We start from the raw sequence: 57,671 nt of genomic DNA on the forward strand, positions 1-57,671 counted from the left end.
CTAAATTAACGAAGTGCCTTATGTATAAAGAATATAACATGACTTAACTTACACGACCAATGGAAACTTCAGTTCTTATCCCCACACATGACATGTCACGATATGTTAATAACATTATCGAAACAATCCCAGATAATAAATTCGAGGAATTCAAATATCATCGTGGTGCTACATCATATCACCCTAAAATAACGAAGAAAATAGTAATTTCTATCTTATTTCGCTAGAAATTACCATTTTCTCTTTAATCCGAGATATTTATGTCTCATACTGTCCCTTTTTCATTATTTTTCTTATATTAAGACAAAACCAACTTCTCTTCTAACTTTGTTTGTTATATTTAGATTAGAAAATTTATATTATCACTTAAATAAAATTTAATCATTAGTTCTTTTATTTATCATAATTTGTATATATAACCCTAGAAAAACTTCATCAGGATAATCTAATTCAGAAGTGTTATCTATTTGAATTGTATGTCTTTCACCCCTACTTTTTGTATATTGAATCTTATTTAAATCGAAGAAACTTCTGTGAGCATCAAATATCACTTTGTCATCTTTTACAATTTTAGTGTTCATACTTAAATAAGGATTAATAAATTTATACATTGTGTTCTTATTAGAATAAAACGTATATGGTAGTTGTTGTTTCATTCCTTTTTCTGTAATCAATTTTTGTCTTTGTAAAATCCCTATATTAGTTTTATCCAGATACACTTTATAATGAGGACGTAAAGACAAAAGTTTTATTCGTTTTATTTTTAAAATATGATTATCTGATTTTAAAAATATTCCAAAAAGAGGAAAAAAACCAATTATACTCATCCACTTTTGAATTACATTATTAAAATCCGTTGTATAGTATATATTTTTATTGCCGTATATTGGAATATATTGTTTATCAATCGTTATTAATGGTGCTTGATAAAAATATTCTCCATTAGCAAAAATTTTAAATTCGTTATTCTTTGCATCTTTTATAATTTTAGCAAACTGTTTTTGTGTATATCTTCTATATAGTAAAAAAGCTATAATTACAAAAAACAAAATGATCCAAAGTACAATGAAAATCCATAAATTTTCTAAAGGAAATGTTTCACCTTTTATAACAAAATTTCCTGTTACTAAAATTAAAAATATTGTTAAAAATAGCCATATTATGAAAACGCAAGCTATACTCATTATTCCACTCATCCTCACTATTGAATTTTCACATAACAATCGTTATATTCTAATAGATTTACAAGCAAAATATTACCTATTTATTCTATACTTTGACTTTCATACTCTTGTTAATATTTCTTTCTTAATGCCACTCATATTTTGTGATAGTGATTTATTTTATTCTTAATACGTATATTCAATGTAATTTGTTTTAATCTAATTCTATAAAACAATTAAATTTGTATACTTTTTGAAAAAGAATAATACATTTTTGCAAGCAATTTAATCTTATCATATTTTGCAACTATTTGTTTATATTGATGAGTTTAAGCGTCTTTATCATGCATCTATAACACATAATTTTCGTTTTCATAATCTAATAAAAAAACACCTTACATCTTGGTAAGGTGTGGTGAAGTCAATTATCTACAATATATTTATTATAGTTTAACAACGTTTGCAGCTTGAGGTCCGCGGTCGCCTTCAACTACTTCAAATTCTACTGATTGACCTTCTTCTAATGATTTGTAACCATCTTGGTTAATAGCTGAGAAGTGTACGAATACGTCGTTTTCTCCTTCAACTTCGATAAAACCAAAACCTTTTTCAGCATTAAACCATTTTACTGTACCTTGTTTCATAACTGTGAAACCTCCAAGACTAAAATTCATACAATATGCGTTATTCGCATATTACAAAAAATACATGTATGTATTATGTATAACTAATTAATAATTATGTATAAAACTTCAGATATTCTTTGCAATATGGAATAAAACTACTGCTTAGTTGTTATTATATGTTAGATTACGCCAAAATGCAATATAAATGTAGAAAACTATTGTTTATTCAAATTTTGGCATATTTAAATAAACCTCATTATTATTTAATACAATAAAGCTATAAAATATTTGTAAGTCCTCTTCACAATCTTCACAATAATTCATATCACAATTGTTATAAAAAGCATGTATATTAAACTTACCTACAACATAGTTATCATAGTCTTTTTTACTTTGTTTAATAAGTGCTTTATAAGCATCAAGCATTTCAGTGTATGTCGAAAATGAACTTTGTTTCACAATTTTATCAGTCCAGTCACTAAATAGCCACCAGCCCTCATAATCAGCCCTTATTTTTGCCACTGTCCACATTTAAGTTTCCCCCCTGAATGCTATACCTATAATCAATATTTTAGCTTTTTAGTTTATAAATTCAAGCATTCCGACTCATACTTTTGACGGATGCCCTTTGCGATAGCTGTAGCAATTATTAGGTTTTTAGTTTAAAAGTTCGTATAATATAAACAAGGGGTGATGTTATGCAACGCAAACATATTAAGATCTATGGTATCGTACAAGGCGTGGGCTTTAGATTTTATACGCAAAGAATTGCACATAAATTCAAAATAACTGGGACAGTACAAAATATTGAAGATTATGTAGATATATATGCTCAAGGGAATGAAGAACAATTAAATCAGTTTATTGCAAGTGTAACAACAGGTGCATCACATGTTGATGACTATGAAATCGAAACACTTGAAATTGATAACCAACTTAAAGAATTTAAAACTATTTAACAAAGGAAGATGACCGTGAGGTACACTATTTCTCGAATTTTCGGTGTTCTAGTGGGCACGCCAATCGCGATAATATCATGTATTGTGAGTATTTTCGTATTAGATATTTCTTTTCTGTTAGATGCTTTAATTGGGTTATCGATGTTTTTTGTTTCCTACCTACCGACACAGCGTCTTACCTCTCGCAAATATTTAATTGATATTGGCTTATCAAGAAGAGACTATCGTTTTGTCAGACAGCAATTAAGTATTTCTCACAAAAAAATCCGAAGTATTATAAAATCCTTTATCAATATTAGATCTATACAAGATTTTAGACAAATAAATGATATTTATCGTATTGCAAAGTCCATACATTTTAGCGTAAAACAACGACCACGTATGTTTTTTAAGGTGGAAAGCTTTTTTTATTCACACATAGACAACGCTTTAAATCTTGTGGAATCTTATACTCACTTAGCACGAATGCCTAAAAAATCGAAAGCAGAAAAACAAAAACTACAGCAAACGCGTATTACATTGGATGAAATTAAACGCACACTTATTGCCGATTTGAAGCGACTAAATGAAGAAGACTATGAACGACTAGATACTGAGATAGAACTAAATAAAATCGAACAGCAACGAAAGCGATTATAAACTAGCACTGGAGTGAATAACGAAATGAGCAATGAGAAACAATCTTTTAAGTCACATCCTCTAGACGAATATATCAATGGTCAAACTTCTCATTCTCCAAATAAAGAGAATAACTCACAAATCCAAAAGCTAACACCTGAAGAAACTCGTAGAATTGAAGAAATATGTGAAACGATTAAACCATTAGACAATGAAAGTCTACTAGCTTTTGGTGCAAATTTACAACAAAAGATGTCTCAATTTTCTCATCATATGTTAGATGAAGTAAAAAGTAAAGATGTTGGCCCTGTAGGCGATACTCTAAATCAATTAATGTCGAAATTAAAAGCAGTTAACCCGGATGATTTGAGTCCTGAGAAGCAATCTAAATTGAAACGATTATTTAGACGCACAAAAGCTTCTATAAATGAAATGTTTTCTAGAATGCAATCTGTCAGTTCACAAATTGACCGTATTACTATCCAATTGAATCAACACAAAGATCATTTATCACGTGATATTGCGTTATTAGACGAACTTTATGAATTAAATAAAAATTACTTTGATGACATTTCATTATATATTTTAGCAGCTCAACAAAAGAAAGAAGCAATACAAACAGAGACATTGCCTCGTATGCGCGAACATACACAACAAAATAACAATCAAATGGCTATTCAAGATATCGCCGATATGGAACAATTCGTTGACCGATTAGACAAAAGAATTTATGATTTACAACTCTCACGTCAAATTGCACTACAAACTGCACCTCAAATTCGAATGATTCAAAATGTTAACCAAGCTTTAGCTGAGAAAATTCAAAGTTCTATTTTAACTAGTATCCCCCTTTGGAAAAACCAAATGGCTATTGCACTGACACTATTAAGACAAAGACACGCTGTTAGATCACAACGTGCCGTTACCGATACTACAAATGATCTACTTACACAAAATGCATCAATGTTAAAACAAAATGCGCTTGAAACAGCAACCGAAAATGAACGTGGTATTGTAGACTTAGACACACTTAAAGCAACTCAAAGTGATATTATTCAAACGATAGAACAAACACTTGAAATTCAACAACAAGGCCGACAAAAACGTCAGCAAGCCGAAAAAGAACTTAATCAACTTGAAACTGAACTAAAGACACATTTAAACAATATGCGACACAATAAATAAATTCAACCGAATATTAAATAAATGCGCTAGGAGCAGATAACCCTAGCGCATTTATTTATTCTTTCTGATATATAATATGTTCTTGCTTAATAAATATTGACACGATATAACCTATTACAGTAGCTATCACTGCGATAGGTAGCCATTCTAATGAATATTGTTTTAAAGGTAAATGCGCAATGAATGGCATTTTTATCCAACCACTCGTACTCATCACACTTAGCACTGATACAATACTAACTACAACAATAGGTATTTGTTGGGCAATTCGTTTTGTTGGTATAAAACGTGCTAATAATATAAGTAGCACTACTGTAATAGCAACTGGATAGATGATACTTAGTACAGGTACTGACATTGCTATAACGTTGTTTAATCCCAAATTTGCCAATAGAAAACTCACAAACGTAAAGAAAACAACATACATTTTATATGGAATTTTTGGCAAAATACTATTAAAATACTGACTTACAGCCACTATCAAACCACAAGCTGTCGTTAAACATGCCAAAGCCACAATTATTCCCAATAAATATTTCCCCAATAATCCAAAACCTGTTGAAGCAATCAATGTAAGCAGATATGTTCCTACATTTTGATTATGAGAAACTAATAAATCTAACTTGTCCTGCGAGATAGCCATACGATTACCTAAAAATCCTAAAGAAATGTAGATAAATACTAAAGCACTTGCAGCAATTAGACCAGCTAATGCAGTTTGCTTAAAAATTTGATCAGCATGGTTTACCCCTGTTAGTTTAACAGCATTGACAACAATCATTGAAAATGCAATTGCTGCTATCGCATCCATCGTTAAATAACCTTCCGTAAAGCCTTTTGTAAAAGCACCAAAATGAGATTGATATAAATCTAAATTACCATGAGACGGCGGATTGCTTCCAAAGTCTATAAATCCTTTAACTATCATTGCTAAAATTGTAATTAATAACAATGGTGTTAACAATGAGCCTATACGTTCAACCATTTTATTCGGATTGATACACAGATATAAAACTATTAGAAAATAGATTAATGTGAAAATTAATAATGCTACGTTACCATTCGTATGTGCAATTGGTGTAATTGTCATCTCAAATGCTGTCGATGCAGTTCTAGGAATTGCAAATAACGGTCCAATAGTTAAATAAATGATAACAAGAAATACTACTGAAAATTTAGGTGAAATTTTATTAAATGAGCCAATGTATCCATTTTTATCAAGAGCACCTACCATGACACCTAATAAAGGTAAACCGATTCCTGTTAATGAAAAAGCGATGATTGCTGGCCAAAAAAAGCGGCCACTATCTTGTCCAAGATTAGGTGGAAATATCAGATTTCCTGCTCCAAAAAACATAGCAAATAAAGTGAAACCGATTATCCAAGTATTCTTATTCATGCTACTGCTCCTTTTTATCTGTAAAATTGCAATAATTTAAATTCTAGCATAAAAAGGATTTAAAAGTCTAGTTAATTTCAGAAAATTTAAAAATCAAATTAATATTACTTATTGAATAACATTAATTTATAGGGATTTTAACAGTAGTTTTTTTAATAGTGGTGACAAGTGACTCGGTAAATTTTCTACACCTTCAACAAAGATGGCATATTGACCATAAATATTATGAATTGTTTGTTCTATCTCTTCAGTAATTGGATCTTGACTTAAAAAGACATTAAATACTTCAATACCGTATTTTCTTGACATCTCAACAGCTTCATAAGTATCTAAGATACCATCTTGACTATAATTATATGCAGATGGTTCACCATCTGAAAAGACAATTAAAAATCGTTGGTTATGACTACGTCTCAATAATCGTTCACTACCAATTCTAATAGCTACGCCATCCCTATTATCATCTTGTGGATGGAGTGACATAATGCGAGGTGCACTACGTTCTAATGTAGAATAATCATAGTTGATAATTTCATCTATAATATTAGGTTGACGTGTTTCATCCGAATCAAAAGCATCTTCGTTAAATGCTAATATCTCATGTTTTACATTCAACGATTTTAATGTTTCATGGAACAAGACGACACCTTTTATTGTTTCTTCCATCTTGTCAAACATGCTTGCTGAAGCATCTACAAGTAGTGTAAAAGTTGCATCAAATGACTTACTCAAGTCCTGCTTCTTGTAGAATAATTTATATTGATCATCTATGAACCAATTGGTTAAATTTCGCTGCAAACGTCCCTTAGTTAAATTGTGACGCTCATCTTGATGCTCACGCTCAATTGTTTTTTTAATAATTTGTATTAAATCTTTTGTTTCAAATTGGACATCTGATTTAACGGTTTGATACTGCATCAAATATTCTGGTAAGATATCAGGAATTTGCCATTTAATTTCAACATTTTCATTGATACCTTTTAGTGCAAACGAAGCATTTTGACCAATGGCACCACCTTCTTGGTTATCCAGCGTACTTTCAGAGCCACGTCCTTTTTTAGTCATCATATCTGTCATATCGTCAGATGAATCTCCTTCACGTGCTGTATCATTGTCACTCATGACATCACTGTTTTCGCCTTCGTGAAGTTCCATTTCTAGATAAGCGCCACCTTCTGACTTACTATCTTCCGCATTTGTATCGGCTTCAGCAGACTCAGAATCGGTTTCTTCATTTGTATTATCATGTCCATCTACATTAGCTGCATCAGTACGTTTTAACTCTTCAAATGTCATTTCTTGTATTGCTTCATATACCTTTTTAGGTAAATGATAATATTCATTCAGCATATCTTCCTTTAGTATATCATCCACTTGAAACATAATACGTTGTGCGAGGTACATATTATCTTCAGAAGATCTATTTTGGAAGAAGTTAGGCAAATATTGGAACATATGATTTAATATATCATCTATTTGTGCATGAATTGTTGGAATCTCAAAGAAATTTTGAGTTAAAAATGCGCGTTCTAAATATAAAAATAGCAAATCTGTATACACGGTTTTAGTCTTATAAAATTTAATTTGTGATTCAGTATAAGACAAACGCGTTTGCAGACGTAAATCTATAATCTTAGCAGTACTAGGTCGATCGTTACGTATATGATTAAATACTCGTGAATCTTCTAATAATCGAAAAATTTGCTGATAAAATTTAGGATGTTTAAATGCTTTGTCGTGAATAACCTCATTAACTATTTTTTCGTCCATCAATTTGTAACCGTAAGCTGCGAGCATGACGTCTGTTTTTAAACCTGCACGTTCAATTTGTTTAGGTCGATGAGACCAAAACCAGCTTGTAATCAATGTATTATTCATTGGATCATAATAAGGGAATTTTTGAATTTTAACGGTTGTCTGTTCGTTTTTTAAGAGCAAGCGTGCTAAATCTTGCAACATCATCACTTGTTTAGCATCTAGTTGCTCATCATTAAATTTTATAAAACGATCGCTCATAATCAACTATCCCTTTCTAAAAGTTTAATTCGATTGCATTTTTAATTGCCTGTTGTTCACGTTCATCTTCTAGTTTATCGATAATTGTTCGCTGTATGGCACGTTCAATAGGCATAACTGTAATTAAATCACTTAAATCTATTAAAGCACGTATACTAGCTGCTTCTTCAGAAATTTGGCCTTGTTTTGACATGGTTCTTAAGTCTTCATTAAATTTGATGATTTGCGCAATAATTTTATCGTCTTGCAAACGACTTTGCTCTTTAATCACATTGCTTAATATGTCTCCATCAATATAGTCTACTTGAATAACAACAAAACGATTTTTAAGCGCTTCATTCATTGGTAATGTCCCTACATATCCTTCATTTATCGCTGCAATAACATTAAATCCAGGAGCTGCTTCAATTACTTCACCAGTAAAGGGATTTGTTAATTTGCGTCGGTAATCAAGTACACCATTTAATATTGGCAATGTTTCGGGTTTGGCCATATTGATTTCATCAATATATAAAATATGACCTTCTTTCATAGCACGAATGACTGGTCCGTCAATGAAAACAATTTCCTGATCACCTTGGTCATTTGTTTTAATCGTTTTGAACCCCAATAAGCTCTCTGCATCTAAATCAACAGAACAGTTTACTTGGTGCATTGGAATATGGACGACTTCACTTAAAGTTTCTGCTAATTTTGTTTTACCAGATCCTGTAGGGCCTTTTAATAAAATATTTTTATTCAATTCAAATAGCGCCTTCGCATCATTAAAAACCGATTCATCTGAATTTTTATATTGATTTTGTACCATTAATTTATGAACTCCTTTAGTTAATTAAATGAAAATAAGACCTAGGAAAGGAACAATTATCACTGTACTCAGCCTAGATCCTATATTTATTATTAAGTTATTGTACAATCACATTAAACTTATTTTCTATACTTCTTTAAAGTACGTTTTATAATAACCACCAACTAATCCAGAATTATCAATAATTTGATAATATTCTTCTGTTTCATTAATAACATCATATCGTTGTCCTATAGTTAACATATCGGATACTGTAAATTTTTTAGCATCTGTATTAACCACTTCAACTTGTTTAATTGGTGTTTTTGTTTTCCATGTTTCGTGTAGCATATTACATGACCTTCCTTTGTACAATTTATATAAATTTTAATTTTCTAATGTATAAATAAATGAAATACCACTATTTTCAGTGATGCGTATCGATTTAACATCACCTTGATTTAGTGTTTGATAAGGTACCCCTATTTCTTTAAGATCAGACAAAGCTTGATTAAATTGGTGTACATCTTGAGTAGCAAATTCTACTTGTTCTACAACACCCTCTTCAGTCATTTCGATTTGTGGTTCTGCTTGATATAAATGTATTTCTCCACCTAAACCACCATCTCCAATTTTAAATACTTGGATTTTTTTATCTTCGAATTCTGAAGACTCATATTCTGCAAAATGATGCAATCCAAAGACATGTGTAAGCAATGATGCCGTCACAGATAACTCATTCACTTGAAGGATTACCGGCCCTAACCCTTGAACCTGATGCAAAGGATTAACTGAGCTATCAAAATCAGGCATACCTAATTGAATACCAACATTATGTTCATTTGAATAAATATCAAAAATTTGTTGGTTTTTATCCATAAAATTAAAATGTTTATGTCCATTTAATTCAGACATATCACCAAAAGTAATATTATGGCTCTTAAATATTTCCTGATATTCTATCAAACCTTCATCAGTAGGTGTACGAAATCCAACACTAGCAATATGTTGATTACGATAATCACTATGCGGTACTTCAACAAAATGTAATCGTGTACCTGGACTTAAATTTGCATCGCCAAAGCGCAATGCGTTGTTTTTATCAACAATATTCATACCAACTATATCTTTAAATAAAGCCTTTGTACTCATCATATCACTTGTCCCAATCGTGACACTTCTCAGTCCGCTCATAAAAGACACCCCTATTTTATTCATTTCATTGTCATTATAACTTATTTCTTAAATGATTTATATGATGAGGTTCTGAAGTACGCCATTCATTTTTTCGCTTCTCCCCAACCAGCAAATTATTTTGAGCTGTTTCATTTTAAAAGAACTAACACTATTCATGCAAGATAACGATTCAATTACATTTATAACTAATCTTTATATTTTAAATTAGTAATAAAAATAAATAGAGCAGGCCATCAAATGACAAACCTGCTCTTATAAAGATATATCATATTAGTTAATGCGTAATTATGATTCTAATAATAAATCTTCTGGATTTTCAATGAGATCTTTAATTGTTTTCAAGAAACCTACTGCTTCTTTACCATCAATAATTCTGTGATCATAGCTTAAAGCAATATACATCATTGGTCGATTTTCAATTGTATCTTTATCAATTGCAATTGGACGTGTCATAATTGAATGCATACCTAATATTGCTGCTTGACTACCATTGATGATTGGCGTACTCATCATTGAACCGAAGATACCACCGTTAGTAATTGTAAATGATCCATTTACCATGTCGTCTAAGCCTAATTTTTTATCACGCGCTTTAACTGCTAAATTAGCAATTTCTTGTTCGATTTCTGCAAAATTCTTCTTATCACAGTCCCTTACAAATGGAACTAATAAACCATCATCTGTTGATACAGCTATACCAATATCATAATATTGTTTCTTGATCATGTCATCTCCATCAATTTCAGCATTGACTTCTGGATATTTTTTCAACGCGGCTACTGCTGCTTTTGTGAAGAATGACATAAATCCTAATTTTGTACCATCATGATCTTGCATAAATTTTTCTTTTTTACGTTTACGTAATTCCATCACATTCGTCATATCAACTTCATTAAATGTCGTTAACATTGCTGTATTATTTGATACTTCAAGCAATTTATTAGCTGCTGTTTTCTTACGACGAGACATTTTTTCACGAATAACTGGTTTGTTTGGTGTCGAAGATGATGATGTTTCTGGCGCTTTTCTTTGTGCCGTTTCTGCTTTTTTATTTGATGACTGTTGTTGACGTTGATCAATATCTTCTTTTCTTACGACATCATTAGATTTACCTGCTACTTCAGCAAGGTCTACACCTTGTTTTAAAGCATGACGACGTGCTGAAGGTGTGGCATTTACACGTTGAGTATGTTTTTTTACTTCGTCAGAACGATCTGCTTTTTCAGCTTCATCTTGTCGCTGTTCATGATCACGAGTTGTGTCTTCGTTAGCTGTATTTGTAGTTGTTTCTGACTCCGACTCACCTTTAGATTCAGCCTTACCGTCAGATTTTGAAGCTTCTGCTGATTTCGCTTCAGCACTACCTTCTCCAACAATGGCAATGGCTTGTCCTACTTCAACAGTATCACCTTCATTAGCAAGTTGTTCTTGAATCACACCTGCATCTTCTGATACAACTTCCACATTAACTTTATCTGTTTCTAATTCTAAAATTGCTTCTCCTTTTTCAACAGAATCGCCAACATTTTTAAGCCATTCTGCAATGGTCCCCTCTGTAATTGATTCTGCTAATTCCGGAACTTTAACCTCTGGCATAAATAATTTCCCCCTAGTTTCGTTTTAAGACACTTTTAATAATGTTACTTTGCACAAGTTTATGAATTTCACCATCACCTTCAGCCGGAGCTGCGCGTTTAATTCTTCCATGATAGCTTAAATTAATTTGTTCTGGTGTGATAGATTTAAGATGTGGATATGCATATAACCATGCACCTTGATTTTGAGGTTCTTCTTGTACCCAACATACACTTTCGATATGCGGTAATGTATCAAATATTGCCTTTATCTCATCTTCTGGGAATGGATATAAACGTTCAACAGCAATTAATAATATTTGTTCATCTGGATTCTTAACCAAATATTCTTTCAAATCGACAAACATTTTTCCAGAAGCCAGTACAACTTTTTTCACTTTTTTAGGATTATAAGTCTCGGTAAGAATTGGTTGGAACTGCCCTTCAGTAAATTTATCAATAGGTTGTGCTACTGTTTTATTGCGCAATAAACTTTTTGGTGACATTACAACCAATGGTCTCATGGCTTGTGTTCCTAAGCTTGCTGCTTGAGCACGTAATAAATGGAAATAATTACTTGCGCTTGATAGGTTAACGACAGTGCTATTATTTTCTGCAGCTAATTGTAAAAAACGTTCTAGCCGTGCTGATGAATGTTCTGGTCCTTGTCCTTCAAAAGCATGTGGTAAAAATAATGTTAGGCCACTTCGTTCTCCCCACTTTGCTCGTGCGCTTGACATAAAATTATCAAACATCATTTGTGCCATGTTTGAAAAGTCTCCATATTGTGCTTCCCAAATATTAAAACTTTCTTTATTTTCAACATTATAGCCATATTCAAATCCAACTACTGCTGCTTCAGAAAGTGGCGAATTATGGACTTCAAACGTCGCCTTTTGATGTGGCACATGATGTAATGGCGTGTATGTGTCTCCAGTTTCTTCATCATGTAATACAGCATGGCGATGACTGAACGTACCACGCTCACTATCTTGTCCAGTTAAACGTATTGAAGTCCCATCTTGCAGTATTGTCGCAAATGCAAGTTGCTCTGCTTGAGCCCAATCAACTAATCCTTCCTCTTTCTCAAATGGTTCTCGACGCTTTTCTAATACTTTATTTAATTTTTTTAATATATGAAATCCCTCTGGATAAGATAACATCGCATCGTTGATTTCTTTTAACTTTTCAACTGAAAATGATGCTGTTTTACTTTCTAATGGCGCTTGTAGTGCACTTGGTCTAGCCATTTCAGGGTCATCCATTTTATCTGTTTTATCGATCTTATCTTGTGCTGCACGCATCTCTTTATGCACACGTTCAATTGTTTCATTCATATAATCTTCAGAGATAACACCTTCATCAATTAATTGTTTGCCATATAATAATTCCACTGAGTCATGCTGACGAATATTATGATAAGGCACTGGATTCGTAATTGATGGTTCGTCCATTTCATTATGTCCGTAGCGACGATAACCGACTAAATCAATAACAACGTCTTTATGAAATTCCTTTCTAAATTCAAGCGCAATATCAATAGCTTCAATAGTTGCTTCCACATCGTCCGCATTAACATGTAAAATAGGAACGTCATAACCTTTCGCTACGTCACTTGAATATGTTGTAGATCGTCCATCAATCGGTTCTGTTGTAAAGCCAATTCTATTATTTGTAATAATGTGCAATGTGCCACCAGTGGAATAACCGTGAAGATTGCTTAAGTTCATTGTTTCAAAGTTAATACCTTGACCTGGGTAAGCAGCATCACCATGAATAATAATAGGCATAGATTGATGATAGTCTGTCGTAGGTTTTCCTACGCCATGTGTGTTATCTTGTGCTGCTCTCGTTTTTCCAATAACTACCGGTGCTACAATTTCTAAATGACTTGGATTATTCGCTAATGAAATACGTTGCTGAATACCATACGTATCCGTTGTTTTGACTCCGCCTAAATGATATTTCACATCACTTGTCCATCCAGCAGTTAATTCTAAGCTACCATCTTCAGGTAAGAACTTCATTGGATCAGTATGCATAAACTCCGATATCATCATTTCATATGGCTTTTCCAGCACATGTGTTAAAACATTTAATCTACCTCGATGTGCCATGCCAATTTGAATATTCTGAATTTCTTCTTCAGCCGCTCGTCTCAATGTATGCTGCAACATGGGCACTAATGTATCCACGCCTTCAATAGAAAATCGTTTTGCACCAACAAAGTTTTTATGCAAATATTTTTCAAAACCTTCAACGTGTGCGAGAGTATTAAATAAATGCCTTTTTTGATCATGATTTAATGTAGCTTTATACGGCGTTTCAATTCGACGTTTTAGCCACGTACGTTCTTTATTATTATTTATATGATTGTATTCAAAAGCAATTGGCCCCTTATAACGTTGTTCCATACGTTTAATTGCTTCATAGGCATTATCATATATATCTTTAAAATGATCTGAAACAATGCCTGCTGTTATACCTTCTAGAGTTTGTTTATCTAAATTAAAATCCTCGATTGTTAATTTAGGTAAATGTGTTCTTTTAGGAGGATTTATCGGATATATATCTGCTAATAAATGGCCATACTGCCTAATATTATCAATCAAGCGCATTACTCGCTTAATTGTGCTATCATCCGTTAAGTCACCACTCCCATCTGTGGCTGGCTGAGCTATAGTATGAGCTTCACCATTTTTTATTGTTCCGAATAACACTTGTAAATCATCAGGCACAGATGATGGATCTTGCAAATAATCATCATACAAATCCAGCATTAAACCAAGATTTGCGCCAAAGTTTACAGGTGCTTCTGTAACATCTGTCTTATCCTTTGTCATATGATACCCTCCACATAATAGTTAAACGCTTACACGTTAATAATAGCATTAATTTATGCATTGATAAAGTACATATATGGATTAAAAAATAAAAAGCAGAACCCATTCAAAATGTGATTCTGCTAACCTTTTCAGGCATTTAATTTTATTGTTTATAAATAAAGAAAATGCATAATTCACCATTTCTTATACGGTTATGCAAGGTTGGCGTCTTTTTCAAATTGAATAGTAAATGTAGTATATTGGTTAACTTCACTATCAACAGTGATATATCCACCATTTGCAGTCGCTAATTTTTCAGCAATAGACAACCCCAACCCATTTCCACCTTGACTACGGGCACGAGATTTATCAACACGGTAAAAACGGTCAAATATGAATTCTTGATCTGCTTTTGGTATACCTTGACCATGATCCGTGATTTTAATGGTAATTAATTTATTGCGTAATTGTGTTTCAACTTTAATTTTCTTACGCTTTGTATCATACTTCATAGCGTTATCTAAAAAAATAAGCAATAATTGTTCAAATTGATGACGGTTCATATATAGAAGTAATTGTTTGGGTGATAAATTAAGTTCAAAGTTGTAATCAGGATGCAATTGCTCTAAAGATTTAATACGCGTTCTTATTTCTATGTTTATATCAACTGGTTCATGTTCATTGGCTGAATGTGTAACATTATCTTTTGACAATAACAACAACTCTTCAACTAACTTTGTAATTCGATTCATTTCCTCAATGGAAATGTTGAGTGATTCTTCTAACACTGCTGGATCTTTTTTACCCCAGCGCTGAATTAAATTAAGATGGCCTTGAATAATTTGAAGTGGTGTACGCAATTCATGCGAAGCATCTTCTACAAATTGCCGCTGTTGATTAAATGACTCTTCGATTTGTAGCATCATATCATTAAATGTATCAATAAGGTTGTCTGTTTCTTCATAATTAGTTGTTAATTCTAATTTTTTCTGAAAACCATCACGCCGGATTTGAATCATTTTGTTTGACATAGTCACAATTGGTTTTGTGATTTGTGATGAAAATATGTAACTAATGCCTGCTGTAATGATAGTTGCAATAATACAAAATACTAAAGCAACAACATATATTGAACCTACAGTATTATTAAATTTTTGTAGGGAATGCACTAATACTGTATAACCATGAAAGCTTGGCGTATCAATTGTTTCAGTCAACACAATATAGTCTTCACCATTTCTGCTCATAATTTTTATGCGGTCATGATTATCCTTATCGAAAGCAGGATAAAAGTGTGTAGCATTATTGTTCGCAGTTTGAAATAGTTTTTTTCCATTATGATCATAGATTAATACTTCTTGAAAATTCTCCAGCGATGCACTAATGTCTAATGGAGAAATTGTATCAATAGGTTTAGACTCCAATAAATTAGCTATATCTTTTGAGCTTCTTTCAGCTTCATCTAATTCACCATCTTTTAAGGTATCTTTCAAGAAAAAGATAATCACTAGACAGAATAACAAGATTGTTAAGAACATAATCAAAGTTGTAATAATCATCCATTTATATTTTAGTTTACGTTGTTTTATCATCGTATCACATATCCTACGCCTCGGACTGTTTCAATCGTTCTTTCTTTATTAAAAGGCTTTAACTTATTTCTTAAATATCTGATGTAAACATCTACAACATTCGTTTCAACTTCACTATCATATCCCCATACATGATCAAGTATTTGTTCGCGTTGCAAGACATGATTCCTATTTTCTGCAAGAACATACAAAAGATCATATTCTGTTTTAGTTAAATCTAGTTGTGTCCCGTCCACGGTTACTTCAAAAGCATTTTTATCAATAATAATACCATTAATATCGATAACATCTTTCTGGGGTTGTCTGCGTAAAATCGCTCGTATTCGAGCAAATAATTCTTCAATTTCAAATGGTTTTACAATATAATCATCTGCCCCATAATCCAAGCCAGTTACTTTATCCATCGTTTCACTCTTTGCTGTAATAATAATTATGGGTGTCGTGTATTGCTGACGAATTCTTCTACAGATTTCTAAACCATTAATATGAGGCAACATTATATCTAATATAATCAAGTCATATGTTTTGGTTAACGCTTTATCTAAACCACTTTGCCCATCATTCTCTATGTCCACTTTATAATTTTCATGCGTTAATTCCAGCTCTAGAAAACGAGCTAAATTTTGTTCATCTTCGACAATTAAAATATTTGCCATTTCTCCACCTCTTTTGCATTACACTCTTTATTTCACTACCTGACTTTTCTATTTTATTATAATACAAAATATTTAACCACCAACCATAGTCTAAGATTTATGATTAACTTTCAAAAATTTATCATAAAAATTTCAGTTTTCTAATTGACAATCATTATCAATGATGTATAATAATAATTGAAAATGATTATCAATACCAAATAGAACTCCCCCCACATATTCGTTCTTATGGATTGATCATTTTCGAATTCCCCTTTTATATGCCCTTAAAAGACTAACGTAAAGCTTACAATAACGCTAAACGTGTACATAAAAGCAGCTCCCTAATGGTAGCTGCTTTTAATCTATATTTTGACACTGACATTCCTAATCGTATAACTCGGAATGTTAAGAAAAAATTGGAATATAAATTCCAAAAAATAGCACAAAGGTGATGTGAAATAAATCATCTTTGTGCTTCTTTATATTGAATACTTTATATTGTTGGCTCACTTGCTAAGGGGATAGCTTTAGGTACCCCAACCTGCTTTGCTTGTTGAATTTCTTCTCGAAATTCTCTCTGTTGGGGCCCCAGTCAAAGATATTTTGTCCTGGCTGATTAGTTTTGGCTATTTAAAATGATAGTTAATGATTTAACTTGCATTGATTTTTTAATTTGTAATGTTATAGAGTTTTTTTCTTAAAATTAGCGTTGATAAAACAATACAAAATACCCCACCAATGATACCGGCAACAATATCTGTAGGATAATGAACTCCTAAATAAACTCTAGAGATGGATACCATCAAAATCATTAATGCACATAAGCCAATAATAATACCTTTATCAGCGCCAGACATTTTACGGTTAATAATAAACATCACGCTTCCAAAGAATGCGGTCGAACCCATAGCATGTCCACTTGGAAAACTAAATCCAGTGATATCAATTAATCGCAATAAAGTTGGTCTTTCACGGTCAAATATATTTTTTAACACCGGATTGAGTATACTTGATAGTCCCATAACTAGTACAAAAAAGAGTGCTTCTATTTTACAACGTTTAAGCATGAGATAGGCAATCAGCATTAGAGAAAGTGACAACATGGCCCACACTTCACCAATTTTGGTTGCACCTAATAATATAGATGTCGTGATAAAACTTTCTGAAGCATAAATAAATTCGTAAACCTCATTATCAATCCACTTTCCCAAACGAGACTCATGAAAGAAAGCTATTATTCCAAACACTAATGTAAAAATAATGAGCAATGAAATGCGCTTCGTGCGGTTCACAAAATTTCCCCCTCTTAATGACTGAGTGCATCATCGATGATTTTATTTAATAAATCTTCTTTGGTATAACTTTCTTGATAGTCTGACATATGATTCATTATACTATCTCGTGATGCTTCAATATCTCCTAGCTGCTCTAATAGCTTAGTTGATGATAGTTCTTCTTCTAAAACGACACGCCCGTAACCTTTTGATTCGAAATATTTTGCATTATCAATCTGGTCACCACGTGATTGGTCTAAACCTAAAGGAATTAATAACATTGGCAGTCGCAGCGTTAAAAATTCGTATATTGCATTTGATCCAGCTCGACTAACTACAGTATCTGTAATAGCTAACAGATCCGTCAATTCTTCTTTCACAAATTCATATTGTATGTAACCTTCTTTTTGAATCGAGCCATCAATAAGTCCTTTACCTGTTAGATGGATAATTTGGTAATCTTCGAGCAGTGCCTCTAAATTTTCACGAATAACACTATTTAATTTTTTACTTCCTAGACTACCTCCCATTACTAATAAGACTTTTTTATCTTTATCAAATTGAGTTAATTCATACCCTCTTGAAGCATGACCATGCTTTAAATCTTCACGTATGGTTGCACCAATAAAATCAGCCTTTGATTTTGGTAAGTAGTTCAGTGTATCTTCAAATGTTGTATAAATCTTTTTCGCAAATTTTAGACTAATTTTATTCGCTAATCCTGGTGTTAAATCAGACTCATGAATAATAGTGGGTATGTTTAAAGTACGAGCAGCAATAACCACTGGAACTGAGACAAATCCGCCTTTAGAAAACAACAAATCAGGTTTTTCTTTTTTAAGTATGCGGCGAGCATCCCATATTCCCTTTACCACTTTAAAAATATCTTTAGCATTTTCAACAGAAATATAGCGACGTAATTTACCACTTGAAATAGCATGGTATTCAATATCAGGTAATTGAGATTCTATCATTTCTTTCTCAATTCCTGCTTTTGAACCAATATAAAATGCACTATATCCATGATTTAACGCAGTGGGTATCAAACTTAAGTTTACTGATACATGACCCACTGTTCCGCCTCCTGTAAATGCAATTTTAGTCATAATTATAACCTCTATTCTTAAATGTTTTTATAATAGGCATAAAATGGCGCACCTCTATCAAATGGATGATAGTCGATTTCAGCTTCTCCAACTTTTGTAAAACCAAATTTTTCAAATAAACCTTGTGCAGGTTTATTCAATGCAAATGTATCTGTCAAAATAACATGTATACCGTGATCTGTTGCTAAATTAACAGCAAATTTAAATAATTCAGTTGCAGCGCCTTTATATTCAGGATTTCCAGCTAAGCGATGAATAACATATGCGCCTTCCCGTTTAACTGGCCAGTCAAGTTTATCATACCATTCTGATTGTTGTTGGTCGACAACAATAAAGCCTTGGATTTCATCATTGTCCTCTAGTACATATAATGTTTGATTCGCAATATCTTCTTCAAAGTGTTCTCGTGCAGGATATTTGTCATCCCATTGATTATTATTAAATTCTTTCATTATTTCTTTGGCAGTTTCTACTAATGCTTCAATGTATGGCAAATCATTCTTAATTGCTAATCTAATCATGTTAAGAACACCTCTTTATTTTAATTTTTTTAAAAGTTCATTTAGAACTTTGTCTTCTTTATTTGCTTTTTCAACCAATTGTACTGTGAACTTATCATTTGTTTCCTTATCAAATTGTCCATTTACAGTTAAGTTATTATCTTGTTGAAATGCTTTAATTGCTTGTTCTAAGTTGTCGTCAAAGTCTTTAGATTCATTATCTACTTTATATCCTAATGCTGTTAGACCAATCTTCATAGCTTTCACATGTTTATTATTGTCTCCTTTATGATAGCTTGTATCATTCGGAATAACACTTAATGATTGGTATTTAGGCGTATCTAATTTGATATCTGGTTGAATACCTTTACCATGAATATAATGGTCCTTAGGTGTTAACCACTTCATTTGTGTATATTTTAGTAAAGAACCATCTTTAAATTCTTTTGTTGTTTGAACAATCCCTTTACCAAATGTTTTTGAGCCATATACCTTAGCTATACCATAATCTTTTAATGCGCCAGTAAATACTTCAGATGCACTTGCCGAACCTTCATTCACTAAAATCGAAAATTTCATATCTTTCGCTTCTTTTAATGAGTCATTTGAAGTATCGATTGTTTCTTTGTCATTTCCTTTTTCTAATTTAACTACGGGTTTACCTTTATCTATAAAAATATTCGCCATTTTCACGGCTTCATCTAATAAGCCACCTGGATTATTTCGTAAATCCAATATGACATTGTGTACACCTTGTTTATGTGCATCTAAAATTGCTGATTTTAATTCTCCAGAAGTGTTTTCTTGGAAGCGATTTATGGTAATAACTCCAATTTGTCCTTTTTTCTTATATTCCACACTCTTAACATGAATTTTATCTCGTTTAATTTTTATGTCTTTTTCTTCAGAACCGCGTTTGATCGTTAAAGTTACAGTTGTGCCTCTTTTACCTCTAACCATTTTCACTACTTGATCTAATCTTTGCTTTTCAACAGATTTACCATTAACTTTAGTTACTATATCTTTAGGTCGTAAACCTGCTTTCTCAGCCGGAGATGATTTCATTGGACTTGTTACCATAATCTGATTGTTTTTTTGCTGCATTTCAGCACCGATACCAACAAAATCACCAGAAACTCCCTCATTAAATGACTCTGTTTTTTCTTTAGTCATATATTCAGAATATGGATCTTTCAACTCTTTGACCATACCGTCAATTGCAGCTTCAGTTAATTTATTAGGACTTTGTTTTTTATAATAATCATTGTTTAATGTCTTATATACAAATTGAATTTTATTCATCGCTTGTCGCTCATCTTTTGTGAGCCCACTCACTTTATGACTGATAGCTAAAGTAATGCAAACTGTAATTGCTATCGTAGCTAAAATTATAACGAGTTGTAGTACTACAAATTTCCAAAATCTGAATTTCACACTTTTATGCTCATCCATTTCGTCGATTTGTTGATGTTCAGTTTCTTGACTCACTTTAACACTTCCCTCTATGTAACTATTCCCTCATGACCTTCTTAAGGCTTTTTGGATATTATCAGTATGTCGTTTCTCGTCAATAAACGCAAATAAAAAAGTAGAGGTTGGGAGCATAAAAATACGATGCGTCTCAACCTCTATAATTAAATATTATAGAAATTTAGATTAAAATTTTAGCCACTCAGAGTATTCTTCATATAAATCGTCAAACACATACATTGGAATCGTAAATTCACTTTGCGTTTCTATATATTCTGATAGTTTATTAAAATCATTTTCATGCTTTGGAAATGATAAATCATTAAAAATTTGTTCAGCTAATTTTCCTTTGTCATCTTTACGTCCACGTGCTGTTAAGGCAAAATGATAGAATGAATAATCTTTCATTATTTCATTGTCACATCAACTACTTTTGTTTCACCTTTGACAATAGCGTTGACATCATTGATATTGATAGCGCTTGTTTGATCAGTATTTGTAATAATAACTGGAGATATTACAGACTTAGCATTATTGCTAATATACTCTAAGTTAAATTTCACTAAAGGATCTCCAACTTGAACAGTGTCACCGCTACTTACTAATACTTCAAAGCCCTCTCCATCTAGCTGAACTGTATCTAAACCAATGTGGACTAATAGTTCTAAACCATTATCCGCTTTTAATCCGATTGCGTGTTTTGTTGGGAATACGTTATCAACCTTCCCTTCGATTGGAGAAACCACTTCGCCTTCAGTTGGATTAATACCAAAGCCTTCACCCATCATTTTTTGTGCAAATACAGGATCTGGAATATCCTCAATTTTTACGTATTCACCAGTTAATGGTGCATAAATTTCAATATTTTTATTAACTTCTTTGCCTTTACCAAATAGCTTTTTAAACATTTTAGGTCACTCCTATTTTTCAAAATGAGGGATTAAATCCCCATAGCCTAACTCTTGTAATTTGTCATATGGAATAAATTGAATGGCTGCAGAATTGATACAATATCTTAATCCGCCTTGATCTTTAGGACCATCATTAAAAACATGCCCTAAATGACTATTAGCTTGTTCTGAACGTACTTCAGTTCTCACCATACCAAATGTTTTATCAACTAATTCCACAATTTCATCATCATTCAAAGCTTTTGAAAAGCTCGGCCAACCACAACTCGATTCAAATTTTTCTTCTGATGTAAAAAGTGGTTGCCCAGAAATTTTATCAACATAAATCCCTTTTTCAAAATGATTCCAGTATTCATTTTCAAAAGGAGGCTCTGTTCCATTTTCTTGTGTAACAAGATATTCCATTTCGTTTAAGTCATCTTTACTCTTTTTAATCATTTTGTCCTCCCCAATGTGATTCTATAAAACCTTTACGTCCCGAACCTTGTTGATACCGTTCGTAATGCTGTGGATTCTTTTTATAGTAATCTTGGTGATATGTTTCGGCAGGATAAAAGTTTTTGTATTCAATAATTGGTGTAATCACTGGTTTTTTAAAGATGCCTTGTTCATTTAATTGTTGAATTTTTAATTCAGCAGCTTTTTTCTGTGCTATATCATGATAAAAAATTGCTGGTTCATAGCTTTCGCCTCGATCAAAAAATTGGCCTTTATTATCAGTAGGATCAAAGGTTTTAAAATAGACATCTAATATGTTCTCAAAAGATGTAATATCAGGATTATACGTGATTTGTACGGCTTCTCTATGGCCTGTTTGATTAGTACAAACTTGTTCATAAGTAGGGTTTTCAATATGCCCTCCACTGTATCCAGAAACAACATCTTCAATACCAGGATATGAGGTGAAAGGTTTTACCATACACCAAAAACAACCACCAGCCAACGTTGCATATGCCATATCATTGCCTCCTTAATTATCTCATAATTCACGCTAATTTTTAGCTATTAATAATTTACATTTACGATTTATGTTTTAACTCAGAATATTCCACTTAGTCTCGCAAAACAACCAAGCCTATAGCACCTTGGCCTGTGTGTGTTGAAACTACAGGTGTTGTTACATTAACATCATAATTTTCAAAGTCAAATGACTCCGTAAATTGATGTTTTACTTTATCAACAAATTCAATAACATTAGCATGTGCAATACCAATGGACTTTATTTTGTGATTTTCAACAAATTCTGCGATTTCTTTTTTTAAAAATTTAATACTCGCATTTTGCGTTCTTGAATTATGCACAATTTCAAGGCTGCCATCTACTAACGTACCAACTGGTTTAATTTTCATAATATTACCAATTAAGCCCTTCGTTTTACTAATTCTACCGCCTCTAATTAGTTGATTCAACTGCCCAATAACAACAAATAATTTAATATTTTGTTGCATATCTTTCACTTTTTGAACAATTTCATCAGTGCTATAACCTTTATTAATAATTTCAGATAAATATTTTATTTGATAACCTAAACCAAATGAAATAGATTTTGAATCAATAACTGTAACATCAGCCTCAACCATATGGCTGGCCTGAACTGCTGTTTGATACGTACCACTTAATCCAGATGACATGTGTATACTAATAATTTGAACACCTTGTTGACCCAATTCTTCATATTTATTGATAAATTTTCCAATAGAAGGTTGGCTCGTTTTAACATCAGCCTCATCTTCAATTCTGTTTATATATTCTTCCGACGAAATATCAACCTGGTCTACGTATGATTTACCATCAATCGTTAAATTGAGCGGTACAACATGGATTTGATGCTCTGCTAAGTATTGATGTGTTAAATCTGAAGTTGAGTCGGTAACAATAACCTGTTGTTTCATAAAGTCCTTCCCCCAAAAAATGATATATTTCGTATAATTTTAGACTATAACTTTACGTTTCAGTCATTAATAACTTCAATGGAGAATAGCATATTACGTATTTTAAAGTCTATTTGTTAGTTATTATAAGCTGACAAAAGTACATTTTTCACTATTGCACTTTTTATTTATTTTAAACATTTAACTAATTATTCATGTTTGTGACACAAAATCTAACCCAAATTTGCATCTTTATTACTTAGGATTAATTATTTAAACATAACACTCACGTTGTTACTTTAGTTAGCATCATACTAACATTATTTATAAAGTACAACTGATTTATATTACAAATACGCATTAATGACGTTTATAGCTTAAGTCAAACTGAATTCTAAAATTATATTTAGCGAGCGATCGACTTTATGCCTTCAGCATAGAGAAAATACTAAAAAGCATTTCATCAAGCTTTGCGAGCTGTGAATTGGGGCTCCACGCCATTAGCTCTAATTTTTCTTACGTCTAACTAAATGTAAAAAAGTATGAGGAATTGTATTCTTTTCATCCAAAACACCTTCTTCTGAAGATGCAACTTCCCACTCTTCAAAAGTATATGGCGGAAAGAACGTATCACCTTTAAATTTCCCTTCTAACACAGTAATATACATATCATCTACTTTATCAATCATTTTGTCGAAAAGACTTTGCCCACCAAAAATAAATACATGACCTGGCAAATTATATATTTCATCAATAGAATGGATAACATCAACACCATCATGTTGAAAATTTTGATTATGTGTTAATACAACATTACGTCGATTAGGTAGAGGTTTACCAATGGATTCAAAAGTTCCTCTACCCATGACTAACGTATTGCCTGTTGACAATTTTTTCACATGCTTTAAATCATTAGGTAAATGCCATGGTAAATCGTTATTATAGCCAATCACGCGTTGTTGATCATGTGCTACTAATATTGATAATGTCATAATTGCACTCCTTTACTATTAGTTGTTAAATGCTTGTTTATCAAACAGCTATAGGCGCTTTAATCGCTGCATGTGATTGATAATTTATCAATTCGATATCCTCATAACTAATATCAAAAATAGATTTATCCGTATTAATACGAATGGTTGGTGGTTCAAAACTACTGCGACTCAGTTGTGTATGAACTGCATCTATATGATTAGAATAAATATGTGCATCGCCAAATGTATGGATAAATTCACCAACTTCTAAATCACATTCTTTCGCCACCAAATGGGTCAATAAAGCATAACTTGCTATGTTAAAAGGTACACCTAAAAAGATATCAGCACTTCGCTGATATAATTGACAACTTAATTTGCCATTTTGTACATAAAATTGAAACATAGTATGACATGGTGGTAAAGCCATTGTATCAACTTCTGCAGGATTCCAAGCTGAAACAATATGACGTCTAGAGTTAGGATGGGTTTTTATCTGTTCAATGACCGTCTTTAACTGATCAAAGTGATTGCCGTATTGGTCCACCCAATCGCGCCATTGTTTTCCGTATACATTTCCTAAATCTCCATATTTTCTAGCAAATGCATCATCGGTGAGAATATTTTCTTTAAATCGTGTCATTTCTTCTTTATATTGTGCTTTGAAATGATCATCAACCAATGAGCGATGACCAAAATTAGTCATATCTGGCCCATGATAATCAGAGGATTTAATATATTTTTCAAAAGCCCATTCATTCCAGATATTATTATTGTGTTGTAATAAATATCTAATATTCGTATCACCTTTAATAAACCACAGTAACTCTGTAGCCACCAATTTAAAAGACACTTTTTTTGTTGTTAGCAATGGGAATCCTTTGGTTAAATCAAAGCGCAACTGATGTCCAAACTTGGAAACTGTTCCTGTTTGCGTACGATCATCTTTATTTTTACCGATAGCTAATATATCTTCACATAAGTCATGATATGCAGCATCAAATGGATTTAACATTATTTAATCTCCTTTCTTAAATAAAATGTGTTAAATATTAGTTTTATTATACTAGAAAACTTAAAAGACTAAAAAGAAAATCTCCAGCGCTAAGTGAGAAATAGTACAATATTAGAATGATTACGCACATTTTTATATTTATTTAAAAAAGTCTAAATTGAAGTTTATTTCACTTCAACTTAGACTGTAGATTTTAGTTGCAATACTCATCAAAAACATCTTTAATATCCATGCAAATATCTTGAATATCTCGTCCTTCGATATGTTCACGAGGAATAAAATGTTTTAATTCAGTTCCTTTAAACAAGGCGTAAGATGGGCTTGACGGCACTTGTTGAATATACGCTCTCATAGTTTGTGTAGCTTCTTTATCCTGACCAGCAAAAACAGTTATCTTGTGTGTTGGCTTTTTATCATTTTGATCTGCTACTGCTACCGCCGCTGGACGTGCTAAACCAGCTGCACAACCACATGTAGAATTGATTACTACAAAAGTAGTATCGTTTTCCCCAACTTGATTCATATATTGTGAAACTGCATCACTTGTTTCTAAACTTTCAAATCCATTTTCTGTAAGTTCAGCTTTCATTTGTTGTGCAAGCTCCCGCATATATTGTTCATATGGATTCATGATATTTCCCCCTCATAGTTTTCTTCTTTCAACATTACAATTTATTTCAAAACAAAGGTAACCCTTCAGCTCCGTTTTGAATATATAAAATTGTCATCTTAATTTATAATTTAACTTCATATACTAACGATCAGCCTATGACTTTAATACTTCTAATTTATTAAACAGCAACTTAATTAGATATAACAGTACGTCGTCAGACATATTATAAATCAATTTTTAACCGGTACGTTTATGCATTAAACTTTTCTTGGATTTTAGGAATTAATTCATCCCAATCTTTATCATTTTCCTTATCGACTGAAATAAAATCCATCACATAAAAGATAGAGGTTACACCTTCTATATCAAATAAGCGATTAATAAATTCAGGTTGTCCATCTGCAGCATGCGTGTAAGTATCTGATTTATTATCACTTCTTTTTTCTGACAGCGTAATTTTTATTGTATTTTGATTCGGTGTTTCGCTAATTGCTTCAATTTGCATAATTTACCTCCTATTGCAGTTCATTTCCAATTTGTTTAATTTGCTTACCCACTGAACATTCATTAATGCAAAAATGATGCGCTTGGGTCTTACCTTCTGTCTTTCTTATATGTGATTTCAACAAACATTGTTCACAATACGTGTTCATTAAATCATCTATCTTATGAATTGCATTCTGCTCGGAATGTGTAAGTATATCAGACACTCCTTTTAAGTCATTTTAGGCTTAATAGCACCTAATTTTAAATACATGTTAACATTATAGCTTAATTTATTATAATTTTGAATTATTCTATTTCTCATTACCACGAGCTTTTACTTATTATTCGTTATAAATGTGGTTATATTTAAATTGCATATTCGAATTTTTTGAAGTAAAATGTATAAGTTGTTTTTAGCGGTTTCTAAACACCCGCATTATCAAAATTTAGGAGGATTTCTATGTTTAATGAGATATTTGGGGCAGCAAGTTTTTTAGTTACTTTTATTTTAATGGTACTTATGTTTCGAGCTTTTGGCAAACAAGGCCTTATTGTTTGGATTGCTATAGGTACAATCATTGCCAATATCCAGGTCATAAAAACAATTCATATTTTTGGCATCTCAGCAACTCTTGGTAATGTCATGTTTGCTTCGATTTATCTAGCAACTGACATACTAAATGATATTTATGGTCGAAAGATAGCTAAAAGAGCAGTTTGGCTCGGGTTTTCTTCAACTTTAATTATGATTATTGTTATGCAAATGTCCTTGCATTTCATTCCAGCACCTGAAGACATTGCGCAAAGTGGCATGGAAACGATTTTCAATCTTATACCAAGAATCGCACTAGGTTCTATCATAGCTTATATTATTGGTCAACATGTTGATGTGTTTATTTTTAGTATGATTAAAAAGATATTCAGTTCGGATAAAACATTTATTATTCGTGCTTATGGTAGTACAGCTTTAAGCTCAATTATAGATACTGCACTATTCGTGGCTATCGCATTTATAGGCACATTACCTAGTATGGCCGTGTTTGAAATTTTTATTACTACGTACCTATTAAAACTTTTATCTACAATACTAAACGTACCTTTTGGTTACATTGCTAAATCCATGTATCGTAAAGGTAAAATAGCTAACCTAGATAAAGATTACTAATATACATTTAATATTATTGACTACACTTAAATAAACTAACTTGTTGATTATACCTAACAGTTATAGACATGAGCGGAATATGAGGTCACATATGACTTTATTCCGCTCTTTTTCTATATCATCTATAAATTTTCAATTGCTATAAACAAAGTTATTTCTTAAAATAAATTTGTATTATAAATTTAAAGTATTGCAGGTGTTGTTTCAATGGCTAAAATATTTTTTGATGCTGCAACCAATGGTAATCCAGGTGAAAGCTGTTGCGCCATTATTATTAAAGACGATAACAATCATCATATTTATACGCATTATATCGGCCTTTTAGATAATCATAGTGCAGAATGGGCAGCTTTTATTCGCGCTCTAGAATATGCACGTGAGCTTAATGTGACAAATGCTTTATTATATACAGATTCTAAACTTATCGAAGATGCTATGTTAAAAGATAAAGTAAAAAATATAAAATTTAAACCGTATTTGGACCAAGTCAAAATATTAGAACCTAGTTTTGATTTATTATTTGTCAAATGGATTCCTCGAGAACAAAATAAAGAAGCAAATCATCATGCTAAACAAACGCTTTACCAATATATTAAAAATAAAGATTGATCTAGAATAAGCCGTGTTTAATATAGGCAGCCGACTTCAATAATACCGATGCGTCAGATGCGTAATAAGGATAAATATCTATTTTAAAGTAGAATATGATTGGTTTCACATAATTTTGCTAAATGCTTTTTAAGCACTTTATGATATGAGCCAGAGATATCTTCTGCACTGATTAAAACTATCTACTCATCCAGCGATTGACCATCACCCATTATCCCCATTTCTAAGGCCCTATACTTCAATCATATATTCTGAGATTGAAGCATTAGCATCATAGCCTATTGCTTCATTATTAAAAATGTAAAATTGTGTTATATGTTGTAGCATCATTGTGTTTTAATTTTTTGAGTAACCCAATAATCATCGTTACACTTGACTTATCATCCAGATGTCTTGATTTAATAAACCCCGTTTTTGGAATTTGTGTCCTTGAATCAAAACTCATAAAGTTCCCCCACTTCTATACATAAATCTCTAGTTTATTGTGCTGATTATGTCCTCTTATCAATGTGCACTTCCATATATTTATCATCTTTAGAACGTTTATTGCTGTCTTTATAAACATGAACACTTGTTTTATGTATACATATTGTTCCTGTAAATGTGCCTCCTGATTCAGTTTAAATTTCACATTTCTCATCTTCTATTAAGTTAAATCCACTAATAAAATCAATGTTCAAACGGCTATCTTCCTTAATTTCTTTAACCATTCAAGCTATTGTATCTACATGTTCATATATATAGCTTTGCTTCACATTGTGCTCTCCTTCTAAAGTAATGCACCTTTATTAGTTATCTGTGTCGGATAAGCTAACTGTTCAGCGTGCGCTTTGATATATGAAGTTGTATCTAGCATGAACCCTCTTAAAAGTTATAAAAATTTCCCATCCGTCCGATTTATTATACAACCTAACTCACTTACTTATTTGGTTATTTTAGGATTAATGTTATTGATATTTTTTAATTTATATAGGTAAAAACCAAAGAATTATTAACTTGGTCAACTAACACTTGTTAAGGAATAAAGTAAAGAATGTTTTGTTATAAATAAGTCATACTAAAAATATATATAAAATTAGTGTTTATAATTCAAAAATCAAATGTCATGTTTAATTATAAATTTCATGCGATATTTTTATTTATACCTTTAACAAAACAATTAAATATTAAAAAACTATATTTGTACACTCTTGTGTGTACAAATTGGTCTTACATGTAAGCGGATTCATTTATATAATAATTCTTGTAAATCAATGCATTATAGGTTTAATACTACGGAGGTTATAAATATGGAATATATACCAATAATCTTAAATTGGTTTTCGCAGAATATCTTACAAAAGCCAGCTTTCTTTGTTGGTTTGTTAGTAATGCTCGGTTACGCTTTACTTAAAAAACCGTACTATGCTGTTTTTGCTGGAGCTGTAAAAGCAACTGTAGGCTACATGATTTTAGATATTGCTGCTGGCGGATTAGTCACAACATTTCGGCCTATTCTAGCAGCTCTTAATTACAAATTCAGTATTGGTGCTGCTGTTATCGACCCTTATTTTGGATTAACTGCAGCAAATGACAAAATCGCTAATAACTTTCCAGAATTTGTAGGTATTGCGACATCTGCACTTTTAGTAGGATTTTTTGTGAATATCTTTTTAGTAGCATTACGCAAAATCACGAAAGTCAGAACGTTGTTTATTACTGGACATATTATGGTACAACAAGCTGCAACAATTACGGTAATGATTTTACTGATTCCAACATTCCGTGAAAGTCCATTACTTGCTACGTTTGGTATTGGTACAATATGCGGATTATATTGGGCAGTAAGTTCAAATTTAACTGTTGAACCTACACAACGTTTAACAAACAATGGTGGATTTGCGATTGGTCACCAACAACAATTTGCGATTTGGTTTACAGACAAAGTCGCATCAAAATTGGGTAACAAAGATAAAAATTTAGATAACTTAAAATTGCCAAAATTTCTAAGTATTTTTCATGACACAGTAGTTGCATCAGCTACTTTAATGTTAGTTTTCTTTGGAACCATTTTATTCATCTTAGGTCCAGATATTTTATCAAATGCTAAAGTCATCACAAGTGGTACTTTATACGTGCCAGAAAAACAATCATTCTTTATGTTCGTTATTCAAACGGCATTCACGTTCTCTGTTTACTTATTTATGTTAATGCAAGGTGTAAGAATGTTCGTTGGAGAATTAACAAATGCATTCCAAGGTATTTCTAACAAATTACTTCCTGGTTCATTCCCAGCAGTAGACGTAGCAGCTTCATTTGGTTTTGGTTCTCCAAATGCTGTACTGTTTGGTTTCGTGAGTGGTTTAATTGGACAAGTCATTATGATTGTCTTATTAATCGTATTCAAAAACCCAGTACTTATTATTACGGGATTTGTACCTGTATTCTTCGATAACGCAGCTATTGCTGTATACGCAGATAAACGTGGTGGTTGGAGAGCAGCAATAATATTGTCATTTATTTCAGGAATAATACAAGTTACATTCGGCGCTTTAGCAGTATTATTACTTAGCCTTTCAGGTGGATATCATGGAAATATCGATTTAGACATTCCATGGGTACCATTTGCTTATATGTTTAAATATTTAGGTATTGCTGGTTATATTTTGGTTTGTGCATTCTTTTTACTTATCCCTCAATTACAGTTTAGACGCGCTAAAAATAAAGAAGCTTATTATTCAGGGATTCATCAATAACAAAAACAATAATTAATTATATTTAGGAGGAATTTTTATGATTAAAGTACTTACAGCATGTGGAAACGGAATGGGTTCATCAATGGTTATCAAAATGAAAGTTGAAAACGCATTAAGAGAATTAAATGTATTAAATGTTGAATCTGCATCTTGCTCAGTAGGAGAAGCTAAAGGAATTGCTAGTAATTATGATATAGTCATCGTTTCTAACCATTTAATTGCAGAGATGAAAGACTATACAAAATGCAAACTCATAGGCTTAGACAACTTAATGGATGACAATGAAATTAAAACTAAATTAAAAGAAGCTTTAAAATAATTTTTAGTTAGGAGCACAATACTTATGAATTTAAAACAAGCTTTGATTGATAACGATTCAATTCAGTTAGGTTTAACTGCGAAAGATTGGAAAGAAGCTGTTAAGTTATCTGTACAACCACTCATCGATAGTGGTGCTGTTAAACCTGAATATTACGATGCAATTATTGAATCGACGGAACATTATGGTCCATATTATATATTAACTCCTGGAATGGCTATGCCCCATGCTCGTCCTGAAGCAGGTGTAATAAGAGATGCATTCTCATTAATTATTCTTAACGAACCCGTAAAGTTCTCAGACGGAAAAGAAGTCAGTATTCTTATTACATTGGCTGCAACGAGCTCGAAAATTCATAATTCAATTGCTATACCTCAAATTGTTGCACTTTTTGATTTAAAAGATGCAATTAGACGTTTAAATGATTGTCAAACTAAAGATGAAGTCCTTTCTATAATTGAAGAAACTAAAGATAGCCCTTATCTTGAAGGAATTAAATTTTAAAATTTATTTATAAATAATATTAAATTTAATTAGAAAGTAGGAAAAGAAATGACAAAGAAATTACCTAAATTGCAAGTAGCATTAGATCATTCAACAATGTCTGATGCGGTTAAAGCTGCTTCACTCGTTGGAAATGAAGTTGATATCATTGAGGCTGGAACAGTTTGTCTTTTACAGGTAGGAAGTGAACTAGTAGAAATACTAAGTAAACTATTTCCTAATAAAACAATTGTCGCTGACACTAAATGTGCAGATGCTGGCGGAACAGTAGCTTTAAACAACGCCAAAAAAGGAGCTGACTGGATGACATGTATATGCTCAGCAACTATACCAACAATGAAAGCTGCACTTAAAGCTATTAAAGAAGAACGAGGTGATCAAGGAGAAATACAAGTTGAATTATATGGAGATTGGACTTTTGAAGAAGCTCAAAAGTGGCTCGATATTGGTATTGAACAAGCAATATATCATCAGTCGCGCGATGCTCTATTAGATGGCGAAAGTTGGGGGGAAAAAGATCTTTCAAAAGTGAAAAAATTAATCGATATGGGCTTCCGTGTATCTGTTACGGGTGGTTTATCTGTAGAAACACTTAAACTTTTTAAAGGTATAGATGTTTATACATTTATTGCTGGTCGTAGTCTTACAGAAGCTGAAGATCCACTATCTGCTGCACGTGAATTTAAAGATGAAATCAAGCGTATTTGGGGGTAAGATTATGTCTCGTCCAATTGGTATTTATGAAAAAGCATTGCCAAAACATTATACGTGGATAGAAAAACTTAAATTCGCTAAAGAACTCGGTTTTGATTTTGTCGAACTATCTATTGACGAATCAGATACTCGTTTAGCAAGATTAGACTGGTCTAAAGAACAAAGACTAGAACTTGTAAAAGCTATTTTCGAAACAGGCATACGTATACCTACGATTACTTTCAGTGGTCATAGGCGTTTCCCAATGGGGTCAAATGATTTTAATACTGAAGAAAAATCTATGGAATTAATGAAAAAATGTATAGAATTTGCGCAAGATATCGGTGTGCGAAATATTCAATTAGCTGGTTATGATGTTTATTATGAAGAAAAATCCATAGATACTCACAAACGATTTATAAAGAATCTTCGACAAGCTTGTACGTGGGCAGAAGAAGCTCAAGTCATTCTTTCAATCGAAACAATGGATGATCCATACATTAATTCAATTAAAAAATATCTTGCCATTGAAAAAGAAATTAATTCCCCTTTTCTATACGTCTATCCAGACATAGGTAATATATCTGCATGGAACAATAACCTTTTAGATGAATTTTATAAAGGGAGACAATCTATTGCCTCTATACACTTAAAAGACACATACGCAGTAACAGAAGATTCAAATGGACAATTCAGAGATGTACCATTTGGAGAAGGTTGTGTAGAATGGGAAAAGTTTTTTAAAATATTAAAGGATATTCATTATAATGGCCCATTCCTGATTGAAATGTGGTCAGAAAATTATGATACTGTTGAAGAAACACGTTACGCTATAAAAACTGCACAATCTTTTCTTTATCCATTAATTGAGAAAGTGGGGTTAAAATAGTATGTCAGAAACATTAACACAAATGCGTCAGAACGTATATCATGGAAACATAGAACTTCCTAAATACAAACTTGTTAAATTCACCTGGGGTAATGTATCAGAAATCAATCGTGATTTAGGAATTGTGGTCATTAAGCCTTCTGGCGTAGATTATGAAAAACTCACACCGGAAAATATGGTCGTCACAGATCTTGAAGGAAACGTATTAGCAGGATCATTTAACCCTTCTTCTGACCTTCAAACACATCTTGAATTATATAAGGCATGGCCAGAAATTGGCGGGATTGTACACACACATTCTACAGAAGCGGTTGGATGGGCGCAATCAGGATTAGACATTCCATTCTTAGGTACAACTCATGCAGATTATTTTCATGGTCCTATACCATGTACACGTTCATTGACATATAATGAAGTTGAAGATGCCTATGAAAAAGAAACAGGAAAAGTCATTGTCGAAACTTTTAAAGAACGAAAACTTGATCCAACGTCTATTCCTGGTGTTATCGTTAGTAATCATGGCCCGTTTACATGGGGTAAAAATGCTTCACAAGCTATCTATCATTCTGTTGTCCTTGAAGAAGTCGCCAAGATGAACAGATATACGAAACAAATTAATCCGTGTGTGGAAAATGCACCAAGTTATATTATGGATAAACACTATTTAAGAAAACATGGCACTAACGCTTATTACGGTCAGCAATAACATTAAAATACTAAATAAAAAGGTGATAGTTTATGATACTCAGCTTAGATAAAACAAGTCATACTCTACTAGACTACTTAATTCAAATTGAACAACCAGAAACAATTACTGAAATCTCAAAAAATCTTTGTCAATCTAGACGTAAAGTATACTATCACCTTAAAAAAATAAATCAGTCATTACCAGACGATACAAAGAAAATAATAAACTACCCACATATTGGTATTTTATTAAACGATGATCAAAAACGCGCCTGTATAGAATTATTAAGTAAATCTGATACAACGCAATATGTTATGAGCATAGAAGAACGCCAATGGCTAATCATCATATATATTTGTATCTCAAATGAATTCATTACAATCAACAAACTTATGGAACTTGTTGATGTCTCACATAATACGATTCTAAATGATCTCAATAATATTCGAGAACTTATAGAATTTGAACAATTTAATATTCATCTACGTGTAAAAAAGTTTGGAGGATATTATATTGAATGCCATCTGTTATCTAAAATTCAATTTATATATAAAATACTGCATGAAATTCATAAATCATCATCTGAAGCTTTTAAATCTTTGATTCATGAGAAACTTTTATCTAATACAAGCTTTAGTCACTATCACTCATTAGAAAAAACGGATTTTTTAAAGACCTTATTAAAAGAAATAAGTAATGATTTAGGTAAAATACTTAATCGAAAAGATAGTGAGTTTATGTTACAAATACTACCCTATTTGTTAATGGTTTCTTATAACAGTGGGATTAATGCTTACAATTATGAATTGATAAGAAAAGATTTCATACTTGTTCAAGAGCGCATTGAATATAAAGTGTCTGAAAAGCTTGTATCCTCTTTAGAGTCTGAATTTAATGTTTCTTTTGATCAAATGGCAAAAAATATTATAGCCCTTTTACTTTTATCATTGCGTAAAGATAGTGATATTCATAATGTTAGTAATGATTATGATGATATGCGTGAGACTTTAGAATTATTTTTATCGCTTTTTGAGCATGAATATAATATAAATATTTCAAAACGAAATATGTTGTTGAATCAACTTCTAACACACTGTAAATCTTTACTTTATCAAAAGACTTACAATATTCCTTCAGATACACAATTTACAAATAATATTAAAGAAAAGTTCAACTATCTATTCATGGTTACAAAGCGTTGTATTACATTACTTGAAGAAGCTTGGCTAATACACATGACTGATGATGACATAGCTTATATAGCCATACATCTTGGTGGTGCAATTCATAATAATCCAAATAGTGAAATACCAGTTAAAAAAATTACACTTATATGCGATGAAGGTATTGGCATGAGAAAATTCTTCTTAAAACAATGCCAGTCCTATATATCTAATGCATATATTGATACTGTATTTACTTTAGAAGAATTCGATAGTGTTAAAGAAATTTTAAATTCAGATATTATCATTTCTACAAGTGATGCTATCGAAACGGATATTCCCGTAATATTTGTTAATCCAATTCTCACAAATGAAGATATTATACGTATCGTTTCTTATAGATATTCAAGTAATGAAATAAATTTTTATAATTTTTCTAATCAACTAGATTTAATATTGAAACATTATATTAGAGATGAAAGTGAACAATATAACTTACGAAATCAAATCGAAAAGTTATTTCTCAAAGAATTAATCCAAACTTTAGAAACTAAAAATTTTTAAAATTTCATTTGTATAAAGAAAGTAGATTCATTGAAATACTTAAATAACAATAATGATATAAGGAGATTCAATAATGAAAAATGTTAAAGATATTACAAGAGAGTCATGGATTCTATCTACCTTTCCAGAATGGGGAACTTGGCTTAATGAAGAAATAGAAAATGAAGTTGTTAATGAAGGTAATTTTGCAATGTGGTGGTTAGGCAATTGTGGTATCTGGATCAAAACGCCAGAAGGTGCAAATATCGTTATGGACTTATGGTCAAACAGAGGTAAATCTACTAAAAAAGTTAAAGATATGGTTCGAGGACATCAAATGGCCAATATGGCAGGCGTTCGTAAACTACAACCAAATCTTCGTGTACAGCCAATGGTTATTGATCCATTTGCGATAAACGAATTAGATTATTACCTAGTTTCTCATTACCATAGTGATCATATTGATATTAATACAGCTGCGGCAATCTTCAACAATCCAAAATTAAACCATGTTAAATTTGTGGGTCCGCATGAATGTGCCCGCATCTGGAAAGAATGGGGTGTTTCAGAAGATCGTATTATCACAATAAAGCCAGGTGAAAGCTTCGAATTTAAAGATGTAAAAGTAACAGCGGTAGAATCATTCGATAGAACTTGTCTTGTTACATTGCCAGTTGAAGGCAGCGAAGAAAATGACAACAATTTAAAAGGACTTCCAGTAACTGACGAAGAAATGGCTCGAAAATCAGTCAATTATGTATTTGAAACTCCAGGTGGTACGATTTACCATGGTGCTGACTCACATTTTTCAAATTACTTTGCCAAGCACGGTAAAGACTTTAAAATAGATGTTGTACTCAATAACTATGGTGACAATCCTGTAGGTATTCAAGATAAAATGACATCGATTGATCTTTTACGTATGGCAGAAAACTTAAATGCGAAAGTAATTATTCCAGTACATTATGATATTTGGTCTAATTTCATGGCATCTACAAATGAAATTATAGAACTCTGGAAAATGCGCAAAGATCGCTTACAGTATCAATTCCATCCTTTCATATGGGAAGTTGGTGGTAAATATACTTATCCAGAAGACAAAGATAAAATAGAATACCATCACCCACGCGGTTTTGATGATGCTTTTGAACAACCTTCAAATATTCAATTTAAAGCATTATTATAATTGAATTAGAAAGCAATAAATAAAAAAACACTTATCAAACGGTTATCACAGCGTGTCGGCAAAACCTGAAATTTTGCTGGCACGCTTTAATAAACTCTAATTTTGTAATTTTTGTCCTTGAATCAAAACTCATACATCCCCCACTTCTATACCTAAATCTCTAGTTTCTTATGCTGATTGTGTTCTCTCACCAATGCGCACTTCCATATGTTTATCGTCTATAGAGACTGTTTATTGCTGTCTTTATAAACATGAACATTTGTTTCATGTAAAATATATTATTCCTATAAAGATTTCTCCTGATTCAGTTTGAATTTCACAGTTCTCCCTTTTACTATTATAAGTAATGCAGCTTTATTAATTATCCGTGTCGAATAAACTAACTGTTAATGATATTGCTTCTGTCGCATTTCTTGTTGGACTACCAATTTCAATTAGTGTCTGGATTGTTTCTAAAGTATTTTCAGTCACGCATATATCCCTTTTTTAAATTACAGATTACTATACCTTTTACTCCCCTAATTATATTTGATTAATTACTCCATCTACTTTACAATGTTTTTATTCTGAAAATTTTGAATAAGGTGATTCTTAATGCACAATATTGTTTTTATTGGACTAGGCTTAATTGGCGGTAGCTTGGCAAGTAATTTAAAGTATTATCACAGTAATCTTCATATCTCTGCATATGATTCAGATATTTCTCAGTTAGAAAAAGCATATTCTATGGGTATTATTGATACTAAAATAACCGATTATCGCATTGCCGTTGAACAAGCAGATGTTTTAATTTTTGCAACGCCTGTTCAACAAACGATTCGTTATTTAGCTCAATTACATCTATTTAACACTCAGGCTAACCTAATTGTTACTGATACTGGGAGTACAAAAACAAACGTTTTAGAATTTGAAAATCGACTATTGCATCATAATATACACCTTGTAGGTGGCCATCCAATAGCCGGTAGTCATAAGTCTGGGGTGTTAAATGCTAAAAAGCATTTATTTGAAAATGCATATTACGTTCTCGTTTATAATTCAACTAAAAATCGCGATGCTGCTCAATATTTGAAACAATTATTTAGCTCTACTTCAGCTAAATTTATTGAAACAACAGCAAAAGAACATGATATTGTCACTGCAGCTGTTAGCCATGTACCCCATATTATTGCAGCTAGTTTGGTGCATTTAAATGCAAATCAATCTACAAAACATAAATTAGTTAAACAACTTGCTGCTGGTGGTTTTCGCGATATTACTCGCATAGCTAGTAGTAATGCAGAAATGTGGCGCGATATTACAATTAGTAATAAAACAGCCATTCTAAACTTAATACAAGATATGCAACAACAATTAGTAGCATTATCTTCAATAATTCAAAACGATAAAATCGAAGAAATTCAAGCGTTTTTTGCTAACGCTAAAACATATCGTGATGCTTTACCCCTTAAACAACAAGGCGCATTAAATACAGCGTATGATCTATTTGTAGATATTCCGGATAAACCGGGTATGATTAACCAAGTTACTTATATTCTAAGTTTACATAACATTTCTATAAGCAACTTAAAAATTTTAGAAGTCCGTGAAGATATTCTTGGTGCACTTCAAATCAGTTTTAAAACACCCGAAGATCGTGATAAAGGTATTAAAGCTTTGCATGAATTTGATACCTATGTACCATAAGTCAGTAGTTGATTGGATTGAAAATACGCTGGTACCATTTTTTCAATCCTAGTCAACCTTGCCGGGGTGAGACTACGAATTCATCATGAATTCTGTCCCACTCCCAATGTAATTATTACATCTTATGTCCTGCCATTAATCCTAAACGTCCGTGCTTAGTACCTGAATCAGTATAAGATATAGCTTTAGATACAATGCCTTTACCATATTTCATGTGTAAATTATCAATCGTTTTAGCTAATTTTTCATCTCGTTTACGTTCGTATTCATCAAAAAATAAATTCAATTGCCGTTGATCTTCAGGTACAAGTTGTGTTAAAGATACACTTAATGTACGGTATAATACTTTTTTATCGCATAAATGATTAGCATAGTAGTTTACTACTTTAAATATTTCTTTTTCTAAGTTAGTCGGATCTTCAAGTGTATATTGCTTATGCACGCCACCACCTTCGCTATAGCCAAATGAAAAGTGAATTGTTCTTGCCATTTGTTTTCGCGCTCTCACCCTGCTTGCCACATCTTCTATTAATTCTTGCATAACTACTTTAGATTCCTCAAAGGTGTAATCTCGCATTAAAATTTGGCTCTTACAAATTGAAGGATTTGTAATATGATGCTTATCTCGTAACTTACTTTGATCTATTCCATTCGCATGTAAATGTAAATCAGTACCTAATATTCCAAATGCTTTCTTTAATTGGTTATGTGGGTATTTTGCTAAATCTCCCACAGTAAAAATCCCACGTTTATTTAATTTAACTTCTGTCCGTTTATTAATTCCCCAAAATTCTCTCAAAGGTTGTATATTCCATAATTTATTCGGAACATCATGATAACGCCATTCTGCTATACCATTTATAGTATGTTTAGCTTCAGTATCCATTGCTACTTTACTTAACAGCATATTTGAGCCAATACCTACTGTACACATAATTCCTGTTTCTTCATATATTTCCTTTTTTAAGCGTTCACAAAAAGCAGTAACAGTAGAATTAAAGCGATAATAACTATCTGTTACATCCATAAAAAATTCATCAATACTGTATTGATGTAAATCTTCAGCTGGAACATAACGTAATGCTATTTTTGAAATAGCTATAGATACGTTTAAATACTTCCTCATACTAGGATTAATAATATAAATGTCATTACGATGTGGAATTTCGAATAGTCTTGAACCTGTTTTAATACCTAATTCTTTTAATTTTGGTGTTGCTGCAAGTACCACTGAGCCTTGTCGTTTAGTATCTGCTACTACTGCTAACTTTGTTGTTTTTGGATTTAAACCTTTCTCTATACATGAAACACTTGCAAAAAAGCTTTTTTGATCAATACATAAGACATCCCTATCGTCTAATAAATTGTAATCATACATTCCCACTACCTCCCTGTAGATATTTTAATTATATACGAACAAATGTTCTTTTTCAATACTTATAAGAACAAATGTTCTATAAAATATTGTTCTAAACATAAAGGTTTCATGCTATACTAAAATAGACTTAAATTTTAAAGGAGGCGCTATTTATGCCAATCATAAATGTAAAATTAATAGAAGGTCGCTCTGATGAACAATTGAAAGCATTAGTATCAGAAGTCACTAATGCAGTAGAAAAAACAACAGGCGCTAATCGTGATGCAATTCATGTGATTATTGAAGAAATGAAGAAAAATCATTATGGTGTAGGCGGAATAAGAAAATCTGATCAATAAAACCCTTTAAAATCGATAAAAACGCCAGCTACATGCGTAGTTGGCGTTTTTACTATACTTAGTTATCATCATCTAAAAACTTCTTGATAGCTTCTTTATTTTTTTGTTTATCAATATCTAAGGCACTTCCATCATTATTCGTATTGATATTTTGGTATGAATTTTTCACTGGTATAGTCAGAGACTGTACATCTTTATCTCCACGAATACCAAAACTTATACCTGTTTGGAAAATCGCTGAATCGGGCATATCTGTGTTAATATAACCTCTTAAAATACCTGCAACACGTGGCAATTTAAAAACTGTGCTAGGTGTTACTAATTCTTGCTTTAATGTTTGCATCACTTGCTGTTGACGACGTACACGACCAAAATCACCTTCAGCATCATGACGGAATCTAGCATATCCTAATAGCTCTTTACCATTAAGCCGATGGTGTCCTTTTTTTAATGACACGCCAATATTTTTGGACATATCTTTTTCAACATCTATAGGCACCCCATTAGGCGCTAACTCATCAATCATTTTCTCAAAACCTGTAAAATCAATAACTGCATAATATTCAGGATTAATTCCTAAATTCTTATTCAAAGTTTGTCTTAATAACTCTGGACCACCTAATGTATAAGCTGCATTAAGCTTATAGCTATTATATCCAGGAATATCTGCATAAATATCACGCATCACAGACATCATTTTCATTTTTTTGTGTAAATAATCGTATTGTACAATCATCATAGAATCTGTTCTAGATTTTCCAGACTGTGCTTTATCTGCACCTAGCACTAACACTGAAATTTTCCCATCATTTTTTATAGGGCCATTAAATTTATGAATTTTAACATCCTTTGCATGTTCTTCAGCATATTTAATTCCATTTTGATAGCTCACTGTAATATAGACAATCAAGCTCACAAGTAAAATCAAAACAATTAATATTGCGATGGGTAATTTTTTTATACGTTTTTTAGTTTTTTTAGTTGAAGTAGTAGTCCCATTACTTCTTCTGTATTTGGTTTGTTCCTTCTCTTCTGCCATGGCTACCTACCTTAATTTTAATTTCTTCAAAATACGCTATCTATGTATTATAATATACATTAAAGTTATAGAAAATAGCTAAAAAAATCAAGATATTTATGAAAAAATGGTACTAAGGTCTAATGAGAGGATGGTATAAATGAATATAAATACCGCATATTTTGCCGGAGGTTGCTTTTGGTGTATGACAAAGCCTTTCGATACTTTTGAAGGTATTGAAAAAGTAACATCAGGCTATATGGGAGGAATGACTGACAATCCAACTTATGAAGATGTTAAAAAAGGTACAACAGGTCATTATGAAACAGTTAAAATTGAATACGATGTTGCACTTTTTTCATATCATAAACTACTTGAAATTTTCTTTTCAGTGATTGATCCATTAGATGATGCAGGCCAGTTTCAAGATAGAGGTTCCCAGTATAAAACAGCTATTTTTTATACGAACGATGATCAAAAGAAAATTGCCGAAAACTACATTCAGCAATTACAACATACCATATATTCTGACAAAGCTATTGCCACAAAGATTTTACCTGCTTCAACTTTTTATAAAGCAGAGGAATATCACCAAGACTTTTATAAAAAGAATCCTGAGCGCTATGCCAAAGAACAACAAGATCGTGCTAATTATCAAGCAGATTTACATTAATGTTACTTTATCTAAAATCAATCTGTGATATAGATAAAATAGATTAAAATTAAAATCCCAAAATCTTTTCTTCGAGTATCGTTTCAATAATATCATTAATATGATGAGAGATATCGTTTGAAAGTATTAATACTAAATGGCATATGTTGCGTCATGTTATCGCTTTATACATAAGGTACCTCGTTAATTTAGTTTAGTGAAGTTTATTAAATGATACGAAAGTGCCTTATTTTTAAAGCTATTTCAATGTATCATTACAAATAAATACGCCGTATTTTGGCGAGACTTTTGAGGGAACAGGACAAGCTTGAAGCTGTCTCCTAAGAAAGCAAGCCAACAATACGAAATATTGTAAATAAAGAAGCCAGTAAATAAAATTATAAAAGTCATTTATTGGCTATTTTTCTAGGATTTATGTCCCCGACTGTTTTTAAAGTTGTATTAAACACATATTTCAAGTACGTATAGTAAATTTGTATCATCGTCATCAAAAATCAAATTGAATGCTACCCGTCTATTTTTTAGACGCTTAAGAACTGAATAAAGATACAAAATTTCTCTTGATCAAAATATATGAAAACGTATCATTGGAAGTATGTATAAAACCTGCATAATGGATAATAATAATCAAAAGGCATAAACGCTGTTAAATCAACGTTTATGCCTTTTAGTTTAGTTAACATAATTAACGATTATAGGTAATCGTTTTGTATAGCGTATTCATCAAATTATTTCTAAAGTTAAATTAAAAATTAAAGTTTTAAAAATAGGATTGGTTTTTATTTCAACCGTTTGCTATATTAAAAAAAAGGAGTTGGTTAATTATAATTTTACTATTAACAGTTTTATCTAATTTAATAATAACATTATTTTTTAAAAAATCTTTAAAAAATAATGTTGGAGATCAAGTTAACTATTTTATGGGCCTGCGAACTAAAAATTCAATGAAAAATAAAAAGAATTGGAAAGTGACTCAAGATTTTTTTGTTAAATTTAGTATTAAATTTAGCTATTGGTTTTTACCTTTAGGGATAGTATGGACTATATTTGACATAATATTTGGTATTTCTATCACTTCTTTAATAATACAATTCATCCTATTTATCACTTTCATTATAGTAATTATAATAATCACTGAAAAAGAGGTGAAAAAAATGGTCGAATAATAACAAAAAAGAAGATCTTATATTCAATAAAACTATCATGATTTTGATATCAGTATTTCTTGTTTATTTTTTAATATTTATTAGTTCTATATTAAGTATAATGCCTAATAACCCTACTAAAGATAAAACACAAATAATTAATGCTTCTTGTCTTTAGAGTACTTCCTCAAGGATGGGCTTTTTATAGTAGAAATCCTAGAGATAATACATATAGAGTTATCAACACAAAAACAGGAGAACGAGCAACACAATTTCCAAACGCTAGCCCAAATAACTATTTTGGTTTATCTAGATATGGCAGATTAAAAGATGTAGAAGTTGGAAGACTAATATCTAAAATAAACGAAAAAAATGGAAAGACACTACTAGTAATCCTATTAAATTTGGTCGAAAAATGAAAAAATCAAAATGGTTAACAATCAATTAAATCCAAAAGTAAAGAGGAGATATTATCATATATTATAGTGATCCTATTCCTTGGAAACATACTAAGATTAGCTATGAAGAAATCTATGACGATAGATTTCTTCATAGCTATTTTTTATAGTTATAGAGAGGAGTAGACTGTACGGTCTCTTTGGTTTTAAACCCGTATTAAAAACTAGTCAGCTTTACTCTCGCCTTTTGAAATTCGTTTGTAGTATGTTGGGTTCTTGAAACCGTGTATAGGAAAATGAAATGAGAAAGGTTAAGTAAAGTTTCAACTTCTCAAACAATTAGATGAAGCTATGATTCAGTTAGCAAAGCAACTTAATTGTTTTGAAAATATTCATTCAATACCTGGAATTGGTGAATTAACAACGGCTATGATTATTGGCGAAATCGGAGATATTACACGATATCAATCAGGTCGTACACACAGTAGAGATACGATTACCAAGAATGACAATAAAAAAGAGAGAAGACTTTTATTTTGGGTGGTTATGAATATTATTAGGGGACAACGTCATTATGATAACCATGTCGTCGATTATTACTATAAATTAAGAAAGCAGCCTAATGAGAAAGCTCATAAGACTGCCGTCATCGCATGTATGAATCGACTATTAAAAACGATTCATTATTTAGTATCGAATCGGTAATTGTACGATTATCAAATGTCTCCACATGAGTCAAACGTACAACCAAATATAGTTTAACACCTTATTCAAAAAATTTAAATTGAACGGACTAATTTAATAATGCTTATTTTAAAGGGCTTGACTAATCTTAATATGTTTATTTTGGGCTTTATATTCTATACTGAATTTTTCTTGAGAGGATGTTCACCTAGTTTTATTATTTATGACGTATGACACGCATTACTTTTAACATGCTGTACCATAAAGAACTGTCTTTTCTATAAACTAAAAATCTTGGTTCCCAATTAGGACTATATTTTTCTTTATAACGTCTTAATCCTTGGAAACGATATAAACCGTTAAAATGTTCAAAAACACGTCCAGCAATTCTTTCTCTCACAAAAGCAAAATCCATTTGACCAACATTAGACAATGTGGCCATACCCATGTTAAAGGCACCGTAACCTTTTTCTTTACTCCACAATAACATGTGTAAATATAAGCCATCCATTAGTGGTAATTCAATTTCCGGCAACCACCGTATTAAATCAACTGATATAGCATCATTATAATATGTTGGCATTAAACTACAGAAAGCAATGATTTTATCATCTTTATCTTTAATAACGCCAATCGGTGCTTTGGATAAATATTCCGTCGTAAATTGTCCTACAGAAAAGTGCATTTCTTGACGACCATCCAGCCACATATCACTAATTTCTTTTAAACTACTCATAAGGTTGTTTGAAAATGGCGGTTCAAGAATTTCAAACTTAAACTCAAGCTCTTCAAGTTTATTAAGTGTCGCGCGGAAGCCTCTACGCTTTTTACCTGAAATAGTAAATTGGGTTAAATCAATAATAGCTTCCTCCCCTAATTTGAAAAATTGATTACCAAAGTTATGATAGAGTGGCATAAATCGATCACTTACTTGATAAAAGATAACATCATAGCCTAAGCGTTCAGCGTATTGATAAAACGATTCGAGTAGCGTTTGAAAGCTTTGAGTATCCCCAATAGGATCACCTAGTACAACAAGCGCATTACCTTTATAACGATACATTAAAAAGGCTTGTTCATTATCATGCATAAAAACATCTTTATCACCACTGTATAACAAATGGCTTAAATAGTTACCCCCATATGAATCAATAATAGTTTCACATTGTTTATAGTCGTTTATTTGATGTGGACGATTAAATCGATAATCAAACAACCAGGCAATAATACCTACAACAAGTATAATCACTAGAATGGTTAACCAGAAATAATATCTCAATGCAGATGTATTCATTTCTATTTGATATACATCCAACGCATAAAAAGTTTGTGAGATAATAAAATGATTCACATAAAGCACAACAACACTCATAATAAATGACATTACAAATTGATGTAATCTGAATGGTCGCTTTAATACTTTCGCACGACGGTATGCAGCAACCAATATAGCAAACATAACAATAAGCCAACTTAATAATAAGGCAGATGCATATGTATAAATTGTTGCTCCAAAAATTAATATAATCGAGATCATTGCGAAAATAATAGCTCTTCTACTTTGTTTAAATATCCCTTTCACATTTAACAATAGTAATAAACAGGCACTTGTATGAATTGATAACACAATGTAATACACAAGATGATTTTCATCAAATAAACCATCATAAATAATCGTCATATTATTTATAAAAAACATGATACTTGTTATCAAAACAAGGATAGCCACCGATAATGATGGAATTTTTGCTAAAATATCCTTTTGATAAGACATTGCAAAAGAGGTGATGTCTTTAGCCGGAACAAAGTATTTAGAACCTTCAAAGTAACGTTTAGCAGTTGATCCAAATTCAAACGTAGAGAGCAATAGTGCCACAACGACAGGTACAAAATAATAGGCAAAACGATAAAGTAACAGCGCTAATAAAATTTGTTCCTCAGGAATGTCTAATGATTTTAAACCAAGAAGTACAACTAAATCAAAGGCACCAAATCCACCAGGAATAAAGCTGACTAATCCTGATAAAGCTGCAATAATAAAGACGCCTATTAAAGTCATAAATGAAATATGAATATCGACTATTAATACAGATAAATATAATACTAATGCAGCTGCTAGCCATTCAACACTTGAAACTAATGTGCAATACACACCCATAAATCTATTCTTTTTATCTGCTGGGCGCATAATCGTGTATACGATGAAGATAGGCAAAAATAAAGCAACGACATATAATATCCAACGTACCCAACTTATTTTGTCAATCATATGTGATGCATTAAATACATGTAACACAACCAAGATAGATAATAAGCTTAATCCTGTGAGCATAGAGATTAAGATGATTGAAATATAATGTACTAATTTTTTCTTGTCTTCCGTATAATTTTTATATACAACTGCTCTCACACCAGCACCAATAAAACCACCAAAACCTATAATGGCATTAAAAGCATTGATAATGTAGCTTATTCGAATGATTTTAAATAAAGGCATTTCCATCTTTAATGATTTGACTAAGATGACATCATACATAGAGAGCAAGAGTAATGATGCACCACCACAAGCAAATAGTCCAACGAGCATCCAGCGATTGATTTTACTAAATACGGTAACTGTATTTTTAAAATCAATATGTGATAATTCACGATAGAGTGTAAATACCACAATGCAAAACAATGCTGTTGCAAAAGTAATTTTTAATATAGATAAAATTCTATTTTTAACTTCCTGATTCATTTTTTCACATCAATTCTAATTAATTCTTTTGTTACTGAAAATATATCATAACTGCCTGTGATTGAACATGACTATCTTCCTAACAGATTTGTAATATACTAAGGTGCACTAAACCGTTGAATTGATTCACATATGCAATAAAAGCCGATAAAGCAATCCCAAACTGTCCTACTTCATCGGCTACTATACTATTCTGCTATTTTCGAATCTTCTTTAGGAATATCATAGTCTCCAGCATCATCACCATAATACTTATTATATCGGCGTTTAAAAATTAAGAATATGTGAGACACCAGTACTTTTAATATCGCATAAGCTGGAATACCTAAAATGACACCTACAATCCCTAGCAAGTTCCCTGCACTAAGCAAAATGAAAATAATTGTTAATGGATGTATTTTTAATGTTTTACCCATAATATTTGGAGAAATAAAATGACCTTCTATAAATTGAACTAATGTCCATACAACAGCTAATTTTAAAAGCATTAACGGAGAGGTTATTAGCGCAATAATAATTGCAGGTGAAATAGCGATCGTTGGTCCTAAATAAGGTACAACACTTGTTACTGCAGCGATACTTGCCAATATTAAGCTATAATCTAGACCAATAATCGTATAGCCAATAAACAATAAAATACCAATACAAAATGACACAATAATTTGTCCTTGTATATAAGAACCCACTTGAACGCTCATTTTTTCTAATAAGTCATGATAATCTTTTCTAAATTTAGGTGGCATAATTTTAGTCGTGTACTCTTTAAATTTATGACCGTCTTTTAGCATAAAGAACAGTACAAATGGTGTTGTTATTAAAACTACGCCAACATTTACAATAGCTTCAGCAAATGTTCTTAATTTAGTTCCAAAACCATCAAAATAGTCTGTAACAATACTAGGAATCTTTTTAGATAAAGAATCTAAATTGGTCTGTATTTGATCATAAAATGAGGACAAGAACGAAAAGTGCGTCACCTTATCTAAAGTATCATTAAATTTAGTCACATATGCAGGCGCATTATGTATTAAGCGTGTTACCTGACTGCCAATGACCGGAATCAATAAATTAACGATGAGTGCAATAAGTCCAACAATAGCTAAAAATACTATAACAATACCCAGCAATCTTGGAATGTTATAACGCTCCATCAAGTTAATGATTGGATTGATTAAATAGAACAAAATTAACGATAGAATGATTGGTGCTACAATAGTGTTAAAGACAATGATAAAAGGCTCAAATACATATGAGACTTTGTCAAAAATAAATATAACAATACCTAATAATACCAATGCACTAAGTGCAAATATAAGATCCTTACCACCAAAAAATCGCATAAATCTTGTTTCAGAAAAACTTAATTTCCCTGGTTTCTTTTCAGCTGTATTCTTTTTATCATCCAACATCATTATTCACCAAACCTTAACTCGTATTCTCTATTTGTAACTATATTTTTCAATTGATTGTATTTTACTAATCTATATCATACCATACTTGTCATAAATTATAGATTATTTTATCTGAAAATGCACCAATACAATAAAATAGGAGCAGGTAAAAAGCCAATAGTTATGACTTAATTTCCCACCCCTATTTTACAGATTTTATGAGCAACACAAATTGTTTTTAAATAGCACAACGCAATTTAAAACGGTTATTATAAATATAATTTAACAAGTTTACTCATTTTAAAATATCTCAAACTTTAAAAGTTTACACTATGATTTTTTAGATTTATTTTCACGTCCCCAAGATTCAATGCCAAATAAATTTATTTGTAAATTTTCGGGATTGAACACGGGATGTTTTCCTTCTTTACGTTGTTGTTGATAATCTTTCATCACTGCAAAAGCTACATTGGATAAACCAATAATCGATATTAAATTCACAATGGCCATAAGTCCCATAAACAAATCTGCTGTACTCCATACTGTTTCCGTTTTAACTACAGCACCAACAAACACTAATATCACAACTAAACATCTAAAAATAAATAAGATTATTTTATTCGTTGATAAAAACTCTATATTAGACTGTCCGTAATAATAGTTCCCTACAACTGATGAAAATGCAAATAAAGTCACAGCTACAGTTAAAAAGATACCGCCAGCAGATCCTAAATGATCATTTAAAGCTGATTGTGTGACAGCAACACCTTGTGGCGCACTATCGCCAAATTTCAAACCTGAATAAAGTAAAATCATAATCGCTGTAGCAGTACATACGAGCATTGTATCGAAGAAAACACCAAGAGATTGAATTAAACCTTGTTTAACTGGATGTGGAACAGCCGCTGTCGCTGCAGCATTTGGTGCTGAACCCATACCAGCTTCATTTGAGAATAAACCACGCTTAATACCTTGTAATATAGCAGCTCCTAACGCACCACCAGCAACCTGTTCAATGCCAAAAGCACTCTTGATAATTGTGCCAATCATTGGAACAACTTGATCTAAATTCATCAATAAAATAACTAAAACCATACCAATATAAATAATAGCCATAATAGGTACTATTAGTGATGATAGTGTTGCAATACTACGAACACCACCAAAAATGATAATCCCAGTAATAACTGCTAATACAACGCCTGTTATCACAGGGTTGACATTATACTGTGTATTTAATGATTCTGCAATCGTATTAGATTGCACCGTATTAAATACAAATGCAAATGTCACTGTAATTAAAATCGCAAATAAAATACCTAACCATTTTTGATTAAGTCCTTTTGTTATGTAATATGCAGGTCCTCCACGGAACCCACCTTCTTTATCATGAACTTTATATATCTGGGCAAGTGTAGCTTCCATAAACGCACTTGCTGCTCCGATAAAAGCAATAATCCACATCCAAAATACTGCACCTGGGCCACCAAGAACAATGGCAGTAGCAACACCTGCAATATTCCCCGTACCCACACGTGAGCCGGCGCTTATCGCAAACGCTTGAAATGGTGAAATACCTTTCTTTCCAGACTCTAATGTTTCTGGTTTCTCAACGAGCGCTCTAAACATTTCTGGCAACATTCTAAGTTGTACAAATTTTGAACTAATAGTAAAGAAGAAGCCAACCGTTAGTAACAGACCAATTAGGTACTGTGACCATATTAAATCGTTTCCGACTTGCACAATTGTCTTAAACCAGCCAGGAATCAAATTATCAAAATCTCTCACTCTATCCATACCTCACATTTATCTAAATTTATCTAGTGAATACGTTAAGAGATTTACATTTATAGTTTAGGTTATATGATTCATTGAAAATGGAACAATGAACTTACTCCTATTAAATGTAAATCTCTTGCTTTTATACAAGTTAAAAAATAAATAACAATTCTAAGTTTATCATTTTATTTTAACTATGAAAATAAAATCACTAAAAACATTATTGAATAGTCATATTAATTACCTCTCCAAACTCAGTCGTATCAACGATGAATGAACCATTCGTGTATTGTTCAGATTTATGAATATCAACAATAAGACCTTCTTCAACATGTGACTCTGAATAGATCATATATTCAGATTGATTTTCTGTTACCACATGACCAGCAACGATTCGATGTGGATTTTTCTTTAATTCTTTCAATAAAGTAATACCTCGTTGAGCTCGTTTTGCCAATTGTAAAACTTTAAAGTCAATACGTTTCATAGCCCCACGTTGGGTAGCCATAATGATCGTTTGTCCAGCTTCAACAACTTCGGTCATAACTACGAAATCTTCCACCTTTAAATTGATAGATTTCACACCAGCAGCTCTCAAACCTGTATCAGATAACTCATTAGTGTTATATGTTAATGACATACCTTTATGCGTTAGTACCGTTATAATTTGATCTTCTGTCAAACGTTGTACACTTATAATTTCATCTTGCGGTTTCACTTTCATAGCAACTAATGGTTTAGTGTAACGTGTTGTTTTAAATAATCCAGCATGACTTTTTTTAATCATACCGTTACGTGTAGCCATAATATAAAATGCCTCTTGTTGGAAATTTTTTTCATTATATACATTGATTATATATTCGTCTTCTTCGATTGCTACAAGTTGTGACACGTGTTGCCCTAATTCTTTCCACCGCGTGTCTGCTAATTTATGTACCGGAATGAACAAGTATCTGCCTTTATTTGTAAAGACAAGAATCGTATCCTGCGTATTCACCTCTTGATATTTTAATAATCGGTCACCTTGCTTAAGTCCGATTTCTGAAACACCACTCGCATTAAAACTTCGTGTTGAAGTACGTTTAATATATCCTTGAGCAGTGACACTCATAATGACATCTTCGCTAGGAACCATTACTTCTTTATCGATTTTAATTTCTGCAATTTCTGCTTCAATTGAAGACAGTCTTTCAGTTTTAAAACGCTTACGAATATCTTTCAATTCGTTCTTAATAACAGTTAGCAAAGCGTCATGGTTATCTAAAATATGACGATATTCTTTAATGCGTTCACTAAGCTCAGCGTGCTCATTTTTCAATTCAACAATATCCGTATTTGTTAAACGGTATAATTGCAACATAACTATCGCTTCTGCTTGAGCATCTGTAAAACCATATGTTGCCACTAAATTATCTTTAGCATCTCGTTTGTTTTTCGATTCTCGGATAAGGGCGATAACTTCATCTAAAATAGATAAAGCTTTCATCAATCCCTCTACAATATGCATACGCTTTTCTGCATGATCCAAATCAAATTTAGTCCGATTGACAACAACTTCAATTTGATGATTTAAATAACTATCAATAATTTGACGAATACCCATCAATTTTGGTCTACCATCGCTTATTGCCACCATGTTGAAATTATATGAAATTTGTAAGTCAGAATTTTTGAATAGATAATTTTTAATAGCCTCACTATTAGCTTCTTTCTTTAATTCAATAGCGATTCTCAAACCAGTACGATCGGTCTCATCTCTAACTTCGACAATTCCATCTACTTTTTTATCTGCTCGTAATTCATCAATTCGCTTAACAAGCGAACTTTTATTTACTTCGTATGGCACTTCGGTCACAACTAATTGTTGTCTGCCATTTCTTAATGCTTCTGTTTCAACTTTTGAACGAACTACAATTTTCCCTTTACCAGTTTCATATGCTTTCTTTATGCCATCAACACCTTGAATAATGCCACCAGTTGGAAAATCTGGCCCTTGAATATATTTCATAAGCTGACTTACTGATATATTAGGATTATCTATATACTTTAAGGTTGCTTGAATGACTTCAGCTAAATTATGAGGTGGAATATCAGTAGCATAACCTGCTGAAATACCAGTAGAACCATTAACTAGTAAATTAGGAAATCGCGCCGGTAACACCATAGGTTCAAGGGTTGTATCATCATAGTTAGAGACAAAAGATACTGTTTCTTTATTAATATCGCGCAATAATTCTTCAGCTAATTGACTTAACTTAGCTTCTGTATAACGCATTGCAGCAGGAGGATCATTGTCGATACTACCATTATTCCCATGCATTTCTACGAGTACATGACGTAATTTCCAATCTTGACTTAAACGTACCATCGCATCATATACTGATGAATCGCCATGAGGATGATATTGTCCAATGACATCCCCAACAGTTTTGGCACTTTTACGGAAATTCTTATCATACGTATTACCACTGCTATACATAGCGTACAAAATACGGCGTTGTACTGGTTTAAGTCCATCTCTTACATCTGGCAGAGCACGTTCTTGAATTATATATTTACTATATCTACCAAAGCGGTCACCAATAACATCTTCAAGTGATAAGTCTTGTATTATCTCACTCAATTTGTTTCCTCCTCAGTATAATTTTCATTGTCTAATACTTGAACCTCTGTATTATCTAAAATACTCAAATCTTCTTGCATACCAAATTCAACATGGCGTTCAATCCACTCACGTCTTGGTGCCACTTTATCACCCATTAATGTAGTAACACGTTTAGAAGATCGCACTTCATCTTCAACTTGTACTCGAATCAATGTTCTTGTATCTGGATTCATCGTCGTCTCCCATAATTGTTCGGGATTCATTTCACCTAGACCTTTATACCGTTGCAACGTAAATCCTTTTCCTAGTGATTGTTGAAGTTTGTCTAATTCATCATCCGTCCAGGCATATTCAACTTGCTTAGCTTTTCCTTTACCCTTTTCAAGTTTGTAAAGTGGCGGCAAAGCAATAAACACTCGTCCTGCTTGAACTAAAGGTTTCATGTATTTGAAGAAGAACGTTAATAACAGTACCTGTATATGAGCACCATCAGTATCCGCATCGGTCATGATGATAACTCTGTTGTAATTACTATCCTCAATTTTAAAATCGTTACCTACACCAGCACCGATTGTATGAATAATCGTGTTAATTTCCTCATTTTTAAATATATCTTCTAAGCGCGCCTTCTCTGTGTTGATTACTTTACCTCGAAGTGGCAAAATCGCTTGGAATTTGCGATCACGTCCTAACTTGGCAGAACCACCTGCTGAATCACCTTCGACTAAGTACAATTCATTTTTCTCAGTATTTTTACTTTGTGCAGGTGTGAGTTTTCCAGATAACAATGTATCTTTACGTTTATTCTTTTTACCAGAACGGGCATCATCGCGGGCCTTGCGAGCTGCTTCACGTGCTTGCTGTGCTTTAATTGCTTTTTTAACTAAAGATTTGGAAAGCTGCCCTTTTTCCTCTAAATAAAAAGGTAATTTCTCAGCTACGACAGAATCTACTGCACTTCTAGCCTCTGTTGTTCCAAGTTTAGACTTTGTTTGTCCTTCAAATTGCAATAATTCTTCAGGAATTCTCACTGAAATAATGGCTGTTAATCCTTCACGTATATCATTACCATCAATATTCTTATCTTTTTCTTTTAATTCATTAATGCGTCGTGCATAATCGTTAAATACTCTGGTCATAGCAGTTTTAAATCCTACTTCATGCGTACCACCATCTTTAGTCCGTACATTATTAACAAAACTTAAAATACTCTCAGAATATTGGTCATTATATTGAAAAGCCACATCGACTTCAATGCCATGAGATTGGCCAGAAAACATAGTTACATCATGTAATACTTCTTTACCTTCATTTACGTAACTTACAAATTCTTTAATACCTTCTTCATAATGGTACAGTTCTTCACGTTCTTTACCACTGCGTAAATCGGTTAGTTTAATTTTTAGATTTTTTAATAAAAATGCAGACTCTTGTAAACGCTCGCTTAATGTTTGGAAAGAAAATGTCGTTGACGCTTTAAAAATCTCTGGATCAGGCTTAAAAGTTACTTTAGTGCCAGTTTTTTTAGTTTTTCCTGCTTTGACTAAACCAGTGGCAGGCAAACCCCCATTTTTAAAACTTTGTTTATAGATATTTCCATCTCTATGTATTTCAACCTCTAACCATTCACTAAGCGCATTCACTACTGATGCACCTACACCATGCAAGCCACCAGATGTTTTATAACCACCTTGACCAAATTTACCTCCAGCATGTAAAACGGTAAAAATAACTTGTACCGTCGGCTTACCTGAAGCATGGATTCCTGTTGGCATACCTCGACCATTATCTTCAATAGTAATGCTATTATCTTTATTAATTGTGACGTTGATTTCATCACCATAGCCATTTAATACTTCATCAACAGAGTTATCAACAACTTCATATACTAAATGGTGGAGCCCGCGCTTATCAGTGGAGCCAATATACATACCAGGTCTTTTACGCACAGCTTCTAATCCTTCTAAAACCTGTATTGAATCATCTGAATAATTGTTTTTTTTATTCACTGTCAATGTAATTTTCCTCCTACAAACGTACGTTCGTTATTTTTTCTATACAATAGTTATTCTTATATAAATCCGCTTAAATTGCAAGTCTGAGTTTAAAACAAGGCTATTTATTTACCATAACATTTGTTTTAAATTTATTGTCGTAAAAAATAATCAGTTTATGGTAAAATAGAGCTAAGTTATAAAAGGATGTGTAATTATTATGATGATAGTCCTCATGTTGTTACTCAGCTATCTCATAGGAGCTTTTCCAAGTGGTTATGTTGTTGGAAAACTCTTTTTTAAAAAAGATATAAGACAATTTGGAAGTGGCAACACTGGTGCAACAAATAGCTTTCGAGTACTTGGCAAGCCTGCTGGTTTTTTAGTAACATTTCTAGACATTTTTAAAGGATTCATAACTGTATTCTTTCCAATTTGGTTGCCTGTGCATGCAGATGGCCCACTAAGCACCTTTTTTACCCATGGACTCATCGTTGGTTTATTTGCAATTCTAGGCCATGTTTATCCTGTCTATCTTAAATTTAAAGGTGGCAAAGCAGTAGCTACAAGTGCAGGTGTCGTACTAGGGGTTAATCCTATATTGTTGCTAATTTTAGCATTGATTTTCTTTATTATTTTATACCTATCTAAATTTGTGTCCTTATCAAGTATTATTGCTGCGATTAGTTGTGTTGTTGGTGCATTTGTCATACATGACTACGTATTACTTGGTGTCAGTTTGCTTGTTTCAGTTATATTAATTGTACGACATCGTTCTAATATTATCAGAATTGTCAAGGGTGAAGAACCTAAAATCAAATGGATGTAATTAAGCTCAACAATTTAAAAATTATTGCTATTTTCCGACCGCAACAAGACTTTTATAAGCTTTTGCGGTTTTTATAATACAATAACAACTTAAAAATGGAAACGAGAGTGGGACAGATTTCATGATGAATTCGTAGTCCCGAATAGAATTGAAAAAAGCCTGGTATCAGTGTATTTTCAATCCAATCAACTACGGCCAATATATAGTTCGTAGCTTTGAACATAATGATGCACCAGCCTCAATATTATTCTTGAGTTATCGTTAACTATTTCATTAAGCATATTCAAATATTTTTAATAGCTACTATGCTATAATCCTACTTGCGAAGATAAATTATTTATGGGTATTGATGAATGAGCTATTAGGAGGTTATAAATTGAAAATACAATTAACTGAACAAGCTATCAACTGGTTTAAAGATGAATTAGATTTGCCAGACAACAATAAAGTTTTACAATTCTATGTCCGCTACGGTGGAGAATTCCAATTAAAACAAGGCTTCAGTCCTGCTTTTCGCGTTGAAAATGAAGATGACATAGATATTGGTTACAGTGAAAATTATAATAACCTTAAAGTTGTAGTTGCTGAAGACGATTTGTGGTACTTTAAAGACGATATTATTGAAGTTGATACCGTTAATCACGAAGATGAAATAGCTTATACTACAAAGTAACATCAATTGCAGTTTAATAGAATAATAAGAAATAGCTATGAGACTTTTACTCAAGATATCAGTCTTCATAGCTATTTTTTTATAAAAATAGCTCATTTGCTTTAAGCTATCATTTCAAAGGTTTAAAAACTATTTTGTAATATATTCGTTCCGCTTAATTTTAAAGATGATTTAAATCATCTTTATTCGTTACTTCTAACTCAATATTATTTTTATTTAATGCTTCAACTTTACTATATGTTTCATGCCAATCTGGAAAATGGCGATCTAATCTAATAGGTCTAAAATTATCTGCCTTCATACAAATTAGCTCAGTAGTCCCTGTTGTAGCAAGTTCTCCTTGCTCATTATATATTTCATAGCTATAAATTGAACGTAGCCGCGAATATTTTTCCACCCAAGTCTTAACTTTAACAGTTTCAGGATATGTAATGGATTTGATATACTTCACATTCAAATCTGTAACAGGAGATATAATGCCCACCGCTTCCATGTCAGCATAATTAAAGCCTAATTTTCTAATATAATCTGTGCGCGCTACTTCAAACCATGTAGCATAGTTGCCGTGATAAATCACACCCATTTTATCTGTTTCTTGGTATCTAGCCTCGATTTCAGTAATACTGTATATCATAATCAAATATCCTTCTTTCAATATAACTTTCTTATCAATTCTAACATAAAAAAAGGAGCGGAGCAGAATTCATGATGAATTCGTAGTCCCACCCCAACCAGGTTGACTAGAATTGAAAAAGTTTGGTATCAGCATATTTTCAATCCAGTTAACTACTGCTAATAATTAGTTCCTAGCCTAAAACATAATGATGTCCCAGACTGTATTTCGCCTTGTTTATTGTGCAAGTTTATTACGTAAAACCATTTGTAAAATACCACCATGACGATAATAATCCAACTCTACTAAAGAATCAAAGCGAACAGTTGCATCTAAATCAACTACTTCACCATTCTCCTTTTTAGCATGAACTTTAACAGTATCTTGCGGCTTAACATCTTCATTGATATCTACAGAAATTTCTTCCTTACCAT

Annotated in this window: 56 protein-coding genes and 2 pseudogenes (1 of these 58 only partly in view); 21 read left to right on the plus strand and 37 right to left on the minus strand. The window is 32.0% G+C overall.

The window, feature by feature from the left end; genetic code table 11:
- Positions 1-377 precede the first annotated feature (377 nt).
- The 3 genes from HMPREF2597_RS07515 to msaA all read right to left on the minus strand — a co-directional run bounded on the left by HMPREF2597_RS07515 (position 378) and on the right by msaA (position 2,320).
- Entirely contained in the window at positions 378-1,184 is an 807-nt protein-coding gene (locus HMPREF2597_RS07515) for a hypothetical protein (RefSeq protein WP_002478213.1), read from the minus strand.
- 422 nt (positions 1,185-1,606) lie between these two features.
- Complete coding sequence (cspA, locus tag HMPREF2597_RS07520) at positions 1,607-1,807, minus strand: cold shock protein CspA (protein WP_002433901.1); 201 nt, start codon at positions 1,805-1,807, stop codon at positions 1,607-1,609.
- A 204-nt stretch (positions 1,808-2,011) separates the two neighbouring features.
- On the minus strand, positions 2,012-2,320 hold the full coding sequence (gene msaA / locus HMPREF2597_RS07525; protein ID WP_002459141.1) for a regulatory protein MsaA: 309 nt from the start codon (positions 2,318-2,320) through the stop codon (positions 2,012-2,014).
- Between the two features lie 167 nt (positions 2,321-2,487).
- On the opposite strand from msaA, the gene HMPREF2597_RS07530 reads away from it, so the two are divergent.
- The 3 genes from HMPREF2597_RS07530 to HMPREF2597_RS07540 are packed head-to-tail and all read left to right on the plus strand — an operon-like array spanning position 2,488 to position 4,551.
- Positions 2,488-2,748, plus strand: a complete 261-nt coding sequence (locus tag HMPREF2597_RS07530) for an acylphosphatase (protein WP_070817254.1) — start codon at positions 2,488-2,490, stop codon at positions 2,746-2,748.
- 15 nt (positions 2,749-2,763) lie between these two features.
- A complete protein-coding gene (locus HMPREF2597_RS07535) occupies positions 2,764-3,387 on the plus strand; it encodes a 5-bromo-4-chloroindolyl phosphate hydrolysis family protein (protein ID WP_002478214.1) in 624 nt (207 codons plus the stop codon).
- 24 nt (positions 3,388-3,411) lie between these two features.
- Positions 3,412-4,551: a toxic anion resistance protein gene (locus tag HMPREF2597_RS07540; RefSeq protein ID WP_002478215.1), complete on the plus strand. Its 1,140-nt coding sequence runs from the start codon at positions 3,412-3,414 to the stop codon at positions 4,549-4,551.
- A 55-nt stretch (positions 4,552-4,606) separates the two neighbouring features.
- Here the strand turns inward: HMPREF2597_RS07540 and brnQ are convergent, their stop codons facing one another.
- From brnQ to HMPREF2597_RS12440, 24 genes and pseudogenes are all read right to left on the minus strand, one after another.
- A complete protein-coding gene (brnQ, locus tag HMPREF2597_RS07545) occupies positions 4,607-5,950 on the minus strand; it encodes a branched-chain amino acid-like transporter carrier protein BrnQ3 (protein WP_002459145.1) in 1,344 nt (447 codons plus the stop codon).
- A 126-nt stretch (positions 5,951-6,076) separates the two neighbouring features.
- Positions 6,077-7,966, minus strand: a complete 1,890-nt coding sequence (locus tag HMPREF2597_RS07550; protein ID WP_002459146.1) for a vWA domain-containing protein — start codon at positions 7,964-7,966, stop codon at positions 6,077-6,079.
- 16 nt (positions 7,967-7,982) lie between these two features.
- Complete coding sequence (locus HMPREF2597_RS07555; RefSeq protein ID WP_002478216.1) at positions 7,983-8,774, minus strand: ATP-binding protein; 792 nt, start codon at positions 8,772-8,774, stop codon at positions 7,983-7,985.
- Positions 8,775-8,900: 126 nt separating this feature from the next.
- The gene (locus tag HMPREF2597_RS07560; RefSeq protein WP_002459148.1) at positions 8,901-9,104 is read right to left on the minus strand and encodes a DUF6501 family protein; all 204 of its coding nucleotides are present in this window, start codon (positions 9,102-9,104) and stop codon (positions 8,901-8,903) included.
- Positions 9,105-9,140: 36 nt separating this feature from the next.
- On the minus strand, positions 9,141-9,947 hold the full coding sequence (locus HMPREF2597_RS07565; protein ID WP_002478217.1) for a VOC family protein: 807 nt from the start codon (positions 9,945-9,947) through the stop codon (positions 9,141-9,143).
- A gap of 288 nt (positions 9,948-10,235) precedes the next feature.
- Entirely contained in the window at positions 10,236-11,546 is a 1,311-nt protein-coding gene (gene odhB / locus HMPREF2597_RS07570; RefSeq protein WP_002478218.1) for a 2-oxoglutarate dehydrogenase complex dihydrolipoyllysine-residue succinyltransferase, read from the minus strand.
- A gap of 13 nt (positions 11,547-11,559) precedes the next feature.
- A complete protein-coding gene (locus HMPREF2597_RS07575) occupies positions 11,560-14,367 on the minus strand; it encodes a 2-oxoglutarate dehydrogenase E1 component (RefSeq protein ID WP_002478219.1) in 2,808 nt (935 codons plus the stop codon).
- Between the two features lie 194 nt (positions 14,368-14,561).
- Positions 14,562-15,941, minus strand: a complete 1,380-nt coding sequence (locus tag HMPREF2597_RS07580; RefSeq protein WP_002478220.1) for a HAMP domain-containing sensor histidine kinase — start codon at positions 15,939-15,941, stop codon at positions 14,562-14,564.
- On the minus strand, positions 15,938-16,597 hold the full coding sequence (locus HMPREF2597_RS07585; protein WP_002459153.1) for a response regulator transcription factor: 660 nt from the start codon (positions 16,595-16,597) through the stop codon (positions 15,938-15,940). Before HMPREF2597_RS07585 ends, HMPREF2597_RS07580 begins: the two co-directional genes overlap by 4 nt.
- A 135-nt stretch (positions 16,598-16,732) precedes the next feature.
- A pseudogene (locus tag HMPREF2597_RS12910) lies at positions 16,733-16,831 on the minus strand (hypothetical protein); the annotation flags it as partial.
- A gap of 416 nt (positions 16,832-17,247) precedes the next feature.
- Positions 17,248-17,871, minus strand: coding sequence for a phosphatase PAP2 family protein (locus HMPREF2597_RS07590; protein ID WP_002459155.1), 624 nt, complete (start codon positions 17,869-17,871; stop codon positions 17,248-17,250).
- A 14-nt stretch (positions 17,872-17,885) separates the two neighbouring features.
- Positions 17,886-18,959 (minus strand): undecaprenyldiphospho-muramoylpentapeptide beta-N-acetylglucosaminyltransferase, encoded by a 1,074-nt coding sequence (locus HMPREF2597_RS07595; RefSeq protein ID WP_002459156.1) that lies wholly within the window; start codon positions 18,957-18,959, stop codon positions 17,886-17,888.
- Between the two features lie 17 nt (positions 18,960-18,976).
- The gene (locus HMPREF2597_RS07600; RefSeq protein WP_002459157.1) at positions 18,977-19,480 is read right to left on the minus strand and encodes a GNAT family N-acetyltransferase; all 504 of its coding nucleotides are present in this window, start codon (positions 19,478-19,480) and stop codon (positions 18,977-18,979) included.
- 15 nt (positions 19,481-19,495) lie between these two features.
- Positions 19,496-20,911, minus strand: coding sequence for a S41 family peptidase (locus HMPREF2597_RS07605; protein WP_225306515.1), 1,416 nt, complete (start codon positions 20,909-20,911; stop codon positions 19,496-19,498).
- A 204-nt stretch (positions 20,912-21,115) separates the two neighbouring features.
- Entirely contained in the window at positions 21,116-21,337 is a 222-nt protein-coding gene (locus HMPREF2597_RS07610; protein ID WP_002478222.1) for a YozE family protein, read from the minus strand.
- Complete coding sequence (locus HMPREF2597_RS07615) at positions 21,337-21,837, minus strand: PTS sugar transporter subunit IIA (protein WP_002459160.1); 501 nt, start codon at positions 21,835-21,837, stop codon at positions 21,337-21,339. Before HMPREF2597_RS07615 ends, HMPREF2597_RS07610 begins: the two co-directional genes overlap by 1 nt.
- 12 nt (positions 21,838-21,849) lie before the next feature.
- Positions 21,850-22,278, minus strand: coding sequence for a peptide-methionine (R)-S-oxide reductase MsrB (gene msrB, locus HMPREF2597_RS07620; protein WP_002459161.1), 429 nt, complete (start codon positions 22,276-22,278; stop codon positions 21,850-21,852).
- On the minus strand, positions 22,271-22,798 hold the full coding sequence (gene msrA / locus HMPREF2597_RS07625; protein WP_002459162.1) for a peptide-methionine (S)-S-oxide reductase MsrA: 528 nt from the start codon (positions 22,796-22,798) through the stop codon (positions 22,271-22,273). The genes msrB and msrA (HMPREF2597_RS07625) overlap by 8 nt, the downstream gene beginning before the upstream one ends.
- Positions 22,799-22,892: 94 nt before the next feature.
- Positions 22,893-23,732 (minus strand): DegV family protein, encoded by an 840-nt coding sequence (locus HMPREF2597_RS07630; RefSeq protein WP_002459163.1) that lies wholly within the window; start codon positions 23,730-23,732, stop codon positions 22,893-22,895.
- Positions 23,733-24,217: 485 nt separating this feature from the next.
- Positions 24,218-24,703: a dihydrofolate reductase gene (locus HMPREF2597_RS07635; RefSeq protein WP_002459164.1), complete on the minus strand. Its 486-nt coding sequence runs from the start codon at positions 24,701-24,703 to the stop codon at positions 24,218-24,220.
- Between the two features lie 40 nt (positions 24,704-24,743).
- Positions 24,744-25,700, minus strand: coding sequence for a thymidylate synthase (locus tag HMPREF2597_RS07640; RefSeq protein WP_002478224.1), 957 nt, complete (start codon positions 25,698-25,700; stop codon positions 24,744-24,746).
- A gap of 193 nt (positions 25,701-25,893) precedes the next feature.
- On the minus strand, positions 25,894-26,331 hold the full coding sequence (brxA, locus tag HMPREF2597_RS07645; protein ID WP_002478225.1) for a bacilliredoxin BrxA: 438 nt from the start codon (positions 26,329-26,331) through the stop codon (positions 25,894-25,896).
- A 232-nt stretch (positions 26,332-26,563) separates the two neighbouring features.
- Positions 26,564-26,818 carry a NifU N-terminal domain-containing protein gene (locus HMPREF2597_RS07650; RefSeq protein ID WP_002459167.1) on the minus strand — a complete coding sequence of 85 codons (255 nt, stop codon included), beginning with the start codon at positions 26,816-26,818 and terminating at the stop codon, positions 26,564-26,566.
- A 10-nt stretch (positions 26,819-26,828) separates the two neighbouring features.
- On the minus strand, positions 26,829-27,023 hold the full coding sequence (locus HMPREF2597_RS12440) for a zinc-finger domain-containing protein (RefSeq protein ID WP_002459168.1): 195 nt from the start codon (positions 27,021-27,023) through the stop codon (positions 26,829-26,831).
- A gap of 236 nt (positions 27,024-27,259) precedes the next feature.
- Here HMPREF2597_RS12440 and HMPREF2597_RS07655 point away from each other — a divergent pair, with 236 nt between their 5' ends.
- A complete protein-coding gene (locus tag HMPREF2597_RS07655; protein WP_012990850.1) occupies positions 27,260-27,964 on the plus strand; it encodes a queuosine precursor transporter in 705 nt (234 codons plus the stop codon).
- A gap of 207 nt (positions 27,965-28,171) precedes the next feature.
- Entirely contained in the window at positions 28,172-28,573 is a 402-nt protein-coding gene (locus HMPREF2597_RS07660; RefSeq protein ID WP_002459170.1) for a ribonuclease HI family protein, read from the plus strand.
- 292 nt (positions 28,574-28,865) lie between these two features.
- Here HMPREF2597_RS07660 and HMPREF2597_RS12915 read toward each other — a convergent pair whose 3' ends face one another.
- Complete coding sequence (locus tag HMPREF2597_RS12915) at positions 28,866-29,018, minus strand: M42 family peptidase (RefSeq protein ID WP_002459171.1); 153 nt, start codon at positions 29,016-29,018, stop codon at positions 28,866-28,868.
- An 844-nt stretch (positions 29,019-29,862) separates the two neighbouring features.
- Here HMPREF2597_RS12915 and HMPREF2597_RS07675 point away from each other — a divergent pair.
- The 9 genes from HMPREF2597_RS07675 (at position 29,863) to HMPREF2597_RS07715 (ending at position 38,979) form a co-directional block, all read left to right on the plus strand.
- Positions 29,863-31,308 carry a PTS ascorbate transporter subunit IIC gene (locus HMPREF2597_RS07675; RefSeq protein ID WP_002478227.1) on the plus strand — a complete coding sequence of 482 codons (1,446 nt, stop codon included), beginning with the start codon at positions 29,863-29,865 and terminating at the stop codon, positions 31,306-31,308.
- A gap of 37 nt (positions 31,309-31,345) precedes the next feature.
- Entirely contained in the window at positions 31,346-31,627 is a 282-nt protein-coding gene (locus tag HMPREF2597_RS07680; RefSeq protein WP_002459174.1) for a PTS sugar transporter subunit IIB, read from the plus strand.
- Between the two features lie 24 nt (positions 31,628-31,651).
- A complete protein-coding gene (locus HMPREF2597_RS07685) occupies positions 31,652-32,131 on the plus strand; it encodes a PTS sugar transporter subunit IIA (protein ID WP_002478228.1) in 480 nt (159 codons plus the stop codon).
- A gap of 48 nt (positions 32,132-32,179) precedes the next feature.
- Entirely contained in the window at positions 32,180-32,845 is a 666-nt protein-coding gene (locus tag HMPREF2597_RS07690) for a 3-keto-L-gulonate-6-phosphate decarboxylase UlaD (RefSeq protein WP_002459176.1), read from the plus strand.
- A 4-nt stretch (positions 32,846-32,849) separates the two neighbouring features.
- Positions 32,850-33,713, plus strand: a complete 864-nt coding sequence (locus HMPREF2597_RS07695) for an L-ribulose-5-phosphate 3-epimerase (RefSeq protein WP_002478230.1) — start codon at positions 32,850-32,852, stop codon at positions 33,711-33,713.
- A 1-nt stretch (position 33,714) separates the two neighbouring features.
- On the plus strand, positions 33,715-34,419 hold the full coding sequence (locus tag HMPREF2597_RS07700) for an L-ribulose-5-phosphate 4-epimerase (RefSeq protein ID WP_070817256.1): 705 nt from the start codon (positions 33,715-33,717) through the stop codon (positions 34,417-34,419).
- A 32-nt stretch (positions 34,420-34,451) separates the two neighbouring features.
- On the plus strand, positions 34,452-36,128 hold the full coding sequence (locus HMPREF2597_RS07705) for a BglG family transcription antiterminator (protein WP_002459179.1): 1,677 nt from the start codon (positions 34,452-34,454) through the stop codon (positions 36,126-36,128).
- A gap of 73 nt (positions 36,129-36,201) precedes the next feature.
- Positions 36,202-37,293: an L-ascorbate 6-phosphate lactonase gene (gene ulaG, locus HMPREF2597_RS07710; RefSeq protein ID WP_002459180.1), complete on the plus strand. Its 1,092-nt coding sequence runs from the start codon at positions 36,202-36,204 to the stop codon at positions 37,291-37,293.
- Positions 37,294-37,887: 594 nt separating this feature from the next.
- A complete protein-coding gene (locus HMPREF2597_RS07715; RefSeq protein WP_070817257.1) occupies positions 37,888-38,979 on the plus strand; it encodes a prephenate dehydrogenase in 1,092 nt (363 codons plus the stop codon).
- 115 nt (positions 38,980-39,094) lie between these two features.
- On the opposite strand, the gene HMPREF2597_RS07720 is transcribed toward HMPREF2597_RS07715, so the two are convergent.
- The gene (locus tag HMPREF2597_RS07720) at positions 39,095-40,357 is read right to left on the minus strand and encodes a Y-family DNA polymerase (protein WP_002459182.1); all 1,263 of its coding nucleotides are present in this window, start codon (positions 40,355-40,357) and stop codon (positions 39,095-39,097) included.
- A gap of 152 nt (positions 40,358-40,509) precedes the next feature.
- Between HMPREF2597_RS07720 and HMPREF2597_RS07725 the strand changes: the two genes are divergently transcribed.
- Positions 40,510-40,695: a 2-hydroxymuconate tautomerase gene (locus HMPREF2597_RS07725; protein ID WP_002459183.1), complete on the plus strand. Its 186-nt coding sequence runs from the start codon at positions 40,510-40,512 to the stop codon at positions 40,693-40,695.
- Positions 40,696-40,753: 58 nt separating this feature from the next.
- Here the strand turns inward: HMPREF2597_RS07725 and HMPREF2597_RS07730 are convergent, their stop codons facing one another.
- Positions 40,754-41,734 (minus strand): LCP family protein, encoded by a 981-nt coding sequence (locus HMPREF2597_RS07730; protein ID WP_002478232.1) that lies wholly within the window; start codon positions 41,732-41,734, stop codon positions 40,754-40,756.
- Between the two features lie 139 nt (positions 41,735-41,873).
- On the opposite strand from HMPREF2597_RS07730, the gene msrA (HMPREF2597_RS07735) reads away from it, so the two are divergent.
- The 4 genes and pseudogenes from msrA (HMPREF2597_RS07735) to HMPREF2597_RS07750 form a co-directional block, all read left to right on the plus strand.
- Positions 41,874-42,386: a peptide-methionine (S)-S-oxide reductase MsrA gene (gene msrA, locus HMPREF2597_RS07735; RefSeq protein ID WP_002478233.1), complete on the plus strand. Its 513-nt coding sequence runs from the start codon at positions 41,874-41,876 to the stop codon at positions 42,384-42,386.
- A gap of 920 nt (positions 42,387-43,306) precedes the next feature.
- On the plus strand, positions 43,307-43,552 hold the full coding sequence (locus tag HMPREF2597_RS13025; protein WP_037553642.1) for an SdpI family protein: 246 nt from the start codon (positions 43,307-43,309) through the stop codon (positions 43,550-43,552).
- A 140-nt stretch (positions 43,553-43,692) separates the two neighbouring features.
- The gene (locus tag HMPREF2597_RS13030; RefSeq protein ID WP_002459188.1) at positions 43,693-43,950 is read left to right on the plus strand and encodes an SdpA family antimicrobial peptide system protein; all 258 of its coding nucleotides are present in this window, start codon (positions 43,693-43,695) and stop codon (positions 43,948-43,950) included.
- A 309-nt stretch (positions 43,951-44,259) separates the two neighbouring features.
- A pseudogene (locus HMPREF2597_RS07750) lies at positions 44,260-44,634 on the plus strand (transposase); the annotation flags it as partial.
- Positions 44,635-44,830: 196 nt separating this feature from the next.
- Here HMPREF2597_RS07750 and mprF read toward each other — a convergent pair.
- The 5 genes from mprF to parE form a co-directional block, all read right to left on the minus strand.
- The gene (gene mprF / locus HMPREF2597_RS07755; RefSeq protein WP_002478234.1) at positions 44,831-47,353 is read right to left on the minus strand and encodes a bifunctional lysylphosphatidylglycerol flippase/synthetase MprF; all 2,523 of its coding nucleotides are present in this window, start codon (positions 47,351-47,353) and stop codon (positions 44,831-44,833) included.
- A 188-nt stretch (positions 47,354-47,541) separates the two neighbouring features.
- Complete coding sequence (locus HMPREF2597_RS07760) at positions 47,542-48,765, minus strand: AI-2E family transporter (protein WP_002459191.1); 1,224 nt, start codon at positions 48,763-48,765, stop codon at positions 47,542-47,544.
- A gap of 309 nt (positions 48,766-49,074) precedes the next feature.
- Positions 49,075-50,532, minus strand: coding sequence for a glutamine transporter AlsT (locus tag HMPREF2597_RS07765; protein WP_002478235.1), 1,458 nt, complete (start codon positions 50,530-50,532; stop codon positions 49,075-49,077).
- Positions 50,533-50,743: 211 nt separating this feature from the next.
- Positions 50,744-53,146 carry a DNA topoisomerase IV subunit A gene (gene parC, locus HMPREF2597_RS07770; RefSeq protein WP_002478236.1) on the minus strand — a complete coding sequence of 801 codons (2,403 nt, stop codon included), beginning with the start codon at positions 53,144-53,146 and terminating at the stop codon, positions 50,744-50,746.
- Positions 53,143-55,137, minus strand: coding sequence for a DNA topoisomerase IV subunit B (parE, locus tag HMPREF2597_RS07775; protein ID WP_161510815.1), 1,995 nt, complete (start codon positions 55,135-55,137; stop codon positions 53,143-53,145). The genes parC and parE overlap by 4 nt, the downstream gene beginning before the upstream one ends.
- A gap of 205 nt (positions 55,138-55,342) precedes the next feature.
- On the opposite strand from parE, the gene plsY reads away from it, so the two are divergent.
- Entirely contained in the window at positions 55,343-55,951 is a 609-nt protein-coding gene (plsY, locus tag HMPREF2597_RS07780; RefSeq protein WP_002459195.1) for a glycerol-3-phosphate 1-O-acyltransferase PlsY, read from the plus strand.
- Between the two features lie 376 nt (positions 55,952-56,327).
- The gene (locus HMPREF2597_RS07785) at positions 56,328-56,624 is read left to right on the plus strand and encodes a HesB/YadR/YfhF family protein (protein ID WP_002478237.1); all 297 of its coding nucleotides are present in this window, start codon (positions 56,328-56,330) and stop codon (positions 56,622-56,624) included.
- Between the two features lie 160 nt (positions 56,625-56,784).
- On the opposite strand, the gene menI is transcribed toward HMPREF2597_RS07785, so the two are convergent.
- The gene (menI, locus tag HMPREF2597_RS07790) at positions 56,785-57,258 is read right to left on the minus strand and encodes a 1,4-dihydroxy-2-naphthoyl-CoA hydrolase MenI (protein WP_002459197.1); all 474 of its coding nucleotides are present in this window, start codon (positions 57,256-57,258) and stop codon (positions 56,785-56,787) included.
- Between the two features lie 216 nt (positions 57,259-57,474).
- On the minus strand, positions 57,475-57,671 hold the end of the coding sequence (gene acnA, locus HMPREF2597_RS07795) for an aconitate hydratase AcnA (protein WP_070817258.1). It continues 2,509 nt past the right edge of the window; 197 of the gene's 2,706 nt are visible here — the last part of the coding sequence; its start codon lies off the right edge, out of view; the stop codon is at positions 57,475-57,477.

The sequence above is a fragment of the Staphylococcus sp. HMSC063A07 genome, from assembly GCF_001836955.1.
Classification (GTDB): Bacteria; Bacillota; Bacilli; order Staphylococcales; family Staphylococcaceae; genus Staphylococcus; species Staphylococcus lugdunensis.

Coding starts and splice junctions, on each gene's coding strand:
- HMPREF2597_RS13025 (WP_037553642.1), top strand. CDS start 43,307: ATGGGCCTGCGAACTAAAAATTCAATGAAAAATAAAAAGAATTGGAAA.
- HMPREF2597_RS07600 (WP_002459157.1), bottom strand. CDS start 19,480: ATGATTAGATTAGCAATTAAGAATGATTTGCCATACATTGAAGCATTA.
- HMPREF2597_RS07650 (WP_002459167.1), bottom strand. CDS start 26,818: ATGCAAATTGAAGCAATTAGCGAAACACCGAATCAAAATACAATAAAA.
- HMPREF2597_RS07515 (WP_002478213.1), bottom strand. CDS start 1,184: ATGAGTATAGCTTGCGTTTTCATAATATGGCTATTTTTAACAATATTT.
- HMPREF2597_RS07560 (WP_002459148.1), bottom strand. CDS start 9,104: ATGCTACACGAAACATGGAAAACAAAAACACCAATTAAACAAGTTGAA.
- HMPREF2597_RS07685 (WP_002478228.1), top strand. CDS start 31,652: ATGAATTTAAAACAAGCTTTGATTGATAACGATTCAATTCAGTTAGGT.
- msrA (WP_002459162.1), bottom strand. CDS start 22,798: ATGGCATATGCAACGTTGGCTGGTGGTTGTTTTTGGTGTATGGTAAAA.
- HMPREF2597_RS07690 (WP_002459176.1), top strand. CDS start 32,180: ATGACAAAGAAATTACCTAAATTGCAAGTAGCATTAGATCATTCAACA.
- HMPREF2597_RS07730 (WP_002478232.1), bottom strand. CDS start 41,734: ATGGCAGAAGAGAAGGAACAAACCAAATACAGAAGAAGTAATGGGACT.
- HMPREF2597_RS07595 (WP_002459156.1), bottom strand. CDS start 18,959: ATGACTAAAATTGCATTTACAGGAGGCGGAACAGTGGGTCATGTATCA.
- HMPREF2597_RS07605 (WP_225306515.1), bottom strand. CDS start 20,911: ATGGATGAGCATAAAAGTGTGAAATTCAGATTTTGGAAATTTGTAGTA.
- brnQ (WP_002459145.1), bottom strand. CDS start 5,950: ATGAATAAGAATACTTGGATAATCGGTTTCACTTTATTTGCTATGTTT.
- HMPREF2597_RS07725 (WP_002459183.1), top strand. CDS start 40,510: ATGCCAATCATAAATGTAAAATTAATAGAAGGTCGCTCTGATGAACAA.
- HMPREF2597_RS07580 (WP_002478220.1), bottom strand. CDS start 15,941: ATGATAAAACAACGTAAACTAAAATATAAATGGATGATTATTACAACT.
- HMPREF2597_RS07680 (WP_002459174.1), top strand. CDS start 31,346: ATGATTAAAGTACTTACAGCATGTGGAAACGGAATGGGTTCATCAATG.
- HMPREF2597_RS07715 (WP_070817257.1), top strand. CDS start 37,888: ATGCACAATATTGTTTTTATTGGACTAGGCTTAATTGGCGGTAGCTTG.
- HMPREF2597_RS07675 (WP_002478227.1), top strand. CDS start 29,863: ATGGAATATATACCAATAATCTTAAATTGGTTTTCGCAGAATATCTTA.
- msrA (WP_002478233.1), top strand. CDS start 41,874: ATGAATATAAATACCGCATATTTTGCCGGAGGTTGCTTTTGGTGTATG.
- HMPREF2597_RS07760 (WP_002459191.1), bottom strand. CDS start 48,765: ATGATGTTGGATGATAAAAAGAATACAGCTGAAAAGAAACCAGGGAAA.
- HMPREF2597_RS07660 (WP_002459170.1), top strand. CDS start 28,172: ATGGCTAAAATATTTTTTGATGCTGCAACCAATGGTAATCCAGGTGAA.
- HMPREF2597_RS07655 (WP_012990850.1), top strand. CDS start 27,260: ATGTTTAATGAGATATTTGGGGCAGCAAGTTTTTTAGTTACTTTTATT.
- msrB (WP_002459161.1), bottom strand. CDS start 22,278: ATGATTAAAAAGAGTAAAGATGACTTAAACGAAATGGAATATCTTGTT.
- HMPREF2597_RS07530 (WP_070817254.1), top strand. CDS start 2,488: ATGCAACGCAAACATATTAAGATCTATGGTATCGTACAAGGCGTGGGC.
- HMPREF2597_RS07575 (WP_002478219.1), bottom strand. CDS start 14,367: ATGACAAAGGATAAGACAGATGTTACAGAAGCACCTGTAAACTTTGGC.
- mprF (WP_002478234.1), bottom strand. CDS start 47,353: ATGAATCAGGAAGTTAAAAATAGAATTTTATCTATATTAAAAATTACT.
- HMPREF2597_RS07705 (WP_002459179.1), top strand. CDS start 34,452: ATGATACTCAGCTTAGATAAAACAAGTCATACTCTACTAGACTACTTA.
- HMPREF2597_RS07720 (WP_002459182.1), bottom strand. CDS start 40,357: ATGTATGATTACAATTTATTAGACGATAGGGATGTCTTATGTATTGAT.
- brxA (WP_002478225.1), bottom strand. CDS start 26,331: ATGAATCCATATGAACAATATATGCGGGAGCTTGCACAACAAATGAAA.
- HMPREF2597_RS07610 (WP_002478222.1), bottom strand. CDS start 21,337: ATGAAAGATTATTCATTCTATCATTTTGCCTTAACAGCACGTGGACGT.
- HMPREF2597_RS07640 (WP_002478224.1), bottom strand. CDS start 25,700: ATGTTAAATCCATTTGATGCTGCATATCATGACTTATGTGAAGATATA.
- odhB (WP_002478218.1), bottom strand. CDS start 11,546: ATGCCAGAGGTTAAAGTTCCGGAATTAGCAGAATCAATTACAGAGGGG.
- HMPREF2597_RS07540 (WP_002478215.1), top strand. CDS start 3,412: ATGAGCAATGAGAAACAATCTTTTAAGTCACATCCTCTAGACGAATAT.
- ulaG (WP_002459180.1), top strand. CDS start 36,202: ATGAAAAATGTTAAAGATATTACAAGAGAGTCATGGATTCTATCTACC.
- cspA (WP_002433901.1), bottom strand. CDS start 1,807: ATGAAACAAGGTACAGTAAAATGGTTTAATGCTGAAAAAGGTTTTGGT.
- HMPREF2597_RS07565 (WP_002478217.1), bottom strand. CDS start 9,947: ATGAGCGGACTGAGAAGTGTCACGATTGGGACAAGTGATATGATGAGT.
- HMPREF2597_RS07635 (WP_002459164.1), bottom strand. CDS start 24,703: ATGACATTATCAATATTAGTAGCACATGATCAACAACGCGTGATTGGC.
- HMPREF2597_RS07615 (WP_002459160.1), bottom strand. CDS start 21,837: ATGTTTAAAAAGCTATTTGGTAAAGGCAAAGAAGTTAATAAAAATATT.
- HMPREF2597_RS07700 (WP_070817256.1), top strand. CDS start 33,715: ATGTCAGAAACATTAACACAAATGCGTCAGAACGTATATCATGGAAAC.
- HMPREF2597_RS07630 (WP_002459163.1), bottom strand. CDS start 23,732: ATGAAACAACAGGTTATTGTTACCGACTCAACTTCAGATTTAACACAT.
- HMPREF2597_RS07555 (WP_002478216.1), bottom strand. CDS start 8,774: ATGGTACAAAATCAATATAAAAATTCAGATGAATCGGTTTTTAATGAT.
- HMPREF2597_RS13030 (WP_002459188.1), top strand. CDS start 43,693: ATGCTTCTTGTCTTTAGAGTACTTCCTCAAGGATGGGCTTTTTATAGT.
- HMPREF2597_RS07585 (WP_002459153.1), bottom strand. CDS start 16,597: ATGGCAAATATTTTAATTGTCGAAGATGAACAAAATTTAGCTCGTTTT.
- HMPREF2597_RS07695 (WP_002478230.1), top strand. CDS start 32,850: ATGTCTCGTCCAATTGGTATTTATGAAAAAGCATTGCCAAAACATTAT.
- HMPREF2597_RS12915 (WP_002459171.1), bottom strand. CDS start 29,018: ATGAGTTTTGATTCAAGGACACAAATTCCAAAAACGGGGTTTATTAAA.
- menI (WP_002459197.1), bottom strand. CDS start 57,258: ATGATATACAGTATTACTGAAATCGAGGCTAGATACCAAGAAACAGAT.
- msaA (WP_002459141.1), bottom strand. CDS start 2,320: ATGTGGACAGTGGCAAAAATAAGGGCTGATTATGAGGGCTGGTGGCTA.
- HMPREF2597_RS07550 (WP_002459146.1), bottom strand. CDS start 7,966: ATGAGCGATCGTTTTATAAAATTTAATGATGAGCAACTAGATGCTAAA.
- plsY (WP_002459195.1), top strand. CDS start 55,343: ATGATGATAGTCCTCATGTTGTTACTCAGCTATCTCATAGGAGCTTTT.